General features: G+C 46.6%; 37 protein-coding genes (2 of these 37 cut by a window edge). 28 read left to right on the top strand and 9 right to left on the bottom strand.

What is annotated here, in order from left to right:
• Positions 1–1,604, bottom strand: partial view of a SusC/RagA family TonB-linked outer membrane protein gene (locus ACX0G9_RS16305; RefSeq protein WP_459065999.1) — the 5' portion only. 1,501 nt of this gene lie to the left of the window's left edge; the window shows 1,604 of its 3,105 coding nt (coding positions 1–1,604); its start codon is at positions 1,602–1,604; the stop codon falls past the left edge of the window.
• Positions 1,605–2,004: 400 nt separating this feature from the next.
• Here ACX0G9_RS16305 and ACX0G9_RS16300 point away from each other — a divergent pair, with 400 nt between their 5' ends.
• A complete protein-coding gene (locus tag ACX0G9_RS16300) occupies positions 2,005–3,300 on the top strand; it encodes an acetate/propionate family kinase (protein ID WP_459065998.1) in 1,296 nt (431 codons plus the stop codon).
• Between the two features lie 40 nt (positions 3,301–3,340).
• Positions 3,341–5,710: a phosphoketolase family protein gene (locus ACX0G9_RS16295; RefSeq protein WP_459065997.1), complete on the top strand. Its 2,370-nt coding sequence runs from the start codon at positions 3,341–3,343 to the stop codon at positions 5,708–5,710.
• 259 nt (positions 5,711–5,969) lie between these two features.
• Here ACX0G9_RS16295 and ACX0G9_RS16290 read toward each other — a convergent pair whose 3' ends face one another.
• Positions 5,970–6,743 (bottom strand): DUF1349 domain-containing protein, encoded by a 774-nt coding sequence (locus tag ACX0G9_RS16290; RefSeq protein WP_459065996.1) that lies wholly within the window; start codon positions 6,741–6,743, stop codon positions 5,970–5,972.
• A gap of 712 nt (positions 6,744–7,455) precedes the next feature.
• Between ACX0G9_RS16290 and ACX0G9_RS16285 the strand changes: the two genes are divergently transcribed.
• Positions 7,456–11,139 (top strand): PKD domain-containing protein, encoded by a 3,684-nt coding sequence (locus tag ACX0G9_RS16285; RefSeq protein ID WP_459065995.1) that lies wholly within the window; start codon positions 7,456–7,458, stop codon positions 11,137–11,139.
• Between the two features lie 1,053 nt (positions 11,140–12,192).
• On the opposite strand, the gene ACX0G9_RS16280 is transcribed toward ACX0G9_RS16285, so the two are convergent.
• The gene (locus ACX0G9_RS16280) at positions 12,193–13,473 is read right to left on the bottom strand and encodes an MBOAT family O-acyltransferase (protein ID WP_459065994.1); all 1,281 of its coding nucleotides are present in this window, start codon (positions 13,471–13,473) and stop codon (positions 12,193–12,195) included.
• A 406-nt stretch (positions 13,474–13,879) separates the two neighbouring features.
• Here ACX0G9_RS16280 and ACX0G9_RS16275 point away from each other — a divergent pair, with 406 nt between their 5' ends.
• The 11 genes from ACX0G9_RS16275 to ACX0G9_RS16225 all read left to right on the top strand — a co-directional run bounded on the left by ACX0G9_RS16275 (position 13,880) and on the right by ACX0G9_RS16225 (position 31,726).
• Positions 13,880–14,134, top strand: a complete 255-nt coding sequence (locus ACX0G9_RS16275; RefSeq protein ID WP_459065993.1) for a hypothetical protein — start codon at positions 13,880–13,882, stop codon at positions 14,132–14,134.
• A gap of 47 nt (positions 14,135–14,181) precedes the next feature.
• On the top strand, positions 14,182–14,703 hold the full coding sequence (locus ACX0G9_RS16270) for a glycosyl hydrolase family 95 catalytic domain-containing protein (RefSeq protein ID WP_459065992.1): 522 nt from the start codon (positions 14,182–14,184) through the stop codon (positions 14,701–14,703).
• An 82-nt stretch (positions 14,704–14,785) separates the two neighbouring features.
• A complete protein-coding gene (locus ACX0G9_RS16265; RefSeq protein WP_459065991.1) occupies positions 14,786–17,407 on the top strand; it encodes a hypothetical protein in 2,622 nt (873 codons plus the stop codon).
• 138 nt (positions 17,408–17,545) lie between these two features.
• Positions 17,546–19,672 (top strand): hypothetical protein, encoded by a 2,127-nt coding sequence (locus tag ACX0G9_RS16260; protein ID WP_459065990.1) that lies wholly within the window; start codon positions 17,546–17,548, stop codon positions 19,670–19,672.
• A gap of 125 nt (positions 19,673–19,797) precedes the next feature.
• Complete coding sequence (locus tag ACX0G9_RS16255; protein ID WP_459065989.1) at positions 19,798–22,839, top strand: SusC/RagA family TonB-linked outer membrane protein; 3,042 nt, start codon at positions 19,798–19,800, stop codon at positions 22,837–22,839.
• Positions 22,840–22,893: 54 nt separating this feature from the next.
• Positions 22,894–24,438 (top strand): RagB/SusD family nutrient uptake outer membrane protein, encoded by a 1,545-nt coding sequence (locus ACX0G9_RS16250; protein ID WP_459065988.1) that lies wholly within the window; start codon positions 22,894–22,896, stop codon positions 24,436–24,438.
• 289 nt (positions 24,439–24,727) lie between these two features.
• Positions 24,728–26,044, top strand: coding sequence for a glycoside hydrolase family 71/99-like protein (locus ACX0G9_RS16245; RefSeq protein ID WP_459065987.1), 1,317 nt, complete (start codon positions 24,728–24,730; stop codon positions 26,042–26,044).
• 16 nt (positions 26,045–26,060) lie between these two features.
• Positions 26,061–28,391, top strand: a complete 2,331-nt coding sequence (locus ACX0G9_RS16240; RefSeq protein ID WP_459065986.1) for a GH92 family glycosyl hydrolase — start codon at positions 26,061–26,063, stop codon at positions 28,389–28,391.
• Positions 28,360–29,682 carry a hypothetical protein gene (locus ACX0G9_RS16235; RefSeq protein ID WP_459065985.1) on the top strand — a complete coding sequence of 441 codons (1,323 nt, stop codon included), beginning with the start codon at positions 28,360–28,362 and terminating at the stop codon, positions 29,680–29,682. Before ACX0G9_RS16240 ends, ACX0G9_RS16235 begins: the two co-directional genes overlap by 32 nt.
• A 31-nt stretch (positions 29,683–29,713) precedes the next feature.
• Complete coding sequence (locus tag ACX0G9_RS16230; RefSeq protein WP_459065984.1) at positions 29,714–31,066, top strand: neutral/alkaline non-lysosomal ceramidase N-terminal domain-containing protein; 1,353 nt, start codon at positions 29,714–29,716, stop codon at positions 31,064–31,066.
• Between the two features lie 117 nt (positions 31,067–31,183).
• A complete protein-coding gene (locus ACX0G9_RS16225) occupies positions 31,184–31,726 on the top strand; it encodes a DinB family protein (RefSeq protein WP_459065983.1) in 543 nt (180 codons plus the stop codon).
• Here the strand turns inward: ACX0G9_RS16225 and ACX0G9_RS16220 are convergent.
• Both ACX0G9_RS16220 and ACX0G9_RS16215 read right to left on the bottom strand, forming a co-directional pair.
• On the bottom strand, positions 31,714–32,466 hold the full coding sequence (locus tag ACX0G9_RS16220) for an SDR family oxidoreductase (protein WP_459065982.1): 753 nt from the start codon (positions 32,464–32,466) through the stop codon (positions 31,714–31,716). The genes ACX0G9_RS16225 and ACX0G9_RS16220 overlap by 13 nt on opposite strands.
• Positions 32,467–32,499: 33 nt before the next feature.
• Positions 32,500–33,231 carry a DUF92 domain-containing protein gene (locus ACX0G9_RS16215; RefSeq protein WP_459065981.1) on the bottom strand — a complete coding sequence of 244 codons (732 nt, stop codon included), beginning with the start codon at positions 33,229–33,231 and terminating at the stop codon, positions 32,500–32,502.
• A gap of 248 nt (positions 33,232–33,479) precedes the next feature.
• Between ACX0G9_RS16215 and ACX0G9_RS16210 the strand changes: the two genes are divergently transcribed.
• Complete coding sequence (locus tag ACX0G9_RS16210) at positions 33,480–34,220, top strand: metallophosphoesterase family protein (RefSeq protein WP_459065980.1); 741 nt, start codon at positions 33,480–33,482, stop codon at positions 34,218–34,220.
• A gap of 12 nt (positions 34,221–34,232) precedes the next feature.
• On the opposite strand, the gene ACX0G9_RS16205 is transcribed toward ACX0G9_RS16210, so the two are convergent.
• Positions 34,233–35,588: a hypothetical protein gene (locus ACX0G9_RS16205; RefSeq protein ID WP_459065979.1), complete on the bottom strand. Its 1,356-nt coding sequence runs from the start codon at positions 35,586–35,588 to the stop codon at positions 34,233–34,235.
• Between the two features lie 94 nt (positions 35,589–35,682).
• On the opposite strand from ACX0G9_RS16205, the gene ACX0G9_RS16200 reads away from it, so the two are divergent.
• The 12 genes from ACX0G9_RS16200 to ACX0G9_RS16145 all read left to right on the top strand — a co-directional run bounded on the left by ACX0G9_RS16200 (position 35,683) and on the right by ACX0G9_RS16145 (position 53,902).
• A complete protein-coding gene (locus ACX0G9_RS16200; RefSeq protein ID WP_459065978.1) occupies positions 35,683–36,573 on the top strand; it encodes a sugar phosphate isomerase/epimerase family protein in 891 nt (296 codons plus the stop codon).
• A 221-nt stretch (positions 36,574–36,794) separates the two neighbouring features.
• Complete coding sequence (locus tag ACX0G9_RS16195; protein WP_459065977.1) at positions 36,795–38,240, top strand: Gfo/Idh/MocA family protein; 1,446 nt, start codon at positions 36,795–36,797, stop codon at positions 38,238–38,240.
• A gap of 50 nt (positions 38,241–38,290) precedes the next feature.
• Positions 38,291–40,702 carry an ABC transporter permease gene (locus tag ACX0G9_RS16190; protein ID WP_459065976.1) on the top strand — a complete coding sequence of 804 codons (2,412 nt, stop codon included), beginning with the start codon at positions 38,291–38,293 and terminating at the stop codon, positions 40,700–40,702.
• A gap of 72 nt (positions 40,703–40,774) precedes the next feature.
• Positions 40,775–41,914 carry an Ldh family oxidoreductase gene (locus ACX0G9_RS16185; RefSeq protein WP_459065975.1) on the top strand — a complete coding sequence of 380 codons (1,140 nt, stop codon included), beginning with the start codon at positions 40,775–40,777 and terminating at the stop codon, positions 41,912–41,914.
• A 66-nt stretch (positions 41,915–41,980) separates the two neighbouring features.
• Positions 41,981–42,679: an RNA polymerase sigma-70 factor gene (locus tag ACX0G9_RS16180; protein WP_459065974.1), complete on the top strand. Its 699-nt coding sequence runs from the start codon at positions 41,981–41,983 to the stop codon at positions 42,677–42,679.
• 140 nt (positions 42,680–42,819) lie between these two features.
• Entirely contained in the window at positions 42,820–43,749 is a 930-nt protein-coding gene (locus ACX0G9_RS16175; RefSeq protein ID WP_459065973.1) for a FecR family protein, read from the top strand.
• A gap of 35 nt (positions 43,750–43,784) precedes the next feature.
• Entirely contained in the window at positions 43,785–47,246 is a 3,462-nt protein-coding gene (locus ACX0G9_RS16170; RefSeq protein ID WP_459065972.1) for a TonB-dependent receptor, read from the top strand.
• A gap of 114 nt (positions 47,247–47,360) precedes the next feature.
• Positions 47,361–48,983 carry a RagB/SusD family nutrient uptake outer membrane protein gene (locus ACX0G9_RS16165; RefSeq protein WP_459065971.1) on the top strand — a complete coding sequence of 541 codons (1,623 nt, stop codon included), beginning with the start codon at positions 47,361–47,363 and terminating at the stop codon, positions 48,981–48,983.
• A gap of 38 nt (positions 48,984–49,021) precedes the next feature.
• On the top strand, positions 49,022–50,140 hold the full coding sequence (locus ACX0G9_RS16160; RefSeq protein ID WP_459065970.1) for a SusE domain-containing protein: 1,119 nt from the start codon (positions 49,022–49,024) through the stop codon (positions 50,138–50,140).
• 10 nt (positions 50,141–50,150) lie between these two features.
• Positions 50,151–51,299 carry a glycoside hydrolase family 76 protein gene (locus ACX0G9_RS16155; RefSeq protein WP_459065969.1) on the top strand — a complete coding sequence of 383 codons (1,149 nt, stop codon included), beginning with the start codon at positions 50,151–50,153 and terminating at the stop codon, positions 51,297–51,299.
• 77 nt (positions 51,300–51,376) lie between these two features.
• Complete coding sequence (locus ACX0G9_RS16150) at positions 51,377–52,516, top strand: glycoside hydrolase family 76 protein (protein WP_459065968.1); 1,140 nt, start codon at positions 51,377–51,379, stop codon at positions 52,514–52,516.
• Between the two features lie 63 nt (positions 52,517–52,579).
• A complete protein-coding gene (locus tag ACX0G9_RS16145; protein WP_459065967.1) occupies positions 52,580–53,902 on the top strand; it encodes an aspartate kinase in 1,323 nt (440 codons plus the stop codon).
• 12 nt (positions 53,903–53,914) lie between these two features.
• Here ACX0G9_RS16145 and ACX0G9_RS16140 read toward each other — a convergent pair whose 3' ends face one another.
• From ACX0G9_RS16140 to ACX0G9_RS16130, 3 genes are all read right to left on the bottom strand, one after another.
• Positions 53,915–54,835 (bottom strand): alpha/beta hydrolase, encoded by a 921-nt coding sequence (locus ACX0G9_RS16140; protein WP_459065966.1) that lies wholly within the window; start codon positions 54,833–54,835, stop codon positions 53,915–53,917.
• 155 nt (positions 54,836–54,990) lie between these two features.
• On the bottom strand, positions 54,991–56,040 hold the full coding sequence (gene queA, locus ACX0G9_RS16135; RefSeq protein WP_459065965.1) for a tRNA preQ1(34) S-adenosylmethionine ribosyltransferase-isomerase QueA: 1,050 nt from the start codon (positions 56,038–56,040) through the stop codon (positions 54,991–54,993).
• 198 nt (positions 56,041–56,238) lie between these two features.
• A complete protein-coding gene (locus tag ACX0G9_RS16130) occupies positions 56,239–56,679 on the bottom strand; it encodes a hypothetical protein (protein WP_459065964.1) in 441 nt (146 codons plus the stop codon).
• A 242-nt stretch (positions 56,680–56,921) separates the two neighbouring features.
• Between ACX0G9_RS16130 and ACX0G9_RS16125 the strand changes: the two genes are divergently transcribed.
• A protein-coding gene (locus tag ACX0G9_RS16125; protein WP_459065963.1) for a TraB/GumN family protein crosses the window boundary here: on the top strand, positions 56,922–57,671 show its 5' portion. It continues 3,123 nt past the right edge of the window; the window shows 750 of its 3,873 coding nt (coding positions 1–750); it begins with the start codon at positions 56,922–56,924; the stop codon falls past the right edge of the window.

Raw genomic sequence — 57,671 nt, 5'->3', positions numbered from 1 at the left:
AAATCATTGTCCTTGTTAAGACCTTGCCTGAAGTCAAAAAAATTGCTCCAGGTGTAATCAAAAATACGGTGATACGCAGAAAAAGCATCCCCACCGTGAGTATCGGCATCCCCATAAAACGGATTCCGGTATTGGTCTTCCGAAATATCGGAATACTCAGCAGCAAAACGGGAGGTGAACTTCAGGTTATCGATGATTTTGGCTTCTCCAGTCACATTTCCCCTGAATATAGTTTGATTATAGGTGTTTTTATCAAAGGCGGCCTGGACTACCGGGTTAAAACTTGTCTTTACGGACGACTGGAATTCAAATAGGGAATCATATTGATTGTAACGTAATTTACCATCCGGCGTATAAGGGGTATACCAGGGCTGCAGGAAATAAGCGCCACCGACCGGGTTGGAAAAAGCTCCGCCACTGCTTGGCGTATTTTGAATGGCATTGCTTCCGCTCACGGTAGTGGAAAAAGTGAACCGGTCGGATGCTTTATGGGTAAGAGAGAATGCTCCGTTAAAGCGTCTGAAATCGGTGGCGATCGATGTGCCGATCTGGTTGAAAAATCCTGCGGAAGCATAGAACTGGGTCTTTTCATTTCCTCCACTAAGATTCAGATTGACCTGGGATTGATTACCTTTTTGGGTCACCACATCATGCCAGTCGGTATAGACTGACGCATAATTTGGCATCAGACCCAAACCGTTAGCTGGGTCGATTATGAAAGCATCTGCTGTGGCATTGTCAGTAGCGTATCCTGCATTGATAGAACCCTGACGTAAATAGTTCTGATATTGGATGCTGTTCATGGGTTTATTACTGGGCTTGTAAGCCTGGCTATTCTGACCGATCTCAGTAACCAGGTTAAAGTGGGTCAGCCCTGCCTTACCTTTTTTGGTGGTGACGATAATTACACCATTGGCAGCCCTTGATCCATAGATGGCTGCAGAAGCGGCGTCCTTCAGAACAGAAATGCTCTCAATATCGTCAGGGTTAAGCGAACTCAGCGGATTGGCGGTAGTGGTATTCACGGAAACATCATTGGTATTGGCGATAACACCGTCGATCACCCATAGGGGGGAGGCGCTTGCGGTAATGGAGCCGATCCCACGCAGACGGATATCCGTAGCAGAGCCCGGTGCGCCGGAAGTGGAAGTCACTTGTAAACCCGCAACACTACCCTGCAAGGTCTTATCCACTGATGAAAAGGGCTTGTCGGCCAATTGGCCTCCATTTACAGTTACAACAGACCCTGTAAGATCACTTTTTTTAGCTGTTCCATAGGCTACGACGACAACCTCATCCAGGCTTTTATTTCTCGTTTGAAGAGTAATGTTGCCCAAGTTTGTTTTGCCTGTAATATCGACCTCTGTGGAGGCGAGATTGATCCCTGAAATGATCAGGGCTTTAGCGCTTGCCGGGACTGTGATCCGGAAATTTCCGTCGGCACCGCTGGCAGTACCTCTTTTCGATCCTTTAACGGTGATGGAAGCGGATGGAACGACTGCACCGTTCGCATCCAGGACGGTACCGGTAACAACTCTTTCCTGAGCGGAAAGATGACCAGAAAGAAAGACAAAACCGCATAGGAATAGTAACACTGTTCTCATGTGCTGTTAGTTTTTGTTGGTTAGAGAATGACTAAATGTTGACGGTACTAAAGTTACCGAGGGAAAAATGATCGGTTTTCGTCTGGAGTTTGACCGGAAGCAGGTAACCCGGGAAATGTTTTGTCAGTGCTCCGAAAAAAAGCAACAAAGTTGAATTTTGTTTAATATTTATCCAGATGCATTAGATAATGTAAAATTTTTATATCATTTTAACAATTCCAATCCAGTTAATTATATATAAATGGTTACACTTATTTACTAACCGGGTAAACCCCAGGTCTCCCTGCTTCCTGAATTCTTTTGCCAATAATCTCAAAATCTAACCATTTGTTTATAACTGGATCATCCTTTGCCTTAAAGAATTGGCGATATTTAAAAGGTAATGATGGTTCGGAAAAATATGAATGGAAAAAGTAAAAACATATTAACGATCAATGGCGGTTCATCCAGTATCAAGTTTGCTTTATATTCAACCCATGACGAACATTCAACCCATGGCGAACATTCGACTAATAGGGAAGAGGACAACGGACCAGGGCAATTTCAAAAAAAGATAAATGGGAAAATCGAACGGATCGGCCTGGACGACCCTCTGCTGACTATAACGGACAATTCCGGAAAGGACAATTCCGGTCAAAATGAGACAACCGGTCCTGTTCCGGTGAAAGCAGCTACCATGGAGGAGGCTGCGCAGCAAATGCTGGATATGCTGGAGAAAAGAGAAGATGCCCTGCCGCTATCAGCCATAGGCCACCGGGTAGTACATGGAATGGATCATACCGGGGCGGCCTTCATCGACGAAGCCTTGCTGACAGAACTGGGCCGGATAAGCGATTATGATCCGGATCACCTGCCCGGGGAAATAGCCCTGATCGAAAGCTGCAGGAAACGATATCCTGGTTTGCCGCAGGTAGCCTGTTTCGATACATCCTTTCACGCCGGTCTGCCGCGTGTCGCCAGACTCCTGCCTTTACCGCGGCGTTTCGATGATGCAGGTGTCAGGCGTTATGGCTTTCACGGACTTTCTTATAGTTATCTGCTGGAAGAGCTAGGCCGGATAGCCGGTACGCAAACAGCGAATGGCCGCCTGATTCTTGCCCATTTAGGCAGTGGGGCGAGCATTACTGCAGTACGGGAAGGTAAAAGCATAGATACCAGTATGGGGTTTACACCTGCCGGAGGTTTGGTCATGGGGACCAGACCGGGGGATCTCGATCCTGGAGCTTTGTGGTATCTGTTGCAAAAAGAAAAATTAAACGGCCCCCAATTCAACGACCTGATCAATCACCAGTCTGGTTTGTTAGGCATCTCCGAAACGAGCCCCGATATGCGGGATTTGTTGGAAAAGGAGGGAACGGATGTCAGGGCAGCCGAAGCGGTGGCTTTATTTTGTTACCAGGTAAAAAAATGGATCGGCTCCTATTCGGCAGTATTAGGCGGGCTGGATACGCTTGTCTTTACAGGTGGTATCGGGGAAAGATCCCCGGTGATCCGGGCCAGGATCTGTGAGGGGATGGAGTACCTGGGAGTTGAATTAGCGGATATCCCAAACAAAAAAAACGAGGTATTGATCTCTTCGGGAATCTCTTCGGGGACCTCTTCCGGCCAAACCAAGGTGAGTATCTACGTCATACCTACAGATGAAGAGCGGATGATTGCAAAGCTGGTGGACAAATTGCTGGATGGGCAATTATAGAGTGGATAAAAGGATTCCTTTACAATAAAACAAGATCTTTATGAAAGCGCAAAAAGAAGCACCGCTCACGCCCATTGCCTTAAAAACGATGGATGCCTACTGGCGGGCGGCTAATTATTTGTCTGTTGGTCAAATGTATCTTTGGGACAATCCTTTATTAAAGGAACCGCTGAAACCTGAACATATCAAACAGATGTTATTGGGACATTGGGGTACTTCCCCGGGTCAGAACTTTATATATGTACACCTGAACCGCCTTATCCGGGAATTCGATCTGGATATGATCTATGTATCCGGACCGGGGCATGGCGGACCGGCACTGGTGGCGAACACCTACCTGGAAGGGACCTATACTGAAGTTTATCCCAATATTACCCGCGATGAGGCGGGCCTGAAAAAATTATTTACGCAATTCTCTTTCCCCGGTGGCATTCCCAGCCATGTCTCTCCTGAATGCCCGGGATCGATTCACGAAGGAGGCGAATTGGGCTATTCTCTGAGTCACGCATTCGGAGCTGTATTCGATAACCCGGATCTTATAGTGGGATGTGTGGTGGGAGACGGGGAGGCCGAAACGGGTCCGCTTGCCACGGCATGGCATTCGAATAAATTTCTGAACCCGGTAACGGATGGAGTGGTCTTACCTATCCTTCATCTGAATGGCTATAAAATCGCCAACCCCACTATCCTTGCCCGGATCCCTCACAGCGAACTGGAACAATTGTTCAAAGGGTATGGATGGGAACCTTTTTTTGTGGAAGGGGATGACCCGGAAATCATGCATCAGGAAATGGCCGGCACGCTCGATAAGATGATCGGGCAAATAAAAAAGATACAGGAAGATGCCCGCAAAAACGGTAATACAGTGCGACCCCGCTGGCCCATGCTGGTGCTGAAAACACCCAAAGGGTGGACAGGGCCGAAAAAAGTGGATGGCATTCCGATAGAGGGAACCTTCAGGGCTCATCAGGTACCTATAACCGACCCCGCTCAAAATCCGGAGCATCTCCAATTATTGGAAGACTGGATGAAAAGTTACAAGCCGGAAGAGTTGTTTGAGGAGAGCGGGGCCCTAAAACCAGCATTAGCGGAGCTGGCTCCAAAAGGGACACGCCGGATGGGGGCCAACCCCCATGCGAACGGAGGACTTTTGCTGGTGGATCTGGAAATGCCGGATTACCGGGAATATGGGGTGAAAATGGCTGGCCCGGGCAAAAGCCTGGCTTCCGACACCCTGGTTGTAGGAGCTTTTTTGCGGGACGTTATCAAAATGAATCAGGGACATAGGAACTTCCGGATCTTTGGTCCGGATGAAACGCTTTCCAATAAATTAAATGCGGTTTTCGAGGCCACGGACCGCCAATGGGAGGGCGAAGTTGTTGAAGGCGACCAATTCCTTAGCCGGGATGGAAGGGTGATGGAAGTATTGAGCGAACATCAATGCGAAGGTTGGCTGGAAGGATACCTGCTAACCGGCAGACATGGGGTCTTCAATAGTTATGAGGCTTTCATCCATATCGTTGATTCCATGTTCAATCAGCATGCCAAATGGTTAAAGATCACGGCGCACCTGCCCTGGCGCCGGAAGATCGCTTCCCTGAATTACCTGCTGGCTTCTCATGTCTGGCGTCAGGACCATAATGGGTTCACCCACCAGGATCCTGGTTTTATAGATCATGTGGTCAATAAAAAAGCCGAGGTCGTGCGGGTATATCTTCCTCCGGATGCGAATTGCCTGTTATCTACCATGGATCATTGTCTGCGCAGCCGTCATTATGTGAATGTGATCGTTGCGGGTAAACACCCGGCTCCCCAATGGCTTTCCATGGAAGAGGCCGTCAGTCATTGTGCCCGGGGGATAGGGATTTGGGATTGGGCCAGTAATGACCTGAACCTGGAACCCGACCTGGTCATGGCCTGCGCAGGTGATGTACCGACACTGGAAACCCTTGCCGCCGTTTCTATTTTGCGCAAAGGCCTGCCCGATCTGAAGATCAGGGTGGTCAATGTGGTCGATCTGATGAAACTGCAACCCCGGAGCGAGCATCCCCATGGGTTAAGCGATCCGGATTTTGATATGCTGTTCACACGGGATAAACCTATCATCTTTGCCTATCATGGCTATCCCTGGCTGATCCACCGCCTCACCTATAAGCGCACCAATCACAACAACATCCATGTACGGGGTTATAAGGAGGAAGGGACCATTACCACCGCCTTTGACATGACCGTCCTTAATGATATGGACCGTTTTCACCTGGTCATGGATGTTTTGGAACGGCTGCCTCAGTTGGGGGAGAAATGCGCCTATCTCAAACAGGAAATGGAAGACAGCCTGATCAGACACAAACAATATATCGTTCGCGAAGGCCGCGACATGCCTGAGATCCGCGATTGGAAGTGGGAATAGTCACAAAAAAGGCCGTTAGACCCATCATAAGAGAATGATAGCAGGGGAGCTAAACTTTAGCGAAGCGCCTATTTGGTTCCCTTTGTGACACAGTCACAAAGCGGGCTGTAAGCCCCAGACATTAAAGGAATGACCATTGGGGGTAAATTTAAAGTACCCCCCTGTTGTTAAATTTGTGACACGGTCACAAAAAGGCCGTTAGGCCCATCATAAGAGAGTGACCAAAGGGGTGCTATATTTTAGCGAAGCGCTCCTTTGGTCACTCCCCTGAGAAAAAGTTTTTGAATTTGGCGTTCCGGTAGTTAATCGATGAAAAAATCACCTTGCATTGAGGCCCCTTGGGAGACTGGGCATAAAACCCGATTTTCATGGATGCTGCCTTCGGATAGGCGAATGTCCTGACCAGGGTCCAGGTTTTGCTGTTGGCCGAAAAATAAAAACAAAAAATATGGTCGGATTTAACGACTTTCAGATAGACTGCCTTAAAATTTCCTGCGGAATGATAACTATCGTCGGTTATTTTGTTATCCACCACGGATGCACCTACACCAATGGTCCCGTCCTCGTTTTTTTCAAACAATAGTTTTGCCCAATTGGCCGTATCACTATACAACAGGATAGCGCCGCCGTTGTACACACTGTCAAAGACAGGCTGTACTTTGGCGGTGAAAATAAAGTCGGCGTCAGGGGTGAACAGGAACTTAGGTGCATTATTTATATAATAGGTTCCATCTACGAAACTATACAGGTCTGTCTCCTTTCCGGCAGTTATGGAAAGCGAATTATCAGAGAGCACTTTATAATCTGTCGGGTTATCCAATAGCTGGCAGGGATGGGGGATGGCCTTTATCCTGACTGTGTCATCAGGCATACCGGGTTTCGCCGGGTTACCGGCCATTTTTTCCCTGTTGGGTATCTTGTGGCCGAAGATAAGCGCTTCGGTGGGGTAGGCGTCGTCTGTAATAGCATAGACTGCCATAGTCTTTAAGACAGGTGCACTGATAAACAGGAGGAAGAACAGGTGTTTTTTCATATAGTAAGTGGTTGGGGGCTTAGATGATCAGCGCATTTCGTGTTTCAAATTATGATTTTTTTCCATGAAAAAAATAAAAAAGCTTTTCCCCAAAAAACAGACAAGGGTTTTTCTGTATAAGTCCCTGCATCTATAAAAACGACAATACCAATTTTTAAACCAGCTCTTGACTCTCTTTTAAGACATTCACACATTTTATAAAAACAGGCAACTTTTTTCTAAATGCAGGCGGCATATGCCAATGCCTTGCTCCATCAGGATAATACGGCAACCCATTGAGGATATTCTTTCACACTCGCCACGATTTGTGGATTAAATTCTACAACTAATTATCCCTTTGGCATGGTTATAGTGAAATGTTTGCATCGAATCAACATTGTGAAGTACCTGATTATTTTATTTTTTTAGCAGTAGCACTATGAAGCGGATAACCAAAAATGTAAACCTGCCGGATAGTATATGTAATCATTCTTTTTTTGTTTGCCCTATTGAATTTCCCTTAATAATCCCTTTACATTAAGAATAGCTAACCTCATCCACAGCCCGTGGGACGAAACACCTGAGTATCGTCGTACATGTGGCTGATAGGGTTTCTATTGACTTACACCAAGGTATTTCGTGCCATTAAACCATCCTGTTTTTAAAACTTTTGATACCTGATATTTTTTGTCCCGAAAATGCAGGTATTATTTAATCCGCAAAATAAATATCAATGAAGAACCTTTACGTAGTGTTGTGTGCTTTCCTAAGCCTCACTGCCCATTCCCAAACTGCTGGTCTTACCGTCAAAAAAGTGATTTTATGTGAGTACCGCACTTTTTATATTGCCAGCGACGGAAAAATCTATTCCTTTAATGCCGGTTCGCCGAAGGTGGTGCAGATCCCGATCAACGGAAGGACGGCTATCGATGGGGCCGGCGGCTTCAATAAATTCAGGGTATTGGACGATCAGGGTTATATCTGGAACTCAGCGCAGGATTTAACAACCAATACGAACAGATTCGATACCGATGCATCCGGTGCCCCCTTTGACAAGAATATATCGGTGGATGCTTATGCGAATACCTCGGCTACCATTCGTACAGATGGCAGCGTCTGGTATTTTGGCGATGATACCTTTCACTTTTTTCATACCACCGGTAAAGTGGATATGAAGCCCACCCAGCTTTCGCCTAAGGGTATGGTGTTTAAAAAAATAAAGTTCGGCGGAAACCGGCTGGTTGGTCTAACTTCTGCCGGCCAGGTATATGAATGGACCTTTGGTAAGGGTACTACACCCGTTCAGAAAACCATTCCGGCTCCTGCCATCGATATTTTTGCTTCTCATGTGGATTACGCCGGCTGTATCATTCCCGCCACTGCAGGAGGTACGACGGGTTACCCCTACGTATGGGGTTACTATTTCGGAGCATGGGGCGGTAATACGGGTTATTCCCAGCCGACTTCGGTAAAAACGCTTTGGGGTGTACAATCTCCGATAAAGACGATCGATGTCAACTGGAATACCACCCATTATATTGACGATCAGAATAGGATGTGGGGTTTGGGCTTCAATGTTCAGGGAGAAGTTGGCATCGGAAGCGAATTGGTGAGCCAATATAATTACAGCAGTTTTCCCTCTTATTCCTGGTCCTTCACGGATGGGGAAGGCTTCTCCGGCGTTCCGGCCAAACAAATAAGCGCAGGGACCCAGTGGAGCCAGCTTTTTAGTAATAACTGGTTCTCCTTCTATAAATATGCATTGGATGTTAATGGTAATCTTTATTCCTGGGGCCGGAACAAGGCCCTGGATCTGGGGAATGGTTTCTTAAATATGCAGGAGCAGTATTCCCCCAATGCCATGGATGTATTGGTACCCACCAAGGTTACCCCGCTCACGACCGCTTTTCAACGCTACAATTTCACCGCCCCTTCCATCAGTGCAGGAGGGGCCCAAACGATAACAGGATCGATAGGCACCCTGACCGGTTTGGCCAAGGCACCCCAACTGACCAAAACCACCTCTATAGCAGCTAATTTAATCGACCTCGTTGGTTTTAATATTGTCTCCTACAAGTGGACCAAGGTCAGTGGCCCGGCAAGCGGGACGATCACCCTACCGAATTCAGCTATCACCACAGTTACCGGTCTGGCCACCGGAACTTATGTATTTAACCTGTTGACTACAGATAATAATAAGGGTACCCAAAGTGCCAATGTAACTATAAAAGTGAACGGTGGATCTTCAGGGACAACTCCGCCCGTATCAGTTGCAGGTACTGCGCAGACGATTACGCTGCCAACGAGCAGTGTTACGCTTGCCGGTAGCGGAACGGATGCGGATGGAACGATCGCCTCCTATGCATGGACCAAGACTGCGGGGCCAACTTCCTTTGCCATCAGTAATGCGGCGATCAAAAATCCCGTCATCAGCAGCCTGGTTGCCGGGACCTATACTTTCCGGCTGACAGTGACCGACAACTCCGGTCTTACGGCTAATTCAGATATTAATATTACCGTAAATGCAGCGGCAAACAAGGCCCCCGTAGCGACTGCGGGTGCCGCCCAGACGATCACTCTCCCTGCCAGCAGTGTTACCCTGGCTGGTAGCGGCACAGATGCCGACGGGACCATCGCTGCTTATGCATGGACCAAAACTGCCGGACCGACTTCGTTCACCATTAGCAATACGGCCATAAAAAATCCGGTCATCAGCAATTTGGTAGCCGGAACCTATACCTTCCGCCTGACGGTGACCGACAATGGCGGTCTTACTGCCTATAGCGACGTAGCTATTACGGTTAATAGTGCTCCGGCGGGAAACAAACCTCCGGTTGCCAGTGCGGGTACTGCCCAGTCGATCACCCTTCCAACGAACAGTGTTACCCTGGCGGGTAGCGGCACGGATGCCGATGGGACGATCGCGGCTTATTTATGGACCAAACCCGGAGGTCCGGCCACTTTCACGATCAGTAGCACGACCATAAAGAACCCGGTTCTTACCAACCTGGTTGCAGGAACCTATACCTTCCGCCTGACCGTGACCGATAATGGCGGTCTGACCGCTTCCTCGGATGTGGTCATTACGGTAAATCCAGCCAAAACTGCCAACCAACAACCCATGGCTTATGGCAGTGTTGCTCCTTCGATTACTCTTCCCGTGAATTCGATAATTCTTACCGGAAAAGGAACGGATGCCGATGGAACCGTTGTCGGGTATGCCTGGACAAAATACAGCGGCCCTTCAGCGGGAACGATCACCAACCCGAATAGTCAAAATCCTTCTATCACCGGCATGGTAGCGGGAACCTATATATTTAAATATGTGGTGACCGATAACGATGGCGCTACAGCCCAGGCCTTTATTACGATCACCGTCAATCCGGCTGTAGCTACCGCGCCTGTTGCGAATGCAGGCCCTGACCAGATAATAACCCTGCCGACGAACAGAGTAACACTTAACGGAAGCGGCACTTCCGCCAGCGGGACGATCACCTCTTATTTATGGACCAAACCCGGCGGTCCAAGCACTTTCACAATCAGCAGCACAACGATCAAAAATCCCATTCTTACCAATCTGGGCGTAGGAACCTATGTTTTCCGTCTGACGGTCACCGATAATACCGGGCTTACCAATTCTTCCGATGTGAATATAGTTGTGGGTCCTGTTACCTCTTCCAATCCTCCCCCTGGTACGAAGGCCATTCCCGGTAAGATTGAAGCGGAGAACTGGAATGCCATGTCCGGCGTGGATACGCAATCCACCAACGATGTAGGAGGCGGCGCGGTCGTGGGCTGGATCGAAAATGGAGACTGGATGGATTATAATGTTAATGTGGCCGCTGCCGGTACCTATACCGTTAGTTTGCGGTTATCGGTTCCATATACCGGCACCTCGCTTCAATTAAGGCTGGCCAACGGAGCGGTCCTGGCTTCATTGAACCTGCCGGCTTATGGCAGCAGTTTCAAGGACTGGCAAACGGTTAACACCACCGTCGTTCTTCCAGCCGGCCTTCAAACCATCCGGTTGATTTCTACCAGCAACTCCGGCTGGAATATCAACTGGTTGAGTTTTGCCAGCGGTACGACCAGTTCGAAAGACGCACAGGCAACAGCCAGCGGTCAGGGCGCTTCAATCCTAACCCCGCAAACCGATGCTTCGTCTGCTGCCAGTTTCACGATTTATCCAAACCCGGTGCACGATAACCTGAACATGGATTTTAATAATGTCTATTCGGGTAAGATGCTGGTGCAGATCGTCAACCAGGCTGGTAATATTGTAAATACGTTTAATATAGTGAAAGATCAGAACTATCTTCATACGAGTCTCCCGGTCGGGAATCTTTCCGCAGGTATGTATTTTATCCGGGTCCAGATCGGGAATTGGACGGAAGTGAGAAAAATGCTGAAATTATAAAACAAGTAAATAACCAACTGGTAAAAAGCCGTCTCCTAAAAATAGGCAGACGGCTTTTTTTCTGCTAATCCTGGCGATACCAGGCTAAATCTAACTGGGAACTAATGACCAATTCTTAGCTTAATGCTATCTGTAAGAAGTTTGGTAAAGATCCGGGCCCCGGAATCATTTAAATGACCAAAATCGTTAAACAATAGTCTGTTATTATTAAAAACAGTGCAATTTGAAAAATCGAGCAACGGGGTACTCCTGTTATTGCAGATTTCTCGAACAATGTTATTAACATACATTTCAGGATAGTCGGGCTTTAACAAATCGGGAGATACTACTACAAAAAGCCTGATATTATTTCTGTTTATATTATCGATAAACCGGCTAAACAAATTAATTAACGAACTGTCACAGTCAGGCGGGAGCAATTTCATTTTACTCTTCTCTTTTTCAGCATTTAGTTTCGATTCTAATTGGAGGGAATCTACCACCTCATATAACGGCGCATAACCACTATAATCATACTGCGGTTTTAGCTTATATTTTATAACATGAACAATAGTGGAATTATAGGGAAATGTTTTTGATAAAAATTTTAAACGCTGTACGAACTTGTCTTTCCTGCTAAAATCCTTGAAAATTATATCACCCACACTATTATAATATGGAAAAAGATCCGACATCCTTTCCTGCTGATTAGGTTTATTAGAAAACCAGTCTGCATCGACATTCAGAATGATCATTTTTGGCTTTGACCGCCTTGTCCGGATTTCATAAATAGCCTCATTAAATAATAACTTTTGCCCCATTGTTCCATAATTAAAAGCCGATTCATGAAGAGAATCCCGAATAATTTCCGGAACGTAATGCTTCATTGCATGTGAACTTCCCAAAACAATTATAGCCGAAGTGTCGGCATTTACTATATAAGTTAACCTTGCATATTTCCCGCTTTTTTGCGAATAAAAAATAAACCTGGAGAACAGGCCAAAAATAAAATCACAAAAAATAAGGGCGATTAAAAAAATAACCACCTGAAAAATGCCTTTTTTATTCATAAGACTAAAATTGAAAGTAAATAAACTGTCCCCCGTCAAATACGCCTAAATATATAATCACTAAAATTAAAGAAATGTAAAACAGCGTCTTCATGGAAGGGGTTACCGGTTTATTATCAGGCAATAACATTTTTGTAATTCTTGAACGGTTCTCCAGGATCAATAATATGGCAATGGCAATTACCGCATATATTGGTGCAGTTACATCCTGATTGGTAGGGACAAATAATTTTCCAGGATGAGTGAAAATGGATTTAATAATAAAGAATGAATCCTGAACGGTATTCGACCTGAAAAATATCCATCCAAAACATACGACCGCAAAAACCAGGATTTGAGGATATTTAGGTTTTTTACCGTTTGATACGAATGACTCAAGTATGAGATAAAGTCCATGGAATGCGCCCCATATTATAAATGTCCAATTTGCGCCATGCCAAAGACCGCTAATTAAAAAGGTAATGAATAAATTCCTATAGGTGTTGAATTTTGAACCACGGCTACCTCCGAGAGGGACATACAAGTAATCTCTGAACCACGTTGACAACGAAATATGCCATCTTCTCCAAAATTCGGAAAGGCTATTTGATGCATAAGGTGTCCGGAAGTTCGTCATCAATTGAATTCCCATTGCTTTAGAAGCCCCGATTGCAATTAAAGAATATCCTGCAAAATCGCAATAAATCTGAAATGCAAAGAAAAATGTAGCTACTATAAAGGTAATTCCTGAATGAGCATGAACATTATTATAGACTGCATTTACATATAAAGAGCATCGGTCCGCAACTACAAGCTTCATAAAGAAACCCATACACATCAATTTCAAGCCCTGGGCTAAGACATTTAAATCGAAATTTACTTTAGTCTTAAACTGATACAACAAATTCTGAGGCCTTTCTATCGGGCCGGCCACCAATTGAGGATAATACATTACATATAAAGAATATACCCCAAAATGTTTTTCGGCCTTTTGGTGACCCCGGTAAACTTCAATGACATAACTCAGGCTCTGAAAAGTATGAAAGGACAACCCGATAGGCAATATGATCTTCAGGATTTCTATCCTGTAGTTCCAATGCAATACTTTTGCTATCTCATTATAGTTTACAACAATAAAATTATAATATTTGAAAATGCACAAAACCAAACAAGTGCTTATTATACTAATCGTCAACAGGGCTTTTTTATGCAATGGATTTTGAGCTTTTTCTATATATATTCCAGCCAAATAATCAATAACGATGGTGATAATTAGTATGAGAATGTAAATGGGTATAAAAGCCATGTAAAAAAGACAGCTGGCAGACAGAAGCAGTATCCAGCGAAACCTGAAAGGCAATATATAATATAGTATTGTGACAGTAAGAAAGAAAAGAATAAAACTAAATGAATTGAATAGCATAGAGAATTGATGTTGTAATAAGGGCCATAAAAAATACTAGGTCAGTCGCTGATAATAAATGAATTGAGCAATAATACTACAAAAAATACAATAAATAAAGGGATTGCGTACGCCCCAGGCGGTTGGCCCGACCTTGGTTCCGGGAACACTTGAAATATTGATAATATGCGCGAACCCTTGTTTTTATGGCCCATGTCTTTGTTGGGTTTGATCTTGTCTTCCATAAATTTATAGGTTATAAAATGGTAAAATCCGCGCGCATAATGCGGCAATGGCCGTATTTAAAAAATTGACCGCATTATTCCCGATCCGGTATTTTCTTTCTAGGGTAGCTTCCAGGACCGAATCGAAAATATTTCCGGCCGTTCCGCATAAGGTATCTCCCAGGCTGACCACACGGAAAAGGGATGTTACCGGCTCCACGTCCACCATTAAAACTGACAAAATAGCCAAACGCCCCCTGGTAAGGGTGGAACAGGTCCTCCAGGGTTCAACTTCCGGTGTCGTCCAGTCCAATAGTGGCCCAGCCCGGGAAAGGCCTTAGCGTTCGCATCAGGGGCGCCAGCTCCATCACAGGCAGCAAAGAACCCCTTGCGGCAAAAAAAACGGTTGCAACCCATGCAGATCGGGCAATATGGTCAATTGCAGGAATGGATGCAGGCCCTGGACGACCCAAAAGATGATCACCGGTATGTCTCGCATTTATTCGGGCTTTATCCGGATGGTAAACTGACCAGGTTGGTTATACGGTCCTTGTTGGGCGGGACTTGCCGGATACGGGTTCCTGGGAACCCGGTCACGAATATACGCTGGTCCCTGATGTTGCGGCAATATCAGCTAAAGACGGCAGAGGAATTGCAGCATTTTACGGGGAGTCCGGTGGATAAGGTCCCCGCCATCGTAAAGGGCGGATACCCAATACTCATCCTTTGTGCGGATGCCGACGAAGCAGTTCCTCCTGAAGAAAATACAGTTTTGTTCGAACAAAAGGTGAAATCCCTGAACGGGAAAATCACCGTTATGCATAAACCCGGTTTCAGACATCATCCCCATAGCCTCCCGGATCCGGCTCCGATCGTCGGTTTTATCCTGAAGGAGGCCGGAACCGGTTAGCGCCGGCCTTGGGTCAAGGGGTAAGCTGATACAAATGCTTCTCTATACAAAAAAAGTGCGTATTTTTATTTTTTACTGCGATATGAGAAGATCTGTTTGTTTCACCATATTGTTCTTTCTTCTAAAAAATGTAGGCTATTCACAATCATACGGATTACAATTTTCCAGCCATGAGGCCGTACAGGAAAAGAGGACTTCGCTGAACCTGAGTACATCCGAATCCATATGCTTTAAAAATGATGCGGAAATATCCTTCGATCTGAGTTTTGCTCCCCTGATGGAGACCTATTTCGGCTATATATTCCGATTGATTACCACGGACAACCAGAACATCGACCTGATCTATAACCAAAGGTTCCAGAACTTTAATTTTATTATCGGCGAAACCGTTTCGGGAACTTTTACGATCGATTCGCTGAAATTATATAAGGAATGGAACAGGATTACCCTAGTTTTCAAGATAAAGGAACACGATATCCTGTTTTATGCGGGTAACCGGTTCATTGGAAAGGGGAAAGTAAAATATAAAGACGATCTCTGTTTTAAATTATCCTTTGGCACGAGCAGTTTCGATGAATTTCAAACGGCCGATTTGCCTCCTATGAGCATCCGTGATATACGAATGCTGGAGAACGGCAAGACCAAATATTATTGGCCTTTATCGGAGACTTCCGGAGAGACCGGTATGGACAGCAGCCACGGTAAATCGGCCAAAGTGACCAACCCGGTATGGATAAGGCCCCGCTACCAGAATTGGGAACTAACCAGGTCATTCAGAGTAAATGGCTCTCCCAGCGTGGCCTTTGATCCCAGGGATGAAAAGATTTTCCTGGTCACAACGGATTCTGTTTTTCATTTTCCGGCGAGCAAAGGGCAATTATCCGGTGAGAAACTGGCGGAAAAAGGGGGTGACCTGCTTGCCGGAAATCAATCGGTCTATAGTCCGCTCACCAATAAGCTCTTTAATGTCTATATCGACCAGCGAAAAGTGCGTACCTATCATCCGGAAACCCGCAAATGGGACCTCAATTTTGTTACCGGGCCGCTAACGGAATTCTGGCATGCCAATAAATTCTTTTCCTACGGGGATAGTTCCTTGTATACGATTGGGGGATATGGTCAATTACGGTATAAGAATATTGTCCAGCGCTATCGTTTTCCGGAAAAAAGATGGGATACGGTAAAAACCGAAGGCGATATTTTGTCACCCCGTTATCTCGCTGCATTGGGTGCTACCCATAACGGAGATACGGCCTATATCATCGGAGGGTACGGAAGTAATACGGGAGACCAGATGGTAAATCCCAAATATAACTACGATCTGCTGGAATACCGGGTTAAAGAAAGGACCTTCAGGACCCTTTACCATTTTAAAGAACCGGACTCGCCTTTTTGTTTTGCCAACAGCCTGATCCTGGATACGGAAGCCAGGGAATATTATGCGCTGATCTTTGCGAATGATAAATTTAATTCGAAGCTTCAATTGATCAGGGGTTCGCTTGGCTCACCGGGATACACCTTACTCGGGGATCCGATTCCTTATAATTTTTATGATGTACGGTCCTTTGCCGATCTGTATTATAGCCCCGTTACGAAAAAACTGGTAGCGGTGACCTTATATACCTCGAAAGATACCGTTACGGACGTGAAGATCTATACGATCGCATTTCCCCCGAACCAGTTGCTGTCTGCTGTTCCGGTAGCAGAAAAGAGTTTTCCCTGGCGTTCTCTGATCCTGGTCCTGTTGGTAACAGCAGCAGGAATATATCTTTTCTTCCGGTTTAAAAAGAAGGCTCCGCAACAAGGGAACCTGCAGGAAAGAAACCCGCAGCAAACAAATCATCAAACGGAAGTATCCGGACAAGGAATTCTACGTCAGGGAACAGAGACAGGGGGCGGCGCGGCGCTTCCTATATCTGAAACCGGCCTGCGGTCTCCGGCAATCCATTCGCTACCGGCCAATCCTGTACCGCAGGAAGGGGAAACTCCGAAGTCAACGATCTTTTTATTCGGGTCCTTTGAATTATACGATAAGGAGGGACATGATCTGACCAAATTATTCACTCCCTTATTAAAAGAACTTTATCTATTGATTGGTATTTATTCCCTGCGATCGGGAAAGGGAATATCTTCTGAGAAACTCTATTCCACCTTATGGAGAGACAAATCCAATAAAGACGCACAGAACAACCGGTCTGTCAATATGGTCAAGCTCAAGGCCATCCTCGATAAACTGGGACCATGCGGCATCGTGAAGGAGGGGGATAAATGGATCTTTCAATACGATCCGGACCAGATCAGGATCGACCTGGCGGAATTTCTGCCTCTGCTCCCGCCGGCACAGCTTCTTGATAAGGACAACATCCGCAAATTACTGAAGATCATAAACCGGGGAGCGTTCCTGACGGACACGGATTATCCCTGGCTGGAAGATATCAAATCCGAAATTTCGGGCAAGGCGCTGGATCTGTTATCCGGTGCTACCCTGCAATTTTCTACAGATGCCGAACTCCTTTTGGAAATATCCAATGGTTTATTTCTTTTTGACTCGATCAACGAAGACGCCTTACGCATAAAATGTAAAAGCCTCAGTTTGCTCGGCCGTCATTCTTTGGCAAAAGCCACTTTCGAAAAGTTTGCCAAAGAATATCAACAGATGTACGGCGAAGATTTTCAGCAAACCTTCCATGAGGTTATCAGTTAAATCCATTCAATCTTCTCCTGTTTTTTTCAATTAGTTCCTTATTAGTGCATTTGTTAATGGTTCATTCCGTAATTACAGGTAATAACGATTGTCAGATGCCCGATAGCCATAATAATCATTGTTTGCCAAATTTTATTAATGTCTGCCTCAAAGCCAAAACCCGCTGAAGATCCCCCTCCGATCCGCCATCCTTCTAAAAAAAGGGCCCTGTTTTTTAAAGGGCTCTTATTTAGAGGCATTTCACTCCTGATACCTATCCTGGTTTTAGGGCTGTTGGAATTATCCTTACGATTTTTTCATTATGGACAAGACCTGGGGCTTTTCATCGAGTCGCCGGCCGATAAAAACTTCCTGGTTTTAAACCCTGCCGCGTCAAAAAAATATTTTTCGGATCAGGAAATTGCCCCTACCGGCAATCTTGAATTATTCAGGAAAAAAAAGGAAGAAAATACCCTGAGGATCTTCGTTTTGGGGGAATCCACTACGATCGGGTATCCTTATTTTCATAACGGATCCTTTCACCGCTGGCTCCAATACCGCCTGATGCATACCTTTCCTGACCGGCAGTTCGAGATTATCAATCTTTCCCTTACTGCCGTCAACTCCTATACCGTTCTTGGTTTCGCCAGGGAAGTGACCGGTTACCAGCCGGATGCTATTCTCATCTATACCGGACATAATGAATATTATGGGGCGTTGGGTGTTGGCTCCACTCAGAATATAGGGGGAAGTACTGCCGTCATAACCTTTATAATGGCGCTAAGGCAACTTCGGCTCACCCAATTAATTACCCACACTTATGAAGCGATCCTCCGGACTTTCGGGAGTTCCCGGTCAAAATCGGGAATGCGGCGGATGGAACTGATGGTCGGTGATCAGCAGATTTCTTATGGATCGAAGCTTTTCGACAGAGGCATTGAACAGTTCAGATCGAATATGGAGGAGACTCTGCAAATATTAACCTCCCGGCATATTCCTGTTTTTATCAGTAATCTGGTATCCAATGAAAAGGACCTGCCCCCTTTTATAAGCATTCAGGCGGACAGCCTTGGTTCACCCCGGTTCGCGCAAAACTATGCATCGGGACGAAAGGCCTTTGAAAAAGAGGATTGGGCAGGAGCCTATGGCTTTTTCCTGGCAGCTAACCAGGCTTATCCTGCCCATGCGCTTTGTAATTTTTATTTAGGCCGTCTGGCTTTCAGACTGGGCGATTCCACCGGAGCAAAGACCTGGTTTTCCCGGGCCCGGGATCTGGATGCCTTGCGGTTCAGGGCGCCGGATTCTCTTAATACCATCATCTCAACACTGTGTCATAAATACGCAGGTGCGGAGTTGGTGGATACCAGAACTGCCTTCGAGGCCCGGTCCCCAGGTCATATTACCGGGGATGAGCTGATCCTGGAACATGTCCATCCCAACCTGGCCGGGTATGCCCTGCTGTCGGATGTGTTTTATGAAGCGATGAAACAGCGGGGGCTTTTTCGGATCGGGAAGGAAAAAGAAATGAGTTATCAGGAATTGCTGCAAACTATGCCCATTACTGAAGTAGATTCTTTGACCGGCGCTTACAAAATAGCCAGTCTTAAAAAGGGCTGGCCCTTTAAAAACGAAAAAAACACCGACGAAAAGATCCCCGGGAGGAACCCGGAAGCACCTGTGCCGGCAGCAGACTTCCTGCCCGGAGTAAGACAGGAAGAAAAACTGGCCAATAAATTGGCTTTTTCCAAATTGCCCTGGCTGGATGCGATGAACGAGCTGTACGCTTATTATATCCAGGAGCGGGATTTGGTAAAAGCAAAAAAAGTATTGGAAGGATTGGTGCTCGAATACCCTCTGGAAGAATCGTATTATGAAAAAACGGCGAATATCTGCGGGGAACTCAGGGATAATGAGCAGGCGGCATTTTATTTCAAAAAAGCATTTTCTTTATCCCCTTCTTTCGACATGGCCAGGTATCTGTTTGTGATTTACTTAAAGATGGACAGACCGGACGAGGCGATCCCATACCTGGACTATGCCATCCGGAACAATGTTTCAGGTCTTAACCTGGCTCCGGTCAAACAATTTGCCCAGGAGATCGGGCAATCGAAAAAAAACCTGGAAAAAGATACCGCCAACCTGGCTATTCTGAACCAGATCGCGGTAAAATATATTATGATGGGCAATAAAGAAGCCGGGTTGAAATATGCGGGAAAGATTCTGGAGATGGAACCTGGAAATAAAGAAGCTCTTTCGCTTGTCATCAGGCTAAAAAGTTTACAGTGACCCTGAAATTGATTTTTTTTATAAAATAACATTGGTTAGTCCTGTAATTAGTTCCTAATTAGGCCTTTCGTTAAGGCTAACCTCATTAATTGCATCTTATTAGTTAATCAAATAATTGCTTGTGTATGAAAAGACTTCTGTTACTGCTATTATTGGGCTTTTCCATCCTGGAAGGTTTTGCCCAGCGACAACTCCTCAAAGGAAAAATCACGGATGAAAATAACAAACCACTGGCCGGAGCAACGGTGGCTGTTAAGGGCACGACCCTTACTACCACCACGGACCCGTCAGGAAATTTTGAGATTTCTGCCGGTGATCTCGTAAGACCCGTCCTTGTAATTACCTATGTAGGTTACCAGACCGAGGAAACCCCGGTAAAAGGCCGTGCTGATCTGACGATCCATCTCCTGCAAGACTCCAAAGCTCTGGCCGATGTTGTGGTGGTAGGGTATGGTACCCAACGCAAAAGGGATGTTACCGGTTCCACGTCCACCATTAAAGCTGACGAAATAGCCAAACGCCCCCTGGTAAGGGTGGAACAGGCCCTCCAGGGTACTACTTCCGGTGTCGTCGTCCAGTCCAATAGCGGCCAGCCGGGGAAAGGCCTTAGCGTTCGCATCAGGGGCGCCAGCTCCATAACAGGCAGCAATGAACCCCTATATGTTATTGATGGATTCATCGGGGGCAGCATCGATGCCCTGTCTATGGAAGATATTGAATCCCTGGAGATCCTGAAGGATGCCTCCGCCACCGCCATCTACGGTTCAAGAGGTTCCAATGGCGTGGTTCTTATTACTACCAAATCAGGTAAGGCAGGAAAGGCCAAGGTCGATTTGAATCCCTGGTTCAGTAAGGCGGAAATGCCTAAAAAACTTAATCTGATGAACCCTTATGAATTCGGATTAGGGGTCAATCTTCAGACCGAACAGGCCCATCGGGGGCAAACCCCTCCTTTCTCCGATGCCGATTTGACTACGCTTAAAACCACCCGGGGCACCGACTGGCAGGATGCCGTCGCCCAAAAGCCCTGGATCCAGAATTACCAGCTCAGTGTATCCGGCGGTTCCTCCGATGTAAGATATCTGTTCTCTTTCAACCACCTGGACCAGCCGGGTCTGCTCATCAACAGCTGGTATAAAAGGACTGCGCTCAGGGCCAATGTGGATGCGAAGCTGAACGACCGCCTTAGTGTAAAGTTCAATCTCTCCGTCCTGTTACCCAATAGCCGGAACAACGATTTCGCAGGAGACATTACCGATCCTTTTGCACAGGCCTATCAGTGGAATCCGATCTCCCCGATCAGGGATGCCTCGGGCCATTTTATTCTTCAATCGAACCTGGGATCGAATGCAACCAACCCCGTTGCGCAGCTGACCAATGGATTGAATGACAACAGCGGCACTACCATCATCGGGACAGGGGTATTGAACTACCGGATCTTAAAAGGATTGACCTTTACGACGAACAGTTCATACCAGTCTACGAATTCCCTTCAGCAGGAATTGTATGGCCCTCAGACAGCCCAGGGGATAGTGGGGTCGGATTTTGCCGCTGTCACTACCAACAAATTCTACAACTGGCAGAATAGTAATTTTCTTACCTATACCAACCGTTTTGGAGGGCATGCGATCACGGTATTAGCCCTCTATGAGCAACAGGTAGATGCAAATACACGCATAAGGGCCCAATCGACCAACTTGTCAAACTATGGCAACGGATACTACAATCTGGGGGTCGGCGCAGCGCAGAAAACCACATCCGACTATTACAAAGATGTGCTCGAGTCCTATATGGGAAGGGTGAACTATTCTTTCCGGGACAAATACCTGCTCACTGCCAGTGTACGTACTGACGGCTCCTCCCACCTTACCAACAAATGGTCGACCTTTCCTTCCCTGGCGGCAGGCTGGCTGATCAACAAGGAAAAATTTCTGGAAAATGTCAGCTGGATATCAAGCCTGAAACTACGCGCCGGATACGGTGTCGCGGGCAACCAGGCAGTGCCGGCTTATGCTACTATCCGGAAGGTGGACGGCCAGTCGTCAACACCCTATGGCAACGCAGGATATTTCTTTGACGGAACGACCCTTTCCGTAGCTACCCCTCTTGGACAACCTACGACCACTACCCTGAAATGGGAAAGAGATGCCACCACTGATGCCGGCATCGACGCCTCTTTTTTCAATGGCCGCATTAATTTTTCGATAGATGCTTATTATAAAAAAATAACCGATCTATTATATGCCCAGCCCAACCCGGGATGGAACAATGGCGGCACCTATCAGAACAACATAGGCAGCATGGAGAATAAAGGGATTGAATTCGCTCTCGGAGGCTCGCCCGTTTCCGAAGGCAAGTTCAAATGGAGCACCAATCTAACGCTTTCCTTCAACCGGAACAAGCTGCTGACGCTTGGTGGTATCGACAGTGTAGTGGAAGGCAATGTAGGTTCGGCCCAAAATGGTACTGTAATTCTCGTTAAAGGCCAGCCATTGGGTAATTTTTACGGCTATAAATTCCTGGGTACCTGGAAGAGCGCCGAAGCTTCCGAAGCTGCCGGTTATGCCGGGCAATATAACCCGGGCGATTCCAGATATTTTGATCGCAATGGCGACCATGCTTACTCCAGCTCCGACTATATGATCATCGGCAATGGTACCCCGAAATATTCTTTCGGCTGGATCAATGATTTCAGCTACGGGAACTGGAACCTCAGCTTCATGATCCAGGGTACCCATGGTAACCAGATTTTCTCCGGTACCATCCCTTATGCATTCGGCGGCGAAGGCGATGCGAGAAACCCGACAATCAGGGATTTTCTCAACTCCTGGAGTTCCAAACATGAGACGGATATTCCGACCATGAGTCAAAGTAACCTCCATGCCATCAACAGCAGCCGTTTTGTATATGACGCGAGTTATGCCAAACTAAAGAACCTGTCCGTCAGCTATCGTCTGCCTCAGGCTTTACTGAACCGGGCCAGGATCCGCAGCCTGGAAATCTATGTTAGCGGACAAAACCTGGTTACGGTGACACATTATCCCGGTTACGATCCCGAAGTGAGCAATGCCAACTACGGCGCGCACCCGGCGATGGCCCAAGGCCTGGAAACAGGCGTAGTGCCCAATCCCCGTACCTACACCTTTGGAATGAGAGCGAGTTTTTAACCGCTAAAAAAAGTTCAATACAATATCAACTGAGTAGTATAAATTTTTATAAAAATGAGCACAAAATATTTGATTCCACTTGCAATCCTGGGCTCGCTGATCTTCACCGGGTGCCAGAAGCTGACCGAAGACCCCAAGGCGACAATTACGGCGGGGACCTATTATAACACAGCTGCCGATCTTCAGGCAGGCCTGTCCGGGGTATATGAACAATATGCTTATGACGGAACCTTCGGCTTTACCAACAGAATGACCACCTATTTCGGTTCCGATGACCTGACTACAGATCCGGGTTTGAACAAAGGGCCACTTCGTGAGTTCGACAGGCTAAGCGGCACCTCTCAAAATACAGCCATGGATGTGTATAATGCCTGGAAAGGTATTTATCAGGTCAACAACCTGCTGTTCGTTTACCAGAAAGCGGATGCACCCGACTCAATAAAGAAAGTTGTGGCAGGCCAATGTTATTTCTTAAGGGCCATGGGCTATTATTACCTGGTAAGAACCTACGGGCCCCTGCCGCTGGTAACCACGCCCGTTAACCCGAATTCCCATCCGCCGCGTGCGGAAGTCGCCAAAATCTATGACACCATCGTCTCTGATCTTAAAATGGCAAAAAGACTGTTGCCCAATCAGTGGCCGGCAAAAGAGATTGGCCGGGCTACCGCCTGGGCTGCAAAATCCATGCTGGCCGATGTATACCTGACTATGACAGGCTGGCCGCTGAACCAGACCGCCAACTATGCACTGGCGGCTGCCGAAGCCGGGGATGTCATCCAGAACGGCCCTTTCAACCTCAGCACACCTTATGACCAGGTATTTACGAAGAACAATACCCCTGAGACGGTTTTCGCACTTCAGTTCAGCGTGGCCAACAATCTTCCCCAACGCGGTTACGGCAACTCCTGCGTACCCCTGGAGGAAACCGCCCTCAATGGCAACAGCGGTTGGGATGATTTTTACCCCGAGATCAATTTCTATAAGAATGCGCCGGTATGCAGCCGTACAGACGCTACTTTCTACACCACTATTAAGTTATTGAACAGCGATAAGACAACCTACACCCTGGTCAATTGGGACGATTCCAGGACAAGGGCCCGCCACCCTTATTATAAAAAATTCAGGGCCGGTCTGAACAGCGACGGCGTTAGCGAGACAGCTAACACCATCAATTACATGAATCCCAGCACGAACAAAGCCCTGGACATCATTCGTTATCCCCTGGTATTGCTGGACTTTGCCGAAGCATCCACCATGGCAGCCGGTAACCCATCTTCGGAGGCCTATACCGCCATCAACCAGGTGCGTCAAAGAGCGGGTGAAGGACCGCTGACCCCGGGCCTGTCAGGTACAGCCTTCCGTGACGCCGTTGTCTATGAACGTGGCTATGAGTTTGCCGGTGAGTTCGGCATACGCTGGTTCGATATCGTTCGACTGCAATTGCTGCCGCAGGTCATTGCAGCCAGAGATGCGGGCGAAAACCCGATTCCCACGAGCATAACCAGCGATCCTGCTGTTCTTCAGCAAAAATACCTGGCGCCGATACCATTTAGAGACATGAACCTGGAACCCGGATGGATTCAAAATGCCGGCTACTAATTGCGCGCCGCTCCCTGGTACTAGGTTTGCCCTGCTTTTTTGTGATAACCGAGCATAGCGAAGGTTAGGAACGAGTCCTGAACAGTGTTCAGGACGTAGTTCGGTCGGATGTCAAACCTAGTACTCTATGCGTTGCGGAACAGCCGGGAATACACTTAGGTGTTGCGGAACAACCAATTTCGGAACAGCCGTGAATACTTAAGCGTCGTGACTGCTCTTTATAAATGATTGACAAGCCCCCGGTCGTGCGGCTGGGGGCTTTTTTAATTAGTCTGTTAAAACAGGGTACATGAGAAAAAGATGGATGAGAAAAACAAACAGATGGATGAGAAACTGGTTTTTACTTTTTGTTTTTTGTTTCGCGTTTTGCCCAAATCCTTTATCCGCGCAAACAAGGCATAGTTCCCAAACGGCCTATCCGACCTATAAAGGCCTGGTGATGGCAGGTTACCAGGGATGGTTCAGGGCTGCGGGTGATGGATCCGGAGCGACCCATTATGCCTATGGAAATGAGAACAGGAGCGGAATTGACCTCTGGCCGGATGTACAGGAATACCCCAAAACCTATGAAACCCCTTTTAAATTAAAAGACGGTTCAACGGCACGTTTTTTTAGCTCTTATGATAAAAGCACCATCGATCTTCATTTTAAATGGATGCAGGAATATGGAGTCGACGGTGTATTTATGCAGCGTTTTTTTAACGACACCAGGGAAGGCAAAGGCAAGGCAGCGGCAACTGCTATATTAAGCAATGCCCTGGAAGCCGCTTCCAGATATAAGAGGGCCATTGCAGTCATGTATGACCTTTCAGGGTTGAAAGGGAATGGTGAAGACTGTTCTTCTATAATAGCCGATTGGAAATACCTGGTTGATCAGATTAAAGTTACCCGGCAGCCGGGGACAAACACCTATCTGCATGAGAACGGCAAACCTGTCGTTGTTATCTGGGGGATCGGTTTTCCCGACAGACCATATGATATCCGTAATATCGGCCTTGAGCGACTGATTGATTTTTTTAAGAACGATCCTGTTTATGGAGGATGTGCGGTAATGTTAGGCGTCCCAACGTTCTGGCGTGATTTGAATGCGGATTGTATTCACGATCCTTATTTGCATACGATCATCAGACAGGCTGATATCGTTCTGCCCTGGATGGTACAGCGGTTTTCTCCCTTGCTCCATAATGATATGGATAGGTTTCGCGATCAGCTGACAGGAGATATGGAATGGTGCAGGAAAAATAAGCTGGAATATGTTCCTTGTGTTTGTCCTGGTTTTAGCTGGCACAATTTGAGCCGCTATGAATTTCCGGATGATGTCAAACCTGTAGCCTCGATACCCAGGCAGGGAGGTCGTTTTTACTGGCAGCAATTATCCACGGCGATACGGACCGGCGCAACGATGATCTATGTGGCGATGTTCGACGAGGTCAATGAGGGTACGGCCATCTTTAAAAGTTCGGATAATCCTCCTGTTGGTGAGAATGTATCTTTTATAAATATGGATGGCAAACCATCGGACCATTATCTGTGGCTGACCGGAGAAGCGACAAAAATGCTTCGTAACGAAAAGCCGCTAAGCATGACCATGCCTGAACGGAAATAATATAAACAAACGTGTAATGAAAAAAGTAGTTGAGGGAATAAAGGGCTTTGGGTTAAAGGCACTGATAGTATGCATAAGTTTTGCAGAAGGAAGGAATAACGTACGGGCAAACGACAGTATCCCTTCCCCCAGGACTTCCGGCTCCAATCTGGAATACATTGATCCGACGATTGGAAATGTGGGGCAGTTGCTGGAACCCACACGGCCGACGGCCCAGCTTCCGAACCAATTGATCCGCTTTACCCCGCAGCGTAAAGACTACCTGGATGACCAGATCTCCAGTTTTCCGTTGACAATCGTTTCACACCGGCTGGGACAGGTCTTTTCGATCAAGCCATCCATCCAGGAAACTGGCCGGCAGACCGATGCCAGGGCCTGGCAGGTAAAAATGACTTATGATCATGAACTGGAAGTGAACAAACCCTGGTATTATTCGACTTATTTAATTGATGATGAAATTACCGTAGAATTTACCCCGGGCCGTAAGGCGGGCTATTATCGTTTCCGGTTTCCTCAGGGAAAGGATAAAATCATTCTTTTCGATGTATACAACGACGGCCCTTCCGAATGGCGTTTTCTTTCGGGCCGTGAAATAACAGGGATGGAGACCTATAACGGTGATATAAAAGTGTATATGTACGGGAGATTTAGCCAGGAGGGGAAATCGGGTTTTCTTGAAAATGATGAAATAAAAAATGGTAGTAGAGTTACCGGAAAAGGCAGCAAGAGTTTTATCCGTTTTCCTGCTGCTGTTAAAGAGGTAGAATTTAAATACGCCATAAGTTATATCAGTGCGGAGCAGGCCAAAAAGAATTTTGAGGAAGAATTGGACCGGCGGAGTTTTGAACAGATCGCCGCTGCAGGCCAAAAGGCCTGGTCCGGGATCATGTCCCAGATCGAAGTGGAAGGTGGGACTGAGGCTCAGAAAAGATCATTTTATTCAGCCTTGTACCGTTGTTATGAGCGGATGGTGGATATATCGGAAGATTCCCTTTATTATAGCGGGTTCGACAAAAAGATCCATAAGGAAGGGCGCCCCTTTTATGTGGATGACTGGTCCTGGGATACCTACCTGGCCCTGCATCCGTTAAGAATGCTCCTTCATCCGGCCCAGGAGGAAGATATGCTGCAATCGTATGTAAGGATGTATGAGCAGAGTGGATGGCTGCCAACCTTTCCTGTTCTTTTTGGAGATCATGCCTGTATGAATGGTTTTCATTCTTCTATTGTCTTTTTGGATGCCTGGCGGAAAGGTTTGCGGAATTTTGACAAGACAATGGCGTATGAAGGTATGCGTAAGAATGCGGTGAGTGCGACCATGCTTCCCTGGAGGAATGGCCCAAAGACTGTTCTGGATGATTTCTATTATTCGAATGGTTATTTTCCCGGATTGCCCCCGGGAGAAAAGGAAACCGTGGACGCCGTCCATCCATTCGAAAAAAGACAGGCTGTTGCCGTAACGCTGGGAGGCAGTTATGATGACTGGGCCCTGGCCCAAATGGCCCGGGACCTGGGTAAAAAAGAGGATTACACTCTTTTTTCTCCGAGGGGTGAAAACTACAAAAACCTTTGGAATAAAGAGGCCGGGTTATTTCTTCCGAAAGATGACAAAGGTAATTGGCTGCATATAGATCCGAAATTCGATGGAGGGCCCGGCGGCCGGGATTATTATGATGAGAACAATGGCTGGACCTATCAGTGGCAGGTGCAGCAGAATATTTCCGGTCTGATCGGCTTGATGGGTGGAAAAAAACCATTTGAGGACAGACTGGATCAGTTATTCAGGGAAGGACTCGACCGGTCGAAATATGATTTCTGGGAAAAATTTCCGGATGCTACCGGTCTTGTCGGACAACATTCCATGGGCAATGAACCCAGCTTCCATATTCCTTACCTGTACAACTATACCGGCTCACCCTGGAAAACCCAGAAGCGTATCCGGTTTCTGCTGGATGTATGGTTCTCCGACAATATATTCGGAATCCCCGGCGATGAAGACGGCGGGGGAATGTCAGCCTTTGTCGTATTCTCTTCCATGGGTTTTTACCCGTTGACTCCGGGCATTCCGGTCTATACGATCGGAAGCCCTCTCTTTAAAAAGATTACGATCCGGTTGTCTGACGGGAAAAAATTTACCGTGATTGCCAATCATTGCTCTGTAGTGAACAAATATATTCAGTCGGCAAAAATGAATGGCCAACCATTAAATACACCCTGGTTCACTCATCGCCAGTTAACAGAAGGCGGAACCCTTGAATTGACGATGGGTCCAAAACCAAATAAAAACTGGGGAACAGAACCGAACAAAGAAATACATGAATACCAGGACAACGTCGATATTAAATAGAGCGGCCAAATTAAACAGAGCGGCCAAACTCCTTTGGCTGATCTTGGTCATTTTTGGGGTATCGGGCCTGACAGGGCCGGTACATGTAGCCGCGCAATCACAACGATCAAATGACGATAAATCCGTGCGGGATGTCTATAAATTTGACAAGACCATTTCGCGGAGGGTGTTGGAGAACTATCTGTCCCGGGCCATTACTATGCAAAGTTTGCTGACAGGCCAAGGCGATTTTGAGGACAACCTTCGTATGCTGAAAAACACAGGAGCGAAGTACATCGGACGAAGCGTCTGTCAATGGGGTGAGGAAGCTAAGCTGTTGAAGAATCTTGAAAAAGAGAGAGTGCTGGCACTAAAGATTCATCAAATGGATCCGGATATTATGCTGGAAGCCTGCATCTTCGAGATCGTGAGCAGGCAGATAGATCAGGTTCCGGTTCCTGATTGGGCATTTACAGCATTAGGCCTGCCTGTAGAGAAAAGGAATTTTCGTTACGACAGCATGACCTATACCAGCGGGAAGATGATCGATCAATGGGGAAAAGGTTCCTCTGTGCCGGATGTGAGCAGACCAGAAACAAAATTGATGTTCTATTTCCTGGCGGTATCCTATATTGACCTGGGAATAGAAGGGATACATTTTGGTCAGGTTGAATTAATGAACAAAAACGATCCCCATCTCGATCATTATGCGGAACTGCTTACCTGGATAAGGTCTTATGCGGCCATGCATGCACGTAGGCATATTCTGCTTTGTAATTCCCATGTTCCCGGAGGAGGTTTTGTCCGTGATGGGCATCTGCTCATGGATTTTCATGCCTTCCCCCTCAGGATCATGGAAGTTCCCGATACGCCGCAACAGGCGATTTTACAACTTGGATTTTCCGATGGTCTCTACAATAGAAGCAAAGGCGGTATCACTTATAGCGGCTGGACCTGCGAACACCTGCCATACCTGGTAGAGTTCGACAACTATGGTGTCAGCAAACATCCGGGACAGCCGAACCCTGAAGGAACAGGGACAGGCTTTGATTGGATATGGGGATATGATGAGATCAGCTGGTTTGCCCATCAGAACAAAGAATACCGCAGTAATTGGTTACGCTACGCCATCAACTGGGTAAAAGAAACGGACCCAAACGCTTTTCTTGAAATGCCGGGCAGCCGCATGGTGACATCCCCGCTGGATCACAAACGATGGTATTCTGCCAATTCACCGGGCAAGGCAGTACCTGACGGGTTTGGCGATGAAGATACGATCCGGGAGATATGGGCCGGCGACCCGCCTGAATAAATTATTCTTTACCATTAAATAGTTCAATTTAATGAAACCATTTATCCTGTTTTTTATTTTCCCGGGCCTTTTGTGTCTGTCGGTTAAGGGGTACTGCTCAGGTGGGGGACTGTTAGCGGGAACCGCCAAGGTGAGTATCACTCCCAAAACCGATGAACCCCTTCATGATTCTGTTTACGCCCGCAGTTTGGTGCTGGAGACAAATGGTTTGCGAATTGCCTTTATTTCCGTTGATCTGGCAATTTTTACCAATGAAAAGATAGAAAAAGTCTGCAAGGAAAAATATGGCATTTCACAGCTGATACTTTGTTCTTCCCATACACATTCCGAACCACGGGCGGCAGGTAAAATGGCCTTTCAGGGAAATCCGTTTACTGCATTCTATGAAGACCAGATAATTTCAGCTGTAGGTTTGGCGGTTAATAATATGTTTCCCGCAAGAATTACCGGAGGACATAGAACCTTTCCCCAGCTGGGTTTTAACCGTTTAGTGGTCAGGGATGACGGGCATTCCCGCGAATCATGGTTCTCCGATGATCATTATACCTCTGAAAACCCTGAACGGATTCCCTTCGGGCCTGTCGATCCGGAAGTGGGCGTCATCAGGATAGATGATTTGCAGGGCCGGCCGCGGGTCATCCTTATGAATTATGCCATGCATGCGGATATTGTTTGTAACAATTATGCGATATCAGCTGACTATCCAGGAGTTGCCTGCCGGAAAGTGGAGGAAACTTTTGGCGGTAATATTAATTGCCTTTTTGTGCAGGGCGCGGGGGGAAATATTGAGTCCCTGCAAATAAGCTCACGAAGGTCAGGCCCGAATGATCCTTTCCAAACCGATTATGCTCCGATGGAAAGGACAGGAGAGTTGCTTGCCTATGAAGTTATCAAACTGGCAAAAACCTTAACTCCTCCTTCCGGTGACAAGGCGGAAATTAAGGTCATTACAGATTCCCTGCATTTTACGGGACGGTTCAGTAAATCGCTTCATTTTAATGTGTACCTGTCAACGATAATCATCAATAATACCATCGTAATAGCGGCTTGTCCCGGGGAACTGTTTGTTCAGCTTCAGCTTGATTGGAGAAAAAAGATGGAATTAACGGAAGCCAGTTCTTTTTTATTTGGCTATTCATGGAGCGGAGGAAAATGGCCTGGTTATATCGCCGATGTAAGATCGGCTGCATTGGGCGGTTATGGCGCTGATCAGGATGCCGGGTTAATAGAGGTCGGAGCCGGAGAAGCTATAATAACCAAACAATTAGAGAACTATTACCGTTTAACCGGTTTGATGGGCGATAAACCGGGTCCTATTGGATTCAAAGGAGGCGCTCAATGGATTATCGCCCCGTTTCAGCGTAAAACAAATGGCGAAAATTAGTCCTTTAAATGGCGCAAATTAGTCCTTCAATTGTCATGATTACCCCCTGTCTTATTTTATGAATGCGTCTACATTTGTAATGACTGCAGTTTTGCAGTGGTAAACAAAAACAGGTTTATGGAATTAAATAAAGCGGGATTAAATAAAGATGTTCAGGGGGAATTGAAAAAGGAATTAGAAGCTGCTATTAAAAACACGGTTCCGCAACTATTACAAACTGTTTCTTCTTTTAATGAAGAACAGTTCAACCGGATTCCCTTTGAAGGAAGCTGGACGGCAGGACAGGTAGGGGAACATATGGTAAAATTCACGGGCGCGGATATCCTTTACGGACCGGTGGAGACAACGCATCGTCCTATCGATGAAAGGGATTTGGGCATCAAAGAGTTATTCCTGAACTTCGATATCAAGATGAAATCCCCTGATTTTATATTACCTACCGGGACCTATCATAAAAAAGAAGAGATCCTTCATGAATTGGAGAATAAATGGAAAGAAGTGAGCGATGCTGTCCAAACGCTGGATCTTTCTGAAACTTGTACGGCATTCAAAATTCCGGGAATCGGAGCGCTTACCAGACTGGAATGGATCAGGTTCATGATCTATCATACACAAAGACATATACATCAATTGAAAAAGATATACAGCTATATATTATGATCATTGGGCAGGATCATTAATTTGGGAATGCGTACATGATCCGGTTGTTTCATAATGAATTTAACAGTTTCCACTACATCGTCAACGGTTAAGGGTTCATGTATTCCCATTCCTTCTTTCGGGTGGACCTCCCAATCCTTATGTAATTCCGTCATTACCAAACCCGGTTCAATACAGGAAATCTTGATCCTGGTCCCGGTTAGTTCCATCCGTAGCGCCTCAGATAAGGCTTCCATGGCGAATTTAGAGGCGGCGTAGGCACCGGCGGTAGGTCTTACTTTGGTGCCAAGAACGCTGGAGATGTTGATGATATGTCCAAACCCTTGTTTGGTGAAACGTTTAAGTATTTTATACGTTAAACGGAATGTCGACTCGATATTGAGCCGGAGCATGGCCGTCACTTTATCGATATCGATATTTTCAATGGTCCCTGCTTCGATTGTGCCGGCGCAGTTGAACAAGTAGTCGCATTTTTTATATTTATCGTAAATGAAATTTTCAAGACTGTCCTGGAAGGAGGGTGAATTAAGATCCCCCGGTAAAATGTCCACAGGGGAATTCACATCGGAAGGTGTCTGGGAGGATTCATCCTTAAGAGACGATTTTAATTCCCTTAAACGGTCTTCTCTGCGTGCTGTAAGGACAAGGGCATATCCTTCGGCGTTTAACGCTTTTGCAATGGCGTAACCGATCCCGCTGCTTGCGCCTGTTATTAAACATACTTTTTTTTCGTTGTCCATAAATTAAGACGTGAACTTTTGTTTTTTATTAATTTAAAAAAAGTAGGATAGCCCCCATGCGCTTAAAGCGGCCACCAGGGTATTTAAAAAATTGACAGCATTATTGCCGATCCATTCCCTTCTTTCTACCGAAGCGCCAAGAATGGAGTCGAAAATATTTCCTATAGTACCGGCCAGAATAATAATAAGGAAAGAAGACGAGCTCCATCCAAAACCAATGACAAAAATAATTGAAATAAAGATACTTCCCGTCAGGCCCCACAAGGAGCCCTCCAGGCTGATAACGCCATTCAGGCCGCGTTGATCTTTTTTGAAGGAAAGAATATTATAATAACGGGTGCCATAAATATTCCCCAATTCGGAGGATAAAGTGTCGGCGGTTGCGGCTGCAAAGGCGGCAGCGATCAGCAAGGGAACTATGTACTCCCCGTATGGCATTTGGTTTTGGGTATCAAGGATGCCCGCTAAACCTGCGAGTGCGGGGATACCTGCGTTTGCGATTACCTGCATGGCGTTCCGGATACCTTTATTTGTTTCGGCTAAACCATTTTGTTGTTTCCATTTTAACTTCCAGGAAGTGGCTGCCGAGCCCGAAAGGAAAAAGAAGGTCATCAGGACAATTCCTGTAAATCCTGAACCGCCGTAGACAAGGAGGGCCAAAACGACCCCGGCAACCGCGGCAGGCATGGTTAATTTACGGGCACGGATACTATATACTGCTCCGGTAATCAGGATTAAGAACAATACCAAAAGTCTTATACTCATATTTGGATTATCTGTATGTATTTTTGAGCTAAATTTGGTTAATAGTGAGAATAAAATGGGAAAATATTATATTTGTATTAATTATGAGTAAAAAAGATTACGAAGCACTTCGCAAAGCTTTGCAAAATCAACGCAAAGAAATATCCTTTTCCAAAAAGTACATCTAATTAATTCCAGGCAACCTTCTTCCAATAGCATATTATGTATCCATCAAGACAAGGTCTGCCAGTAGATTTTCAGGAAAGATTATGAACGGCATCCCCCAAACATACGTAATCGGAGATATTCATGGCGCGTTAAAGGCATTGGAGCAGGTCCTGGGTAAAATCGGGCTTCAAAAAGAGGACAGGTTGATCTTTCTGGGAGATTATGTGGACGGATGGTCAGAGTCGGCTCAGGTGATTGATTATCTGATGAGGTTGGAGCCAGTATACGATTGCCATTTTATTAAAGGGAATCATGACCTCTGGTGTGAAGAGTGGTTACGGGGGGAAGGACCGGATGGGACCTGGCTTCTTCATGGGGGAGCTGCTACGATAAATAGTTATAATACCTATTCTAGTGAACAAAGGGCAACACATCTGGAATTTTTTGAGAGGATGCCGGAATACAGGATTGAAGAAGAGGGTCGGTTATTCGTCCATGCAGGATTTACTTCCATGCATGGACCGGCCCGGGAACGGTTTGAAAATAATTTATTGTGGGACAGAACGCTCTGGGAAATGGCTTTGTCGGTGAATCCCCGATTGAAAAAAACCTCAAAAAAATACCCAAAGCGGTTATTGTTGTATAATGAAATATACATTGGTCATACTCCAACGACCAATTACGATATCGATATTCCCATGCTGGCCTGTAATGTATGGAACGTGGATACGGGCGCCGCATTTACCGGGAAGATTACGGTCCTAAACGTAGCCTCCAAAGCGTATTGGCAAAGCGTCAATGTCCGGGACCTATACCCGGGTGAAGCGGGAAGAAATAAATAAATCTTCCAGCAGTCACTTCACCCATGCTTCCAGCTCCTCACGGCTTACCGGTTTGCGTTGATCATCGAGATTGATCACGAACAGATATCCTTTCCTGCCCGGAGTGGATAAAAAAGCGCTGACGAGATTTAGCTGTTCACTCACCAGGGGATGACCTGTCGTAGGATTCCAGAGCTCTTTGGCGCAAAGACAACCCATCGTCGGGGTGAGCGGATAAAATGGTTTGTCTTTAAAAAACTCCGGATCGATCGTGGTGCCATGGGCGATGATCTCTGTCCTTCCGATCTTACCTGCGGCCCAGGCTTCCATTACCGGCGCATAATTCCTCCAGTCAGGAGGCCACAATTCCCTATAAAAACGAAGAGAATCGACAGGAGGGGGTCCGGCAGGATCAGTGGTTTCCCTATTCGGATCAGGCTCCTGGAAATAACGTTCCCATTTTCCCTCGAAAGGTAACAACAGCTGCAGATTTGGTGTTGGACCGATAAAATGTGTCCGGGAGATATCGGTGCCTTGTATACTATAGGCTCCCTGAGGGGTGCTGCCATTCGTAATAAAATAGGGGAGATCGGAACCGGAGCGGGCGAGTTGTTCAAAGACCTGCAATTTCCCCTGGGCATTGCGTGCAAAACTTCCGTCCGCATTTTGAACGATGGCCAGCCCGGGATAGTCCCGGTTCCAGCGCTGAAAAGAATAAATGACCTTTTGACCCGGGTTCTGCCGGTAGCTGAAAAGCTGGCGTATATCAGGTGTTTTGCTTCGCACAAGGGAGGTATGATAGCTGAGATAGGTCTCCAGTTCTTTCAGGAGGGGCAGGGTATCATAATCCGGAAATTTTTCCACCATCCGGATCTTCAGCGTATTGCTGTTATCGGTACCCGAGTCGCTGCGGAATAAATAAACGGCGGACAAGCAGAATAATTTGGGATCCGTTTCCTTGTCCAGGACTGTCTGCATTTCAGGGGTAAAGAGTTTCGGGTATGTCGCGTAAACGGCTTCCAGGAATGCCTTTTTGGTATCATAGGAGAGGGCGTCGTATCCAGTAAAAAGAGTATGAAAGCCTTTTTCAACGAGGGCCGACGAAAAGAGGAATTGAGAAATTGCCCAGCAGGCAGACATATACCTGTCCTCGGAGTTACTGTCCAGGGGCATGGAAAAAGCACGTTCGATGATCCTTTCCCGGAGGTCTTTTTCCAGGGCGGTCCTTTTCTGGTAAAGCACGAAATCGGTATAGATCTCCTCCCTTTTCGGTTGGGCAAGGGAACTGAAGGGAATCAGCATGGAGGCCGTCAGCCAGATCAGACAATACCTTAATGCCCATCTTAATGTTTTTCTTAATGCCCCTGCAAGGATCACGGGATAAATCATCCGGCTAAATTAAACAGAAAAAGCCCTGAAAAACCCTTAATTTCAGCCCTTATTTTTTGACCTACTCTTTATTAAGATCTGTAAAACGTAAAACATGAACAAACTAACGTATTCCTGTTTGCTGTGCTTTTCTGCGCTTATCGGCCTTTCCGCCTGTAATGATCAGCCCAAACAGGCCGAAGAAAAAAAATCCGACTCTACCACCGTTGCCGTAGATGCCAGGACAATCACCAAAGACTGGAAGATCGGTGTCCAGTTGTGGACGTTCCGTCTGTTCACATTTGTGCAGGCTATCGACAAGGCAGACAGTGCCGGTGTAAAATTTGTAGAAGCCTTCCCCGGCATGAAACTGGGCGGCGACATGAAAGAATCCTTTGGTCCTGAAATGACTCCTGAGAGCAGGGCAAAGATCAAGAAGCTCCTCCAGTCCAAGGGAATTCAGATCGTAGCCCTGGGTGTGATTTCTCCCAAGAATATGGCTGAATGGAAAACCTATTTTGACCTGGCCAAGGACTTCGGGCTGAGTTATATCACGGCCGAGCCGCTGAAAGATCAGTGGAATGCACTGGACAGCCTGGCCGGTTCTTATGGTATCAAAGTGGCTATCCACGACCATCCCAAGCCTAATGCCTACTGGCATCCTGATTCCGTTTTGGCAGCCGTACAGGGTCATCCGAACATCGGTTCTTGTGCAGATGTAGGTCACTGGACCCGCAATGGTCTCGATCCTGTCGAATGTTTGAAAAAACTGGAGGGCCATATATTCGGAGTGCATCTGAAAGATATCGATACGGCGGGCAATACTCATGCGAAAGACCTTATCGTAGGGACGGGTGTTGTTCCTTTCCCCGGCATCTTCAAAGAACTGCTGCGTCAGAAATTCAACGGAATGTTCTCTATCGAAAGAGAGAACAACTGGGAGAACAATGTACCCGATGTGATCCAGACCGTTAAATATTATAACGAGCAGGTCTCGAAATTATAGCCGTTTTTATTGCCGTCATTTCTTATAACTTCTATTTTATAACCAATTTCGTAAGGGCTATCCTCCAAAAAAGGATAGCCCTTTTTCTTTCCATTTATCCAATTCTTATATCGAATGGTAGCGTAGCTGCTTTTTTTGTAGTAAATTAAAGCCTTAGCCCTAAAAAGCAACCAACCTAACAACCAACCCGAAAAACAAAACGAATAAAACCATTTTGGAAAATGAATCCCTTTAACAACAACAAATCCAACTACCACCAACCCCGTAAGAACCAATCCCGTCGTCAATTCCTGCACCAGGCTGGCGGCGCCACGCTTTTATTTTCAGGCCTTTCTTCCCTGGCTGCGCAGGAGGCGGCTGAAACCAGGATACTGGCGGCGGAGAAAAGGATCAGCCCAAACGATACGCTCCGTATCGGGGTGATCGGGATGGGTATTATGGGGCATAACGACCTGCGGACGGCCCTGAAGGTGCCGGGAATCGAGTGGGTTGCTGCCAGTGATCTTTATACGGGCAGGTTGGAAAGGGCAAAGGAAATCAGTAAGAAGGCCTATCCGGGCCAGGAATTATTTACGACACGGGATTACCGGGAAATACTGAACCGTAAGGATATTGACGCGGTGATCATTGCTACCAGCGATAGCTGGCATGCCCGTATTGCCACGGAGGCCCTGGAAAAAGGCAAGGCGGTATATTGCGAGAAGCCGATGGTCCACCAGTTAAAAGAAGGATTGCCGCTTATCGCCACGCAACAGCGGACAAAAAAGGCGATGCAGATCGGCAGTCAGCGGGTCAGCAGCGTTGCATATGCAAAAGCCCGTGAATTGTTCAAGGCGGGCGAGATCGGGCAATTGACCTGTATCGAAGCTTCCTTCGACAGGCAAAGCGCCCTGGGAGCCTGGGAGTATACCCAACCAACGGACGGATCGGCGGAAACGGTTGACTGGGACCGTTATATTGCCGGGATGCCCAAAGAGCCATATGATCCAAAGAAATTCTTCTGGTGGCGGAACTACCGTGCTTTCGGGACGGGAGTGGCCGGTGATCTTTTCGTGCATTTATTATCGGGTATTCATTTCATTACCGGCTCCAAAGGGCCTGAACGGATCGTTTCCTCGGGGCAGATCGCCTGGTGGAAAGATGGACGTGATGTTCCGGATCTGATGACCGCACTCATGCATTATCCGGATAGCCCGGAGCATCCTGCTTTCGAATTGACGCTGCGGGTAAATTTCGTGAGCGGGCAGGGGGAGACCAGTACGGTGAAGTTCATCGGTTCGGAAGGAGTGCTGGAATTCGGGGATAACGGTTTTACGATCCGGCATCATAAAATGTCGGTGGCTCCCGGCATTGGTGGTTGGGACTCCCTGGAGACCTATCCTCAGGCCATGCAGGACGAGTTGGTTCGGCGGTACAATGAAAAATATACACCGGCACAGCGTCAGGAAACCACTTCACCACCAACCATATACAAGGAACCCGACGGTTTTGACGAACACCTGGAACATTTCACGAATTTTTTTACCAGCGTACGCACAGGCAGTCCGGTCATAGAAGATCCGGTATTTGGCTTCAGGGCCGCTGCTCCTTGCCTGGCAGCCAATGAAAGTTATTTTCAGAATAAGATCATCTATTGGGATCCGGTAAATATGAAGGTTAAGGGATAGTTATGAAGCTTAAGGGATAGTCCGGTGAATAGGAATGTAAAAAGATAATTATGTTATCGACTTATTTCAATATTGCCTGGCGGAATTTGTGGAAGCAAAAATTCCATGCTGCTATAAACATATTTGGACTATCTCTCGGTATGGCCGGGGGACTGATTCTGTTCCAATTTATTAGCTACCATCTCAGCTATGACAGGTATCACCAAAAGTCAGGACAATTATACCGGGCGGTCACTGATCTTCATCTGGATGATGGATCCGTCATCAATGTTTCGGGATCTCCGCTCGGCCTGACGGCCGCTTTACAAGATGAGTTTCCCACAATAAAAGACCAGGCTGTTCTGTTAAAATTACGAACGGTTACTATCAGTGTTCCGGGCGCCGGGCAATGGAAATATTTTGAAGAAAAAGAAAATATTGGATTCACCGATCAGCATTGGTTTAATTTATTCGATTATACCTGGGAAGAAGGGAATGCAGCCAGCTCTTTACAGCAACCGAATACGGCGGTAATTTCCCGGCGGCTGGCAGATAAGTATTTCGGTAACGCGGAAGCCATTGGCCAAACGATCCGGTTGGATAATAAATATACGGTGACCATTACAGGCGTATTAAAAGATCTTCCTGCCAATTCTGATTTCAGGACGGAGTTGTTCTTTTCGCGCCCTTCTTTTACTGCTTTTTATCCGGGCACGGAAGAGGCTATGTACAGGAGTTGGGGATTCATCAATACCACTACCCAGTCATTTGTTTGGCTGCCTGAAAAGCAGTCCGAAACACTTTCTGAAAAAAAGGTAACTGCCGCCATGGCCCGTCTTACAAAAATACATTTTGAGCCAGATGTGGCATCGGTATATCATTTTCATTTGCAGCCGTTAAAAGAAATACATTTCGATGGCCGTTACGGGGGAACCATACAGCGGTCTTTACTCCTTACACTGGCCGTTATTGGCTTGTTCCTGGTCATCATTGCCTGCTTTAATTTCATCAATCTGGCGACAGCGCAAAGCGCCAAACGAGCCAGGGAGATCGGCACGAGAAAAGTATTGGGCAGCTCCAGGATGGCAATTTTCCGGCAATTCATGACCGAAACCGCCTGCCTGGTACTACTCGCAACCTTGTTATCCCTTCTCTGGATTAAATTAATCCTGCCATTGTCCGATAAATGGTTACAGATCTTATTGCCATTTAATCCGTTCCGGGATTTGAGATTATCGATGGCGGTACTACTCCTGGCCATACTGGTAACGGCAACGGCTGGTTTTTATCCGGCGATTATCCTGAGTCGCTGGAAACCTGTTGATGCCCTGAAGAAACAAATCAACAGCCCCGGTTCATCCCTGTTTCGCAAAGGACTGATCGTCTTTCAGAATGTGGTTGTCCAGGTGCTTATCATCTGCACGCTCATCATTACGCTTCAGATAAAACATCTGAAGACCACCGATCCCGGCTTTGTAAAAGAAGCGGTGATTATGGTGCCCGTTCCGGATCCGGCAAAAGGAAAATCGTCCTATCTGGAAAGTCTGCTTAAAATGGATCCGGCCATACAAGCCGTATCCTTCTGTTATAGCGCTCCATTATCGGAAAGGAGTCTGGGGGGATCTGTAAGTTATGATAACAGATCATGGGAAAAATTTAATTCCCGCACCATTATCGGCGATGCTGATTATCTGCCAACATTCGGAATAGCTCTTTTAACCGGAAGGAATATAACGGAAAGCGATACCGTCCGGGAATTTCTCATTAACGAGACCCTTGTCCGCCAATTGGGGATCGGCGATCCGAAACAGGTGATTGGCCGGCGACTGGTTGCCGGCGGGCTGGATGATCATCCGGGAATTATCGTGGGGGTGGTAAAAGATTTTAATGTTCAAACCTTGAACAAGCCGGTTGAACCGGTGCTGTTCACTACCAAAAGGGACCGGTATGAATATGCGGCTATAAAATTCAAAGGAGGCAACCCGGCAGATTTGCGCAGCAGGATCCGGAAAGCCTGGGAAGCCGTTTATCCGGCACATGTTTTTGAATACCATTATCTGAATGAGCAGATCGATGAATATTATCATAAAGAAGATCTACTGAACAAATTAATAAATGCCACGGCAGCGATCGCAATAGCCATAAGCTGCCTGGGGCTTTTGGGGCTTATCTCCTTCTTCACGATCCAGCGCACTAAGGAAATCGGGATCCGCAAAATCTTGGGGGCTAATGCTTCCGCAATTATGTATATGTTGTCCAAAGATTTTTTGAAGTTGGTTCTGTTGTCGATCCTGATCGCCTCACCCGTTGCCTGGTATATGATGAATCATTGGCTGCTTGATTATGCTTACCGCATCAAAATCAATTGGTGGATATTCGTACTGGCAGGGGTTGCTTCCCTGCTTATCGCCTTGATAACAGTGAGTTACCAGGCAGTTAAAGCCGCTTTTGTCAATCCGGTGGAAAGCCTTCGCTCCGAATAAAGGAATAAATCTAAGACTGACGGAGAAAGAGTTTGATTCCTTTCCCGATCTTTGCCAGCCTAAAATCAACCGATGGCAGAAAAGCATTCAGGGGAAAATTCTTCTACAGAACAGCTATTTTCTTATAAAGAACTATTCTCCTTTACGGTAAGGATCTTCCGCAAAATCGGCTGCCCCGAAAAGGATGCGGACACAGCAGCAACGGCCTTGCTGAGCGCCGATCTGCGGGGGATCGACTCACATGGGATCGCACGGCTTATTGGGTACGTGCGTTTGTGGGAGGCTAAGCGGGCAAATCCGACGCCCGATATCCGGATCATTCATGAGACGCCCTCCACTGCAGTTGTGGATGGGGATGGAGGACTGGGTTTGGTCGTAGCCCCTTATGCCATGCAGATTGCCATTGAAAAAGCAAGAAATGTCGGTACGGGATGGGTGAGCGTGCAGCATTCCAATCATTTTGGCATTGCCGGGTATCATGCTTTGCAGGCCGTAAAGGAAGACATGATCGGAATTGCCATGACCAATGCCAGTGCCCTCGTGGCGCCTACTTTTTCCATAGAAAGAATGCTGGGTACCAATCCCATTTCTGTGGCCGTTCCGGGTGGAGAAGAGCCTCCTTTTGTGGCTGATCTGGCCACCACTACAGCGGCAAATGGCAAGCTGGAGCTCCTTCAACGTAAGAACATGGAGGCGCCGACTGGCTGGATACAGGATAAGGATGGCCATAGTTCCATAGATCCGCATGCCTTAAAAACGGGAGGTGCCTTATTGCCCCTTGGCGGTGATCGTGATCACGGAAGCCATAAAGGGTATGCACTGGGAGCGATCGTTGATATTTTCTCTGGCGTTTTGAGCGGTGCCAACTATGGTCCCTGGGTGCCTCCTTTCCCTGCTTATATGCCCATGCCAACCGGCATGCCGGGCAAAGGGATCGGTCACTTCTTCGGTGCCATGCGGATCGATGCTTTCCGCCCTGCAGACGAGTTCAAACAACATATGGATAACTGGATACGCAGATTCCGGTCAGCCACTCCGGCACCGGGCCATGAAAAGGTACTGATCCCCGGTGACCCGGAACGGGAGATGGAAAAAGAGCGCCTGGCAGTTGGTATTCCTCTTGTTGATGTTGTAGTAACCGAACTTCAGGGATTGGCTGTAAAATTGGGAGTAGAATTTCCAGCGACAACATCACCGGTAAAAAAGAATTAAAAAAAAATGGTAGTTTAGCGATCGGTGATCCACCGGATACCAGCAATGCCTTTAATAGAAAACCATATGATAAGTGCCTGGCAGAAAGGAATCCAGGCTTCCAACCTAACCTCATTTAATGATTTTTTCCGTCATTATTATTCAAAGCTTGTCCGGTTTGCCATACAGTTTGTTCATACCCGCGAAGCCGCGGAAGAGATCGTTTCCGATGTATTTGTGAAGATCTGGGAGAAAAGGGCAACCCTTCTGGAAGTCCGGAACCTCGAAGTTTATGTATATGTTTCTGTCAAGAACGGATGTCTTAATTACTGTGAAAAGTATTCCGTCGTTCATCTTCAGCTGGATACACGTGGGGAAATGGAATTTTACGATACGGGTAATAGCCAGAAAAGCCTGGAAATGAAGGAGCTGATGCACCGTTTGCATATGGCGATCGAGCAGTTGCCGGAACAATGCCGTCTCATTTTCAAAATGGTGAAGGAGGATAATTTAAAATTTCATGAAGTCGCCGAGATCCTGAATATCTCAACCCGCACCGTTGAAACCCAAATATACAGAGCGGTGAAAAAGCTGCGGATCGTTTTATCCGACCAGGTAAGCCGGACAGATTCGGATAATCCGGCTGATCAGCCGGATCAGCCGGGTTCTTTTAAATCGCCTGGCCCATCCGATTCACCCGATCTCTCCATTCAGCTGGACTTTACCTCCTTACTTCCCGAGGCTATCCGGTTTTTGCTTATCCGGAACCGCGTTAAATTCTTTTAAAAATAATTTCCTGTCCTGTAAGTAGTTTTTTTATTTTCCCTGTCCTTGTTTAAAAGCGATACTGCCTGAACGAGGACATCTTCATATTACTTGCCATAAAAGTTTTATCCGGAAATCATCTCCCGGAGGAAGAACAGCATTTGCAACAACTGGTTGCCGGCAATAAATCCTTTCAATTAATATTCGAAAAGCTGAAGTTCTATTGGAACTCCGGGACCCGTTCGGGGATCAACGAGGAACTTGCATTGGCCAGGGTCTGGCTGAAAATAGGAAATCCGGAGCCCCTTTTATCGTCTGGTGAGGATGAGCCTCCTGTAAAGCCGCTGGTGAGAATGATCCGTTGGCGGAGGATACTCGTTGCAGCGACACTGATCCCTCTTATTGCACTGGGAATGTGGTGGTTCGGGATCCAAACCCGAAAAGTGGATCTGGTGGAAAAATATAACCAGAAAGGCATACGTTCCACGATCACGCTTCCGGATGGCAGCAGAGTATGGCTGAATTCGGACAGCCGCCTGAAATATCCTGCTTTTTTCGGGACCAGCCTTCGGGAAGTTTACCTGGAGGGTGAAGCATTTTTCGAGATCGCCAGGAATCCCAGCAGACCTTTTGTGGTCCGCCTGCCAAAAGGCACCGTCAATGTGCTGGGAACCTCTTTCAATATCAGGGCATATGGTAACGAAGATCTGCTGACTACTTCCGTCGCCACGGGAAAGGTCGCTTTTGTTCCGGGTCAGGCAAAGGATGATAGTTTTTACCTCAGTTCCGGCTTGAAAGCAGTTTATCACCTGCGTTATTCCGGCGTAACCGTTGAGCCGACCGATCCGGATGCAGACAAAGGCTGGATCAACGGTGTGTTGGTTTTTAATAATGAAACCCTTGGCCAGATCGCAGTGGAACTGGAAAGATATTTCGGGAAGCCGGTGAATTTCGGAAACGCTTCTGTTGCCCAATATCGCTATAGCGCCACCTTTAAAAATAATTCGGCCGAGGAAATACTCGAGCTTCTCAAAAGAGTAAAGACCTTCCATTATACAGTGACAGATAAATATATCGGAATAGATAAGTAAGATTTTTATTTTTTTAACCTAAACGATTGCTGCGTATGAGAATTCATACTAACAGGAGATGCCCTGTATTTTTACATCTTAAACTATTGCTGTTAATTGCTGCATGGATTACGGCGCCGCCCGGGCCCCTGATGGCGAACAATCCGGGGAAGGTGTTTCCGGCATCACTACAACCCAACACTATATCCATCAGCTGCAGGGAACAACCTTTGAAGTGGATCATCAGACAAATTGAGAAGCAGAGCGGTCTCTCCTTCATCTACTCCAATGACGATCTGGATATCAACAAAAAGTATTCGGTTGCCGTAAAAAAAAGGACCCTGAACGAAGCGCTTCAGGCCATTTTCTCGCCGCTGAAGCTGGAATTTGAGATCAGAGGTGATAAGGTACTGCTGCATACAGCACCTCCTGTGCAGTCATCACGGGACGTTCCTGCAGGGAACCTGCCGGTGAAGTCCGTTATTGTCAAAGGAAAGGTGGTTGATGAGAAAGGAAATCCTTTGGCCGGGGTGACGGTGGAGTTAAAAGAGCCTTCCCTGAGATCTGTCACAGACAGTGAAGGAAATTTTCAATTGCAAATTCCCGTTCTGGCGGGTGTGCTCACTTTCTCCTATGTCGGCTATGAAAAAAGAGAAGTATCCCTGACTTCTTCCTATATCGCCGTTGAATTATTCCCGCTGGATAAAAATCTTAACGAAGTGGTGGTAGTGGGATATGGAGTGCAGAAAAAAGTCAGCGTCACCGGAGCGGTGGATGTGATCCGGTCGACTTCCATACAGGGCAGGGCGACGCCCAACCTCACCCAGGCTTTGCAGGGTGCCTCTCCCAGTCTTACCATTCAGCAAACCAGTTTTGAACCGGGTCAGCCAATTAATATAAATATCCGGGGAATCGGGACCTTGGGTGACAATTCTCCGCTAGTAGTGATAGACGGGTTGGTAGGAGGTGATCTCAATCTTCTCAATCCTAACGATATTGACAATATATCCATTCTGAAGGATGCGGGCTCTGCTGCGATCTACGGGTCAAGATCCGCAAACGGGGTAATTCTGATTACGACCAAAAAAGGAAAGAAAGGCGCGGGTACCCTGTCCTATAACGGGATCTTCAGCCGGGTCAAGCCGCATGTCTGGATGAAACCGGTAAAAGGTTTTGAGAATATGATCCTGAAAGACGAGGCGATCATAAATTCAGGGTCAGGGCAGACTCCTTCTTATTCCCCGCTTGATATCGAACAAAGAAAGGAACTGGGGGACGAAGAGTGGTTCCTGTCTTCTATTTTCCAGGATGCCAGCCAGCAAAATCATAGCCTGAGTCTGGGGGGAGGAAGAGACAAGTCCACTTATATGGTATCGCTGGGATATATGGATCAGCAGAGCAATTTTGTCGGACCGGCAAAGGGCCTCAAACGCTATAACTTCCGGATAAACCTTTCCAACGAAGTGGGGCGTCTGAAATTATCTACCATCCTGGCTTATTCCAGGACCCAGATAAAAGATCATTCCTTTACCACCGGGACATTAGTGGTTGACGCGGAACGTACGCCTCCTTACTATAAACTAAAAGACACTTCTGGAAGATACCTTATCAATGATGTGCTGGCGCAATTCAATCCATTGGGGATACTTGATAAGGGCGGATTCCGGGATTATGATAACGACAATATATTCGGTAGCCTTAATGCCGAATTAAAGATTGTCAGAGGCCTGACCTTAAAAGGTGTTTTCGGCGGAGCACTGGATGCCAATCATCAGTACTATGAAACAAACTATGTCCCTTTTTACCGGGAGGGCCAGGCAGCAGGGACAGCTCCGGCGGGCGTCTATGGCAGTGATAAGGGATCGGTTACGGGAGATGAGAATGCGAAGAACTTATTCCTGAACAGTCAATTGCTGCTTGAATACGCCGGGGAGTTCGGCAAACATCATATTCAGCTGTTGGGAGGATTCACCAATGAGTCTTACACGGGGAAGTCAAATAAGGTGGCGTTGAATTATACCTCGCCTGATCTCAATCTTCCCCAAACTTCCACGGTTGTGAATATAGGCGATCTTAGGATCACCCCGCAGGGAACAACCCAGAACAGCCTGTATTCGGCAATCGGCAGAGCTTCTTATTCATATAATGATAAATATTTTGCAGAGGTGAGCTTCCGCGCAGACGGATCTTCCAAATTTGCAAAGCAGAACCGATGGGGTTATTTCCCCTCTTTGTCTTTAGGGTGGCGGATCAGCGAAGAAGCTTTTTTCCAGAAAAGCAGGATAGCCGGTTATTTTAATGAGCTGAAGATTCGCGGCTCATACGGATTGCTTGGGAATCAGAATGTAAACAATTATCAATACCAGACCACCTATGTCGTCTATCCGAATACTTATGGATTTAATGGTAATACGGCCGTATCCGGTACTGGTTTTAACATCGCGAACCCTGATCTTAAATGGGAGGTCGCCAATACTTTTAATATCGGCTTCGACGCAGGGTTGTTCAACAGACGGCTGAATATCGGATTCGATTATTTTAATAAACTGACCAAGGATATTCTTCTCCATCCCAATCTGCCGGGCACCTTTGGCGGAGGCCAGGTGGATTATAATATCGCATCTGTTCGTGACAGGGGATGGGAAGCCAATATAGCCTATACGATCCCGGGCAGGATACTGCATCAATCCATTTCACTGAATATTGGAAATACCAATAACGAGATCGTACAAATGGCGAACGGGCAGGACCAGTTGCAATCGCTGGAGGAGTTACAGGTGCTTTATGGGAAAGGGATCCCCATCGCCTCCTATGTGGGGTATAAAAGAGACGGTTATTTCCGGAACCTGAAAGATGTGGAAAACAAGCCTCGTTTTACCGGTTTGGCAGTGGCTCCCGGAGATATATCCTATAAAGACAAGAACGGAGACGGCCTGATCGATGATAATGACAGGTACGTATTAGGCAACCCTTTCCCGCATTATATTTTTGGGCTGAACTATACCGTGAGCTGGAAGAACCTGGATCTCGGACTATTGATCCAGGGGGTGGGGCAAAGGGATATGGCGCTACGGGGTGAGCTCATCGAACCTTTCCATGCGAATTATTCCTTTACTATGTATACTCATCAGCTCGATTACTGGCGGCCGGATAATCCCAACGCCCAATATCCCCGCCTGGCGCTGAATGGCAGCGCTTCCAATACCAATAATTTTCGCAAGGGATCCGATCTCTATATTCTGAATGGAGCTTACGCCCGGCTGAAAAATATCCAGATCGGGTATACCTTATCGCAGACGATCAGCCAGCGGCTGGGGATCCAGAAATTGCGGGCCTACCTGACGGGTCAGAACCTGCTTACCCTTACCAAAAACAGGTTTATCGATCCGGAATCATCCGAATTCCATAATGGAGCCAATAACCAGAATAATAACCTGAATGCCACGAATGGTGCGAATAGCGGACGTTCTTATCCTACATTGATCTATTACGGGTTTGGATTGGAGGTAATATTTTGATGGGACAAAGATGGACCTGGGTCCATCGGCCGAAGGCCAATCATTAACCCTTTTTGTCCCCGGGTTTAAATTTTAGAACCCCAGGGGACAAAAAAAAATAAAATTGCTGCTAACATGAAAACATATTTCAAAATATCTGTTTTTCTTTCCATAACAATGCTGGTTCTGTCCTGCAATAAGCTCGACACTTCGCCGACGGACCGGTACACGGAACTAAATTACTGGACCTCTTCCGATAAAGCGGACCTCGTTCTCAATATGGCCTATAGCCAGATGATCAAAAGCGATTATTTTTTTTACAATGAAGGGTTGTCGGACAATGCCTATGCCGGCAGGGGTGATGCCCAGGGGGTTATGTCCCTGTCCAGCGGCGTATACGACCCTTCTCTGGGAAGGTTGGATGACGAATGGAAATTTCATTATCAGGGGATAAAGACGAGTAATACCTTACTGGAAAATATCGGGCGTGTTCCCGGTATGGACGATGGTCTGCGAAACCGTATGATCGCCGAGGCGAAACTCCTCCGGGCTTTTCATCATTTCCAGTTGGCCTCCTGGTGGGGAGACGTTCCACTGGTGGCAAAAGATCTCAGTGTTTCGGAATCGCAGACTATCCAACGCAGCCCGAAAAGCGAAGTCATCGCTTTTGTATTAAAAGAGCTGGACGATGCGGCGGCCATACTTCCGGTGAACACCTCCTATTCCGGGAATAATATCGGAAGGATCTCCAAAGGAGCGGCCATTGCCCTGAAAGCAAGAGTTCTTCTGTATGAAGGTCGTTGGTCGGAGGTTGTTACAGAGTGCGCAAAACTGGTAGAAAACACGGGTAACGGCAGCTATAGCCTGTTCCCATCGTATGGGGAGCTTTTTAAGACGCAAAATGAAAATAACAGCGAGGTAATACTGAGCTCGGGTTATGTTCCGGATTTGAGGTTCCACAGTGAATTCATCGATTTCGTTCCTGTTTCGGTCGGCGCCCGGTTAAACGGTCTGGCACCCACGCAGGAGCTGGTAAATGATTACCTGATGACCAATGGCAGACAGATAGGTGATGCAGGGTCTGGCTATGATGAATTGAATCCTTATCAGGACCGTGACCCAAGAATGAAGGCGACGGTAGTTTACGACCGCTTTGCCTGGCCGAAAAATGACGGAAGCCTGAAAACCATTTACATTAAACCAGGAACGGATCCGGACCCCAATGCTCCGGACGAATACAAGCCGGGCTCCGTGTCTTCACCCACGGGCTACTATATCAGGAAATATTTTGATTCCACGGCAAATAATTTCAATTCCGGGCTGGACCTGGTCGTGATCCGGTACGCCGACGTATTGCTTATGTATGCGGAGGCCAAAAATGAAGTAGCCACGCTGGACCAGGCCACCTGGGACAAAACGATCAGATTATTGAGGACCAGAGCGGGATTCACCGATCCCGGCGCTTTAAATTTCGATGGCACCTGGAGCCAGGGACAGATCCGGGACATCATCCGCCGGGAAAGGAGAACCGAACTGGCGATGGAAGGGCTGCGGATCTTTGATATACGCCGCTGGAAAACGGCAGAGACGCTATTGAACGGATATGTGCATGGTGCAAAATTTGCCGACCCTGCTGTGGATAATGGATATATACGCGCCAATATCAGAACCTTCGATGTGTCGAAACATTATCTCTGGCCGGTGCCCAGGGACGAACGTGCACTGAATACAAAACTTAGTCAAAATACGGGATGGTAAACTTTAACCCGATAACAATTAACTTCAAAAAATTGCATATGAGAAATATGATCCTTCTGCTGATCCTGGCCATGGCAGGTTGCAAAAAAAATGACAGTGTCAATACAAAAGTGACTGCGGTGGCCAACTTTTTTTCGCCGGAAGACAACAAGACCGTCGATCTGTCCGCTACATCTTCGGTCGTGTTCGAATGGGATGCGGCGCAGGCAGCCGATGGAGGAATGGTACTTTATTCCATTGCCTTTGATAAAGAAGGTGGTGATTTTTCCAAACCGGTGTATACGATAGCCTCCGATGGCAACGGATTGTACAATAAAGGCACTCTGACCAAGGAGATACTGAACAAGGTGGCCAGACTGGCCGGAGTACTTCCACTGGGAACAGGCCAGTTTATTTGGACGGTATATTCCTCCAAGGGTGTGGACAAACTGAAGGCTGCCGTTACCAGGAAGATAGCCATCACCAGGGCCCTGGGTGTGGACAATCCTCCTGCCGAGGTATATATCACCGGGACGGCTACGGAAGGGGGAACGGACCTGAGTAAGGCCCTTAAATTCAAGCAGACCGGTGATGGCAAATATGAGATCTACACTTCACTGGCTGCAGGAACCTATCATTTTGTCAGCGGGATCACCGGTACGCCCGATCTGTTCTATACGGATGTGGATGGAAAAACGATCCGCCAGGGTGCGGGGGAAACAACGGTGACCGGCAGCACCAAAGCGTATCGTATCCGTCTGGATTTTAACGTGGTCAGTGTGCAGAACACGGGGATCCTGGAACTGGGATTATGGTTCGCTCCAAATAATACCATCCAGTTTACCCTGGATTATTCAGGCGGGGGTGTTTGGAAAGCCCTTAACCAATCCATTGTGTTTAAGCAGGAGAGCTGGGGACGCGACGAGCGATACAAGTTCAGAATGAAGATCAATGACGGCACAACGGATAGTTATGAATGGTGGGGTAGCAAGAACGGCGATAATAACCGTCCCGATGCATCTACCCCTCTTTCTTTCTGGGAGCTATATACGGTGGATGATACACAATGGAATAATTGTTTCAAATTCTCCGGAGACGACGATAACCACAATTGTGATATCAACATGTATTATTCGGCCGACAAAACAAATTACACTCACGAGGTCATTGTAAAATAAAATGCAGTCCATGAACAGATATTTAATTCCATTCGTACTGGTCTGCCTTGCTTGCATTTGCAGCTGTACAAAAAAATACGATTATAATTTTAATACGGGAGATGGAACCATTAAATATGGAATTAACTGGCAGGCGGCAGCTGACAGCAGTACGGATTTTCTGGTAAAGAATTACTGGAACAGCGCCGCGGGGTATTTTTATAAGGACAATAATGGGGACAATACCTTTAACTACTGGCCGCAGGCCCATGCCCTTGATGTAATGCTGGATGCGGATAACCGGACGGGTCAAAAAAAATATACAGATAATTACAACAAGTGGTACGATGGGGTAAAAACGAAGAATGGCGGTAGTTTTCTCAATCATTTTTACGATGATATGGAGTGGAATGCGCTGGCTATGCTTCGGGCCTTCGACCTGACAAACGACCAGAAATTCAAAGGAGCGGCCGCGGATCTCTGGACCGACATCAAGGGTGGATGGAATACAGTACAGGACGGTGGTATTTCCTGGAACAAGAGCGAAACGGGGTATAAGAATACGCCGGCCAATGCGCCTGCCTGCATACTGGCTGCCAGATTATATACCCGGTTCAATAACGCTGATGACCTGGATTGGTCAAAAAAGATATATAGCTGGCTGAAGACCCATTTATACAATGAAGGGTCGGGATTCGTAAATGACGGGATGAACAAAAACGGAGATGGTAAGATAGATGAGTGGGCGCTTACCTACAACCAGGGGGTTTTTATCGGATCGGCCCTCGAACTATACCAGATTACCAAAGACCCTGTTTACCTGAATGATGCTATCAAAACGGCAGATAATACATTGAGCAGTTCCTCTTTCACCACCGGCGACAGGCTCCTGAAGGATGAGGGGAATGGGGACGGCGGTTTGTTCAAAGGGATTTTCATCCGGTATTTCACCCAGCTTCTTTTAAGTAAGGATTTGCCGCAGGACGTGAGAACGCGTTATCTTAATTATTTTAAATTGAACGCAGAAACATTGTGGTATAAGGGGACCAATAAATCAGCCGGTCTTTTCGGGACCTATTGGGGCACTCTTCCCGGGAATACGGCCGATCTTACCACAGAGGAGAGCGGATGTATGCTGATCGAAGCCGCTGCTTTACTTAATAAAAATAAACAGCTTTAAACGTTCACGACCTTAGTGAACATGACCTTAGTGAACATGACCTAGTGAACATAATCGGGGTGAACATAACTTGGACAATGAGAAATATCCGTATTCCTTTACTAACAGTTCCGGTTTTACTAATTGTTTCGTTTTTTCTGTTGTATGCAGGTTCCGTGAAAGGTCAGGCGACAAATCAAGGTAGTTTCGATTACCAAAAGGAATTTATTCGCTTGTACGGTGCCGTGCAGCGGCAGTTCTTTGATTCCTCATCGGGCTTTTATAAGGATGTTGACGAAGGGGCTCCAAAGAAGCCGTATTCCTATCTCTGGCCTTTGTGCGGATTGTTGCAGGCGAATAACGAGGCGGAGCGGGCCGGTATTCCCGGTTATCCTTTACAGAAGATTACCGGGCTTGTGGATTACTATAAAAGCAATAAGGCTCCGGCGCCCGGATATGATTCCTATATTGTCAGATTTGGAGGCGGAGATCGTTTTTATGATGATAATCAATGGTTGGGTCTTGCCTGGATGGACGCCTGGTTCCGGAAAAAAGAACCGGAATTATTGGATCGGGGAAAAATGATCTACCGGTATATGATGACGGGATATGATACAGTTACGGGAGGCGGATTGTATTGGGAGGAAGGAAAAAGGTTCACTAAAAATACCTGCTCCAATGGGCCGGGTATTCTGTTGGCGCTTCAATTGTACAAGGCTACCCAGGAAAAAAAATACCTGGATACTGCTTTGCTGCTTTATAACTGGACCAACAAACATCTCCGTGATCCTTGCGACGGACTTTATTTTGATAATATCCATATTGATTCTATCCATAACGATAAACTCGGTACCCGCCGGGTAAAATATGCTTACAATTCGGGGACGATGTTGCAAGCCTCTGTTTACCTGTATGAATTGACACAGGATCCGGTTTATCTGCACCGGGCGGTCTCCCTTGCGGATAGCTCCGTTCCATATTTCTGCGGGAAGGGTAGGTTCAGGGATGGATATTGGTTTAATGCCGTTTTGCTGCGCGCCTACCAGGATCTGTTCAGGTGGAACAGAAATTTAAAATATCTGGAAGCCTTTAGGAAATGTGTTGACGGAGGCCTTCGTAACGATTTGAACAGAACCGGGGTGATGGGGTTCCGAAAGCCACAAACCCTTGTGAACCAGGCGGGAATGCTGGAAATACTTGCCCGTTTTGTATGGCAGGACCAGGAGAATTCCCGGTAAATTTCGAACTTTTCTAATAATCCAACCTGTATCTTTGCCATCCTCAAAGAAAAAAGGATACAGATGAAAATAATGAAATTCGGAGGCACATCCGTAGGCAAACCCGAAAGGATGTTGCAGGTTAGCGAACTGATCACCAGCGATGCAGAACCTAAAATTGTCGTATTAAGCGCACTCAGCGGTACTACCAATTCACTGGTCGAGATCGGTCATTCGATAGCCACCGGTGAGCGGGAAAAGGCGAAGCAGCAGATCGACAAGCTCCGGGATCATTATCATGCTTTCGTAAAGGATTTGGTAAAAGGGGAAAAGGCGCTCGCCAGGGCGGGCTCGATCGTGGAGGAACATTTTGAATTTCTGACCATTATTTTGCGCATTTCTTTCTCGGAAGCATTAAGCAAGGATATATTAGCGCAGGGAGAATTGCTGTCTACTAAATTGTTCAGTGTATTTCTGGAAGAAAAAGGAGTAGATCATGTGTTGCTGCCTGCCCTTGAATTCATGAGTATCGATAATCATGACGAACCCCAGATCCCCCAGATCAAATTGAAGCTGACGCAGCAATTGCAACAATATAAAGGGAAGTCTCTTTTTATTACCCAGGGGTATATCTGCCGTAATGCCCGGGGTGAGGTGGACAATTTGAAAAGAGGGGGCAGCGATTACAGCGCCTCGCTGATTGCAGCAGCTATCAATGCCACTGTTTGTGAGATCTGGACGGATATCGACGGTATGCATAACAACGATCCGCGGGTGGTAAAAAAGACGGTAGCCATCGAGCAGCTGAGTTTTGAAGAGGCGGCGGAACTGGCTTATTTCGGTGCGAAGATCCTGCATCCGGCTTCGATCTGGCCCGCTCAGTTCTATAAAGTACCTGTAAAATTGCTGAATACCATGGAGCCCCAAGCCAAAGGCACGCTGATCACGGAAGAGGCTGGCTCGGTTGGTGTAAAGGCCATCGCTGCCAAGGATGGGATCATCGCCATCAATATCAAAAGCAGCCGTATGCTGCTGGCCTATGGTTTTCTGCGGAAGATATTCGAAGTATTCGAAAAATACCGCACACCTATCGATATGATCACTACTTCCGAAGTGGCCGTGTCCGTAACAATTGATAATGCAGCCGATCTCAAGGCGATTCTAAAAGAGCTGGATCCTTTTGGCGCCGTTGAAGTGGAAGAAGGACTTACCATTGTTTCGATCGTTGGTAATGAGATCGCGCAGACACCCGATGTCCTTGGTAAATTATTCGAAGCGCTGAGCACGATCCCTATCCGTATGGTCAGTTATGGAGGCAGTAAACATAATGTGTCCCTGCTGATCCCTTTCGCCCATAAGATAGAGACGCTTCAATTATTGAATAAAGGGCTGTTTGGACTGGAGTAGTCTATCTTGTTCTTATTTCTTCAACCATCCTCCTGCATCGAGCCAATTCTTCAGCCGGTCTATCCATTCGTCCTTGGTAGTGGGGTTATGCAGGCCATAGCCATGTCCTCCCTTGGGGTAAACATGTATTTCTGCAGGGACACCTTTCTCTTGCAAAGCTTCATAGAACATAAGACTATTCCGGACGGGGACGGTTGAATCGTCACCCGAGTGAATGAGAAAAGTGGGAGGGGTCGATTTTGTCACCTGTAATTCGTTGGAATAGGCTTTGATCTTCTTTGAAGAGGGGTGATTACCCAACAGGTTATTACGGGAACCGATATGACCGTATTTATCCGAAAAACTGATTACCGGATAGATCAGCATCATAAAATCAGGACGCAACGAAACAGAATCTTTATTGTCGATGGTAATCTGGTTAAAATGTGTCCCTGCGGTAGATGCCAGGTGACCCCCCGCCGAAAAGCCCATCATGCCGATGCGGTCCGGGTTTACTTTCCAGGTAGTGGCATTTTGCCGCACCAGTTGAATGGCCCGTTGAGCGTCCTGGAGGGGTCCGATCTCCTTGTTCACCATATATTCGTCATTGGGGATCCTGTACTTCAATACAAAGGCCGTCACCCCCATCTCATTAAATTTTTTGGCTACTTCAAATCCTTCATGACCGATCGCAACGATGGAGTATCCACCACCGGGGCAGATAATAACGGAACTGCCATTGGCTTTATCCGCAGGGGCGGGAAAAACAGTTAATGTAGGCCGGCTGATCCTGCCGATAATGACACGGGGTGGCTCATTATTGGGTTCTGTAAATTCTTCGTCTTTGGCCGGTTTGGAATTGGGGATAAGGTCTCCGTATAAAGGGATGACCTGCTGGGCTTGAGTCATAGATATCAACAGCGTCGTTATGGACAGGATGAAAAAATGCTTCATAAGGTTTAAAAATAGAAAAAATAGATGATAATTTCCAGATGATAATTTTCTATTGGACTTCCCTTGACGGACCGGGGGTATAAAAAAAGCCCTGGCTGAAAAGCCAGGGCCGGTATATCTAATGGTAGATAACTTATTGTTTAGATAGCTTATTGTTATATCACCAGCATGGCGTCTCCATAACTGAAGAAACGATACTTGTCCTTAATGGCTTTGCGGTAAGCTTCCATGGCCAGGTCATAACCGGCAAAAGCACAGGTCATGATCAGCAGGCTTGTCTTTGGCAAATGTAAATTGGTTACCAGCGCATCTGCAATATTGAAAGTATGCGGAGGATGAATAAAGGTATTTGTCCATCCTTCGGAAGGTTTCAGCATTTTTTCAGCGGTAAAGGAAGACTCGATCGCCCGCATGGTAGTCGTACCAACCGAGCAAATGCGATGATTGCCCTGTCTGGCTTTGTTGACGATGCGGCAGGCATCTTCTTCGATCCGGTAATATTCAGCATCCATTTTATGTTTGCTAAGATCTTCTACCTCGATCGGGCGGAATGTTCCAAGACCCGTGTGCAAGGTAACTTCTGCAAAACGGATCCCTTTAATTTCCAGGCGTTTGATCAGTTCTTTACTGAAATGCAGACCGGCAGTGGGAGCGGCCACTGCTCCTTCGTGTTTGGCATATACCGTCTGGTAACGTTCTTTATCTTCTTCGTCTGGTTTGCGTTTGATATATTTTGGCAATGGTGTTTCGCCGAGCAGTTCCAGCACCTGGCGGAACTCTTCATCATTACCGTCCCAAAGGAAACGGATGGTACGGCCGCGGCTGGTCGTGTTGTCGATGACTTCTGCGACCAGTTCATCGTTATCTCCGAAATACAGTTTATTGCCGACGCGTATCTTTCTTGCGGGATCAACGATCACATCCCAAAGACGGTTCGGTTTGTTTAATTCGCGGAGGAGGAAAACTTCGATCTTGGCGCCGGTTTTTTCTTTACGGCCATACATACGGGCAGGAAATACCTTGGTGTTATTGACAACGAATGCATCCTTATCATCGAAATATTCGAGAATGTCTCTGAAATGTTTGTTTTCAATCTGGCCGGTCTTGCGATGGACCACCATCATACGGCTGTCTTCTCTCTTCTTGGTAGGGTGTTGGGCAATAAGATTTAAAGGAAGATCAAACTTGAACTGTGAAAGCTTCATGTGGAATTTTTAGTTAATATAATACAGCTGTAATACAGCGATCGCACATGATACCAGGCAGGTGGTAGGATACAACGGAGGGCTTCCGGTTCAAACCAGGTCTTACGGCACCCGATTTGATATCATGTTACGGCATGATTTTACAAGTGTGCAAAGGTAAGAAAATTGGGGGGAATAAGCAAAAAATAGTTTTTTTCTTTAAATAGCAATTCGTATGTCGTCATTTAGCAATTCATTAGCAATCTGCGTGATTGCTTTTCTTATTTTATCAGCTTGTGCTTCAGATGGGTTTTTTACACCGCTTGCATATTGCCGCACCAATCCGGGATTTAAACCGGCAAGTTGGGCAATTGAACTTATTTTCAAATAGTCATGATCATAAAAATAGGCTTCAAGGTCATAACTGAATTCAAATTCAAGGGCATTTACATCCATTTGTTTCCAATAAGGGTCATCTTTTCCTTCATGCAAAAGATAATCCTGAATTAAAATTTTAAAGTTTTCGATTACAGCTGATTTGGATATTCCGTAGGGGGTAGGCATAAAATTGCCGGAACCCTCGACTCTTCCCCATAATAAGCCACCATTTTTTTCAAGAATGATTTCAATTTTTTTTCTTTTACTCAGTTTGGTGGGCATGGTTTTAATTTTTAAAATCAAGCATATACATGCTTATTGATTTTACTTTTTTTCATTCGTTCTCCTTCTTTTAATTAAATATGATTCTTTGAGCAAAGATAGCAGGTAGCAAATTAGCTACCAAATTAAGGGGTAGCTAATTTGCTACTTTATGCCTTTTCCCGACCTTCCTTACAATAAAATAATTTTCATGGATTCCCGTCTTTTCATCATCTTCATAAGCATCGATTAATACCCTTCTAATGAGATCAGCCCAGGTTTGTAAGTATATAGTAATTCTTGTTATCTTTCTTTTCCCGGCTTATCTACTGATGGGGCAGAAAGAGGAAAAAAAATACCCGGCCCTCTTATGGGAAATCACGGGGAACGGACTGAAAAAGCCTTCTTATCTCTTTGGTACCATGCATGTTAGCAGTAAATTGGTCTTCCATCTCAGCGATTCCTTTTATCTGGATATCCGGAATTCCGAGGTAGTCGCCCTGGAACTGGATCCCCAGCTTTGGCAGGATCAGTTGTTCCGGTACCAGCATATGCAAACCAATCTCAGGTTCTATACGCAAGGGACGCCAGGAGATTATATCAATGAGAAGTCCTTTCAGCTCGAAAAGTACGATGATAAATTAAAGGCTGCCCTGAGCGGGGAGCCTACCCTGATCAACGGACTTCTTTACCGGACTTACCAGACGAGGGCTGATTTTGAGGAGGATACTTATCTTGATCTTTATATCTATCAGACCGGCAAAAAACTGGGCAAACAGGCCACCGGCGTGGAAAACTATTTTGAGACAGAGCAACTCGTCATGGAAGCGGCGCAGGACATGATGCGCGATAAAAAGAAAAAGAGTACCGCCCTGGATGGCGAAACTCCCTTTGAGATCGAAAAAAAAACCCAGGATGCCTATCGGAAAGGGGATCTGGATCTCCTGGATTCCCTGGAAAAGGTTATGCAGCCATCGGATGCCTTTATGGAGAAATTCCTTTACCGGCGTAAT

It is taken from the genome of Flavitalea flava, from assembly GCF_054461575.1.
The sequence above is the reverse complement of the archived record's forward strand: the minus strand, read 5'-3'. Positions and strand labels throughout refer to the sequence as shown.

Bases quoted from the DNA above. Each gene is read 5' to 3' on its own strand.
- ACX0G9_RS16250 (WP_459065988.1), top strand. From the start codon at position 22,894: ATGAGCACAAAATATTTGATTCCACTTGCAATCCTGGGCTCGCTGATC.
- ACX0G9_RS16130 (WP_459065964.1), bottom strand. From the start codon at position 56,679: ATGCCCACCAAACTGAGTAAAAGAAAAAAAATTGAAATCATTCTTGAA.
- ACX0G9_RS16140 (WP_459065966.1), bottom strand. From the start codon at position 54,835: ATGAAGCATTTTTTCATCCTGTCCATAACGACGCTGTTGATATCTATG.
- ACX0G9_RS16165 (WP_459065971.1), top strand. From the start codon at position 47,361: ATGAAAACATATTTCAAAATATCTGTTTTTCTTTCCATAACAATGCTG.
- ACX0G9_RS16295 (WP_459065997.1), top strand. From the start codon at position 3,341: ATGAAAGCGCAAAAAGAAGCACCGCTCACGCCCATTGCCTTAAAAACG.
- ACX0G9_RS16190 (WP_459065976.1), top strand. From the start codon at position 38,291: ATGTTATCGACTTATTTCAATATTGCCTGGCGGAATTTGTGGAAGCAA.
- ACX0G9_RS16180 (WP_459065974.1), top strand. From the start codon at position 41,981: ATGATAAGTGCCTGGCAGAAAGGAATCCAGGCTTCCAACCTAACCTCA.
- ACX0G9_RS16240 (WP_459065986.1), top strand. From the start codon at position 26,061: ATGAAAAAAGTAGTTGAGGGAATAAAGGGCTTTGGGTTAAAGGCACTG.
- ACX0G9_RS16230 (WP_459065984.1), top strand. From the start codon at position 29,714: ATGAAACCATTTATCCTGTTTTTTATTTTCCCGGGCCTTTTGTGTCTG.
- ACX0G9_RS16235 (WP_459065985.1), top strand. From the start codon at position 28,360: ATGAATACCAGGACAACGTCGATATTAAATAGAGCGGCCAAATTAAAC.
- ACX0G9_RS16290 (WP_459065996.1), bottom strand. From the start codon at position 6,743: ATGAAAAAACACCTGTTCTTCCTCCTGTTTATCAGTGCACCTGTCTTA.
- ACX0G9_RS16280 (WP_459065994.1), bottom strand. From the start codon at position 13,473: ATGGCTTTTATACCCATTTACATTCTCATACTAATTATCACCATCGTT.
- ACX0G9_RS16160 (WP_459065970.1), top strand. From the start codon at position 49,022: ATGAGAAATATGATCCTTCTGCTGATCCTGGCCATGGCAGGTTGCAAA.
- ACX0G9_RS16255 (WP_459065989.1), top strand. From the start codon at position 19,798: ATGAAAAGACTTCTGTTACTGCTATTATTGGGCTTTTCCATCCTGGAA.
- ACX0G9_RS16260 (WP_459065990.1), top strand. From the start codon at position 17,546: ATGTCTGCCTCAAAGCCAAAACCCGCTGAAGATCCCCCTCCGATCCGC.
- ACX0G9_RS16205 (WP_459065979.1), bottom strand. From the start codon at position 35,588: ATGATTTATCCCGTGATCCTTGCAGGGGCATTAAGAAAAACATTAAGA.
- ACX0G9_RS16265 (WP_459065991.1), top strand. From the start codon at position 14,786: ATGAGAAGATCTGTTTGTTTCACCATATTGTTCTTTCTTCTAAAAAAT.
- ACX0G9_RS16300 (WP_459065998.1), top strand. From the start codon at position 2,005: ATGAATGGAAAAAGTAAAAACATATTAACGATCAATGGCGGTTCATCC.
- ACX0G9_RS16155 (WP_459065969.1), top strand. From the start codon at position 50,151: ATGAACAGATATTTAATTCCATTCGTACTGGTCTGCCTTGCTTGCATT.
- ACX0G9_RS16150 (WP_459065968.1), top strand. From the start codon at position 51,377: ATGAGAAATATCCGTATTCCTTTACTAACAGTTCCGGTTTTACTAATT.
- ACX0G9_RS16170 (WP_459065972.1), top strand. From the start codon at position 43,785: ATGAGAATTCATACTAACAGGAGATGCCCTGTATTTTTACATCTTAAA.
- ACX0G9_RS16285 (WP_459065995.1), top strand. From the start codon at position 7,456: ATGAAGAACCTTTACGTAGTGTTGTGTGCTTTCCTAAGCCTCACTGCC.
- ACX0G9_RS16195 (WP_459065977.1), top strand. From the start codon at position 36,795: ATGAATCCCTTTAACAACAACAAATCCAACTACCACCAACCCCGTAAG.
- ACX0G9_RS16220 (WP_459065982.1), bottom strand. From the start codon at position 32,466: ATGGACAACGAAAAAAAAGTATGTTTAATAACAGGCGCAAGCAGCGGG.
- ACX0G9_RS16215 (WP_459065981.1), bottom strand. From the start codon at position 33,231: ATGAGTATAAGACTTTTGGTATTGTTCTTAATCCTGATTACCGGAGCA.
- ACX0G9_RS16225 (WP_459065983.1), top strand. From the start codon at position 31,184: ATGGAATTAAATAAAGCGGGATTAAATAAAGATGTTCAGGGGGAATTG.
- ACX0G9_RS16200 (WP_459065978.1), top strand. From the start codon at position 35,683: ATGAACAAACTAACGTATTCCTGTTTGCTGTGCTTTTCTGCGCTTATC.
- ACX0G9_RS16185 (WP_459065975.1), top strand. From the start codon at position 40,775: ATGGCAGAAAAGCATTCAGGGGAAAATTCTTCTACAGAACAGCTATTT.
- ACX0G9_RS16145 (WP_459065967.1), top strand. From the start codon at position 52,580: ATGAAAATAATGAAATTCGGAGGCACATCCGTAGGCAAACCCGAAAGG.
- ACX0G9_RS16245 (WP_459065987.1), top strand. From the start codon at position 24,728: ATGAGAAAAAGATGGATGAGAAAAACAAACAGATGGATGAGAAACTGG.
- queA (WP_459065965.1), bottom strand. From the start codon at position 56,040: ATGAAGCTTTCACAGTTCAAGTTTGATCTTCCTTTAAATCTTATTGCC.
- ACX0G9_RS16210 (WP_459065980.1), top strand. From the start codon at position 33,480: ATGAACGGCATCCCCCAAACATACGTAATCGGAGATATTCATGGCGCG.